The sequence below is a fragment of the Anaerotignum neopropionicum genome (genome assembly GCF_001571775.1).
Lineage (GTDB): Bacteria > Bacillota > Clostridia > Lachnospirales > Anaerotignaceae > Chakrabartyella > Chakrabartyella neopropionicum.
Map to the genome: position 1 here is coordinate 115,344 of NZ_LRVM01000006.1, position 57,671 is coordinate 173,014.

The 57,671-nt window shown below is 41.2% G+C and carries 44 protein-coding genes (1 of these 44 only partly in view); 11 read left to right on the forward strand and 33 right to left on the reverse strand.

What is annotated here, in order from left to right; genetic code table 11:
• Together rpoC and rpoB are read right to left on the reverse strand one after the other, a co-directional pair.
• Window positions 1-3,423, reverse strand: the 5' portion of a protein-coding gene (rpoC, locus tag CLNEO_RS10340; RefSeq protein WP_066088365.1) for a DNA-directed RNA polymerase subunit beta'. Its footprint begins 219 nt before the window's first position; 3,423 of the gene's 3,642 nt are visible here — the first part of the coding sequence; it begins with the start codon at window positions 3,421-3,423; its stop codon lies beyond the left edge, outside the window.
• 17 nt (window positions 3,424-3,440) lie between these two features.
• Complete coding sequence (gene rpoB / locus CLNEO_RS10345; protein WP_066088368.1) at window positions 3,441-7,319, reverse strand: DNA-directed RNA polymerase subunit beta; 3,879 nt, start codon at window positions 7,317-7,319, stop codon at window positions 3,441-3,443.
• A 733-nt stretch (window positions 7,320-8,052) separates the two neighbouring features.
• Here rpoB and CLNEO_RS10350 point away from each other — a divergent pair.
• Complete coding sequence (locus tag CLNEO_RS10350) at window positions 8,053-8,709, forward strand: epoxyqueuosine reductase QueH (RefSeq protein WP_066088371.1); 657 nt, start codon at window positions 8,053-8,055, stop codon at window positions 8,707-8,709.
• A 15-nt stretch (window positions 8,710-8,724) separates the two neighbouring features.
• Window positions 8,725-9,609, forward strand: coding sequence for a DMT family transporter (locus CLNEO_RS10355; RefSeq protein ID WP_066088373.1), 885 nt, complete (start codon window positions 8,725-8,727; stop codon window positions 9,607-9,609).
• 386 nt (window positions 9,610-9,995) lie between these two features.
• Here CLNEO_RS10355 and lepA read toward each other — a convergent pair whose 3' ends face one another.
• The 9 genes from lepA to CLNEO_RS10405 all read right to left on the reverse strand — a co-directional run bounded on the left by lepA (window position 9,996) and on the right by CLNEO_RS10405 (window position 22,679).
• Window positions 9,996-11,807 (reverse strand): translation elongation factor 4, encoded by a 1,812-nt coding sequence (gene lepA / locus CLNEO_RS10360; RefSeq protein WP_066088376.1) that lies wholly within the window; start codon window positions 11,805-11,807, stop codon window positions 9,996-9,998.
• 516 nt (window positions 11,808-12,323) lie between these two features.
• Window positions 12,324-12,521 carry a hypothetical protein gene (locus CLNEO_RS10370; RefSeq protein ID WP_066088382.1) on the reverse strand — a complete coding sequence of 66 codons (198 nt, stop codon included), beginning with the start codon at window positions 12,519-12,521 and terminating at the stop codon, window positions 12,324-12,326.
• A 415-nt stretch (window positions 12,522-12,936) separates the two neighbouring features.
• A complete protein-coding gene (locus CLNEO_RS10375) occupies window positions 12,937-14,388 on the reverse strand; it encodes a TrkH family potassium uptake protein (protein WP_066088385.1) in 1,452 nt (483 codons plus the stop codon).
• Window positions 14,389-14,402: 14 nt separating this feature from the next.
• On the reverse strand, window positions 14,403-15,761 hold the full coding sequence (gene trkA, locus CLNEO_RS10380; protein ID WP_066088387.1) for a Trk system potassium transporter TrkA: 1,359 nt from the start codon (window positions 15,759-15,761) through the stop codon (window positions 14,403-14,405).
• Between the two features lie 248 nt (window positions 15,762-16,009).
• A complete protein-coding gene (gene hisS, locus CLNEO_RS10385; protein WP_242864198.1) occupies window positions 16,010-17,257 on the reverse strand; it encodes a histidine--tRNA ligase in 1,248 nt (415 codons plus the stop codon).
• Entirely contained in the window at window positions 17,254-18,702 is a 1,449-nt protein-coding gene (gene hemZ / locus CLNEO_RS10390; protein ID WP_066088391.1) for a coproporphyrinogen dehydrogenase HemZ, read from the reverse strand. Before hemZ ends, hisS begins: the two co-directional genes overlap by 4 nt.
• A gap of 14 nt (window positions 18,703-18,716) precedes the next feature.
• Complete coding sequence (gene dtd / locus CLNEO_RS10395; RefSeq protein ID WP_066088395.1) at window positions 18,717-19,169, reverse strand: D-aminoacyl-tRNA deacylase; 453 nt, start codon at window positions 19,167-19,169, stop codon at window positions 18,717-18,719.
• 15 nt (window positions 19,170-19,184) lie between these two features.
• Window positions 19,185-21,422 carry a RelA/SpoT family protein gene (locus CLNEO_RS10400; protein WP_408605472.1) on the reverse strand — a complete coding sequence of 746 codons (2,238 nt, stop codon included), beginning with the start codon at window positions 21,420-21,422 and terminating at the stop codon, window positions 19,185-19,187.
• Between the two features lie 111 nt (window positions 21,423-21,533).
• Complete coding sequence (locus tag CLNEO_RS10405; protein ID WP_066088402.1) at window positions 21,534-22,679, reverse strand: glycoside hydrolase family 3 protein; 1,146 nt, start codon at window positions 22,677-22,679, stop codon at window positions 21,534-21,536.
• 376 nt (window positions 22,680-23,055) lie between these two features.
• Between CLNEO_RS10405 and CLNEO_RS10410 the strand changes: the two genes are divergently transcribed.
• The 3 genes from CLNEO_RS10410 to CLNEO_RS10420 are packed head-to-tail and all read left to right on the forward strand — an operon-like array spanning window position 23,056 to window position 25,477.
• A complete protein-coding gene (locus CLNEO_RS10410; RefSeq protein ID WP_066088404.1) occupies window positions 23,056-23,778 on the forward strand; it encodes a tRNA 2-thiocytidine biosynthesis TtcA family protein in 723 nt (240 codons plus the stop codon).
• A 3-nt stretch (window positions 23,779-23,781) separates the two neighbouring features.
• A complete protein-coding gene (locus CLNEO_RS10415; RefSeq protein ID WP_066088406.1) occupies window positions 23,782-24,843 on the forward strand; it encodes a tyrosine-type recombinase/integrase in 1,062 nt (353 codons plus the stop codon).
• Window positions 24,844-24,847: 4 nt separating this feature from the next.
• Window positions 24,848-25,477 (forward strand): NUDIX hydrolase, encoded by a 630-nt coding sequence (locus CLNEO_RS10420; RefSeq protein WP_066088409.1) that lies wholly within the window; start codon window positions 24,848-24,850, stop codon window positions 25,475-25,477.
• Window positions 25,478-25,522: 45 nt separating this feature from the next.
• Here the strand turns inward: CLNEO_RS10420 and ylqF are convergent, their stop codons facing one another.
• From ylqF to CLNEO_RS10440, 4 genes are all read right to left on the reverse strand, one after another.
• The gene (ylqF, locus tag CLNEO_RS10425) at window positions 25,523-26,467 is read right to left on the reverse strand and encodes a ribosome biogenesis GTPase YlqF (protein WP_083531964.1); all 945 of its coding nucleotides are present in this window, start codon (window positions 26,465-26,467) and stop codon (window positions 25,523-25,525) included.
• 18 nt (window positions 26,468-26,485) lie between these two features.
• On the reverse strand, window positions 26,486-27,085 hold the full coding sequence (lepB, locus tag CLNEO_RS10430) for a signal peptidase I (RefSeq protein WP_083531965.1): 600 nt from the start codon (window positions 27,083-27,085) through the stop codon (window positions 26,486-26,488).
• 136 nt (window positions 27,086-27,221) lie between these two features.
• Complete coding sequence (gene rplS, locus CLNEO_RS10435) at window positions 27,222-27,566, reverse strand: 50S ribosomal protein L19 (protein ID WP_066088412.1); 345 nt, start codon at window positions 27,564-27,566, stop codon at window positions 27,222-27,224.
• A gap of 153 nt (window positions 27,567-27,719) precedes the next feature.
• Complete coding sequence (locus CLNEO_RS10440; protein WP_066088415.1) at window positions 27,720-28,658, reverse strand: AEC family transporter; 939 nt, start codon at window positions 28,656-28,658, stop codon at window positions 27,720-27,722.
• Between the two features lie 321 nt (window positions 28,659-28,979).
• On the opposite strand from CLNEO_RS10440, the gene CLNEO_RS10445 reads away from it, so the two are divergent.
• The 3 genes from CLNEO_RS10445 (at window position 28,980) to CLNEO_RS10455 (ending at window position 31,686) form a co-directional block, all read left to right on the forward strand.
• Window positions 28,980-29,561 (forward strand): TetR/AcrR family transcriptional regulator, encoded by a 582-nt coding sequence (locus tag CLNEO_RS10445; protein ID WP_066088419.1) that lies wholly within the window; start codon window positions 28,980-28,982, stop codon window positions 29,559-29,561.
• Window positions 29,562-29,662: 101 nt separating this feature from the next.
• Complete coding sequence (locus CLNEO_RS10450) at window positions 29,663-30,187, forward strand: DUF308 domain-containing protein (protein ID WP_066088577.1); 525 nt, start codon at window positions 29,663-29,665, stop codon at window positions 30,185-30,187.
• 74 nt (window positions 30,188-30,261) lie between these two features.
• The gene (locus CLNEO_RS10455) at window positions 30,262-31,686 is read left to right on the forward strand and encodes a radical SAM protein (protein ID WP_066088422.1); all 1,425 of its coding nucleotides are present in this window, start codon (window positions 30,262-30,264) and stop codon (window positions 31,684-31,686) included.
• A gap of 151 nt (window positions 31,687-31,837) precedes the next feature.
• Here CLNEO_RS10455 and CLNEO_RS10460 read toward each other — a convergent pair whose 3' ends face one another.
• The 5 genes from CLNEO_RS10460 to CLNEO_RS10480 all read right to left on the reverse strand — a co-directional run bounded on the left by CLNEO_RS10460 (window position 31,838) and on the right by CLNEO_RS10480 (window position 37,308).
• A complete protein-coding gene (locus CLNEO_RS10460; RefSeq protein ID WP_066088425.1) occupies window positions 31,838-32,350 on the reverse strand; it encodes an adenine phosphoribosyltransferase in 513 nt (170 codons plus the stop codon).
• 12 nt (window positions 32,351-32,362) lie between these two features.
• On the reverse strand, window positions 32,363-34,138 hold the full coding sequence (gene recJ, locus CLNEO_RS10465; protein WP_066088428.1) for a single-stranded-DNA-specific exonuclease RecJ: 1,776 nt from the start codon (window positions 34,136-34,138) through the stop codon (window positions 32,363-32,365).
• A gap of 413 nt (window positions 34,139-34,551) precedes the next feature.
• Window positions 34,552-35,427, reverse strand: coding sequence for a protein translocase subunit SecF (secF, locus tag CLNEO_RS10470; protein ID WP_066088431.1), 876 nt, complete (start codon window positions 35,425-35,427; stop codon window positions 34,552-34,554).
• Between the two features lie 13 nt (window positions 35,428-35,440).
• Window positions 35,441-36,679, reverse strand: a complete 1,239-nt coding sequence (gene secD / locus CLNEO_RS10475; RefSeq protein WP_066088434.1) for a protein translocase subunit SecD — start codon at window positions 36,677-36,679, stop codon at window positions 35,441-35,443.
• 194 nt (window positions 36,680-36,873) lie between these two features.
• A complete protein-coding gene (locus CLNEO_RS10480; RefSeq protein WP_066088437.1) occupies window positions 36,874-37,308 on the reverse strand; it encodes a TIGR04086 family membrane protein in 435 nt (144 codons plus the stop codon).
• A gap of 158 nt (window positions 37,309-37,466) precedes the next feature.
• Between CLNEO_RS10480 and CLNEO_RS10485 the strand changes: the two genes are divergently transcribed.
• Window positions 37,467-38,348 (forward strand): PHP domain-containing protein, encoded by an 882-nt coding sequence (locus CLNEO_RS10485; RefSeq protein WP_066088440.1) that lies wholly within the window; start codon window positions 37,467-37,469, stop codon window positions 38,346-38,348.
• Between the two features lie 41 nt (window positions 38,349-38,389).
• Here CLNEO_RS10485 and CLNEO_RS10490 read toward each other — a convergent pair whose 3' ends face one another.
• The 3 genes from CLNEO_RS10490 to CLNEO_RS10500 all read right to left on the reverse strand — a co-directional run bounded on the left by CLNEO_RS10490 (window position 38,390) and on the right by CLNEO_RS10500 (window position 42,257).
• The gene (locus CLNEO_RS10490) at window positions 38,390-39,928 is read right to left on the reverse strand and encodes a stalk domain-containing protein (RefSeq protein ID WP_066088443.1); all 1,539 of its coding nucleotides are present in this window, start codon (window positions 39,926-39,928) and stop codon (window positions 38,390-38,392) included.
• Window positions 39,929-40,042: 114 nt separating this feature from the next.
• A complete protein-coding gene (locus tag CLNEO_RS10495) occupies window positions 40,043-41,590 on the reverse strand; it encodes a sensor histidine kinase (protein ID WP_066088446.1) in 1,548 nt (515 codons plus the stop codon).
• Entirely contained in the window at window positions 41,574-42,257 is a 684-nt protein-coding gene (locus CLNEO_RS10500) for a response regulator transcription factor (protein ID WP_066088449.1), read from the reverse strand. Before CLNEO_RS10500 ends, CLNEO_RS10495 begins: the two co-directional genes overlap by 17 nt.
• A 523-nt stretch (window positions 42,258-42,780) precedes the next feature.
• Between CLNEO_RS10500 and CLNEO_RS10505 the strand changes: the two genes are divergently transcribed.
• Window positions 42,781-43,818 (forward strand): TlpA disulfide reductase family protein, encoded by a 1,038-nt coding sequence (locus tag CLNEO_RS10505; RefSeq protein ID WP_066088451.1) that lies wholly within the window; start codon window positions 42,781-42,783, stop codon window positions 43,816-43,818.
• A 145-nt stretch (window positions 43,819-43,963) separates the two neighbouring features.
• On the forward strand, window positions 43,964-45,250 hold the full coding sequence (locus CLNEO_RS10510; RefSeq protein WP_066088454.1) for a glycosyl hydrolase family 18 protein: 1,287 nt from the start codon (window positions 43,964-43,966) through the stop codon (window positions 45,248-45,250).
• Between the two features lie 70 nt (window positions 45,251-45,320).
• On the opposite strand, the gene CLNEO_RS10515 is transcribed toward CLNEO_RS10510, so the two are convergent.
• From CLNEO_RS10515 to rplU, 10 genes are all read right to left on the reverse strand, one after another.
• Window positions 45,321-46,595 carry an HlyC/CorC family transporter gene (locus CLNEO_RS10515; RefSeq protein ID WP_066088458.1) on the reverse strand — a complete coding sequence of 425 codons (1,275 nt, stop codon included), beginning with the start codon at window positions 46,593-46,595 and terminating at the stop codon, window positions 45,321-45,323.
• Window positions 46,596-46,683: 88 nt separating this feature from the next.
• Window positions 46,684-48,591: an ABC-F family ATP-binding cassette domain-containing protein gene (locus CLNEO_RS10520; RefSeq protein WP_066088461.1), complete on the reverse strand. Its 1,908-nt coding sequence runs from the start codon at window positions 48,589-48,591 to the stop codon at window positions 46,684-46,686.
• A gap of 105 nt (window positions 48,592-48,696) precedes the next feature.
• Window positions 48,697-49,602: a prolipoprotein diacylglyceryl transferase gene (gene lgt, locus CLNEO_RS10525; RefSeq protein ID WP_066088464.1), complete on the reverse strand. Its 906-nt coding sequence runs from the start codon at window positions 49,600-49,602 to the stop codon at window positions 48,697-48,699.
• A gap of 612 nt (window positions 49,603-50,214) precedes the next feature.
• A complete protein-coding gene (yfmH, locus tag CLNEO_RS10530) occupies window positions 50,215-51,462 on the reverse strand; it encodes an EF-P 5-aminopentanol modification-associated protein YfmH (RefSeq protein WP_066088469.1) in 1,248 nt (415 codons plus the stop codon).
• Complete coding sequence (yfmF, locus tag CLNEO_RS10535) at window positions 51,449-52,708, reverse strand: EF-P 5-aminopentanol modification-associated protein YfmF (RefSeq protein ID WP_066088472.1); 1,260 nt, start codon at window positions 52,706-52,708, stop codon at window positions 51,449-51,451. Before yfmF ends, yfmH begins: the two co-directional genes overlap by 14 nt.
• Before the next feature lie 380 nt (window positions 52,709-53,088).
• Window positions 53,089-54,774, reverse strand: coding sequence for a sensor domain-containing diguanylate cyclase (locus CLNEO_RS10540; protein WP_066088475.1), 1,686 nt, complete (start codon window positions 54,772-54,774; stop codon window positions 53,089-53,091).
• A gap of 156 nt (window positions 54,775-54,930) precedes the next feature.
• Window positions 54,931-56,208, reverse strand: a complete 1,278-nt coding sequence (gene obgE, locus CLNEO_RS10545) for a GTPase ObgE (RefSeq protein WP_066088478.1) — start codon at window positions 56,206-56,208, stop codon at window positions 54,931-54,933.
• A 481-nt stretch (window positions 56,209-56,689) separates the two neighbouring features.
• Window positions 56,690-56,980, reverse strand: a complete 291-nt coding sequence (gene rpmA / locus CLNEO_RS10550) for a 50S ribosomal protein L27 (RefSeq protein WP_066088480.1) — start codon at window positions 56,978-56,980, stop codon at window positions 56,690-56,692.
• Between the two features lie 3 nt (window positions 56,981-56,983).
• Complete coding sequence (locus CLNEO_RS10555) at window positions 56,984-57,316, reverse strand: ribosomal-processing cysteine protease Prp (RefSeq protein ID WP_066088483.1); 333 nt, start codon at window positions 57,314-57,316, stop codon at window positions 56,984-56,986.
• A gap of 2 nt (window positions 57,317-57,318) precedes the next feature.
• Window positions 57,319-57,624: a 50S ribosomal protein L21 gene (gene rplU, locus CLNEO_RS10560; protein ID WP_066088485.1), complete on the reverse strand. Its 306-nt coding sequence runs from the start codon at window positions 57,622-57,624 to the stop codon at window positions 57,319-57,321.
• Between the last annotated feature and the right edge of the window lie 47 nt (window positions 57,625-57,671).

Below are 57,671 nucleotides of genomic sequence, written 5' to 3' on the forward strand. Positions count from 1 at the left end.
AGACAAGAAGGAATCCGTTGCCAAGGAAGCCTTTGTGATACCCAAAAGAACACGGGCACCGTTAGCAGGTATCTTACCTTCTGCCTCCAATGCAGCGTTTGTATTCTCAAATATCAGCCAGTCAACTAAGCTGCCGGGTAGGAATCCCGTATCCCCGTTTTCTTCGATTCTTACACGCTTTAGCATCTGGCGAACAATAACCTCTATATGCTTATCGTTGATTTCTACACCCTGCAAACGGTAAACGCGCTGTACCTCCTGAATCATATAATCCTGTACGCCGCGCAAGCCTTTGATTTTCAGAATATCGTGAGGATTTACACTACCTTCTGTAATTTCATCACCGGCTTCCACCGTGTCGCCGTCGTAAACCTTAATTCTAGAGCCATAAGGAATGAGGTAATCCTTGATTTCTCCAGTTTCAGGGCTTTCAATCATAACTTCTCTCTTCTTCTTTGTATCCTTCAAGGTTATGCGACCGCCGAATTCAGCAATAATTGCAAGACCCTTAGGCTTTCTTGCTTCAAACAATTCCTCAACACGAGGAAGACCCTGTGTGATGTCATCACCGGCAATACCACCGGTGTGGAACGTACGCATTGTAAGCTGTGTACCCGGTTCACCAATGGACTGTGCCGCAATAATACCAACGGATTCACCGATGCGAACGTATCTGCCACTGGCCATATTGGCGCCGTAGCACTTCGCACAAATACCAATTTTAGAACGGCAAGTCAATACGGTACGAATTAATACTTTTTTAATTCCGGCCTTTTCCACCTGTTCTGCCTGGTCAAAGGTAATCATGGTATCAGCAGGAACAATGATCTCGCCCGTTCCAGGATGAATGACATCCAACACAGACCATCTGCCTCGGATTCTTTCCTGCAAACCTTCAATCACTTCGTTGCCATCCATGAAAGCTGCTACCCATAAACCAGGTGCTTCCTTATCATTGTCCTCACTGCAATCCCATTCACGAATAATAATATCCTGAGATACGTCAACCAAACGACGGGTCAAATAACCGGAATCGGCTGTTCTAAGAGCAGTATCTGTCAAACCTTTTCTTGCGCCATGGGCGGAGATAAAGTACTCCAATACAGACAAACCTTCACGGAAGTTGGACTTAATAGGCAATTCGATGATACCACCGGAGGGGTTCGCCATCAAACCACGCATACCTGCCAACTGTTTAATCTGGCTGTTGGAACCACGGGCACCGGAGTTTGCCATCATATAAATATTGTTGTATTTACCCAAGCCTGCCAGCAAAGCCACCGTGATCTTTTCGTTGGCAATGTTCCATGCCTCAATAACCTTATTATGGCGTTCTTCGTCGGTCATCAAACCACGTCTGAATTTTCTGGTGATGAGTTCAACCTTTTCTTCCGCTTCAGCTAAGAAGCCCGGCTTTTCCTTAGGAATCTCCATGTCAGATACGGATACGGTTAAAGCTGCTCTTGTGGAGAACTTATAACCAAGGGATTTGATCTTATCCAAAACTGCCGCAGTTTCGGTAGAACCGCAACGGTTGATACATCTGTTGATGATTTTACCAATCTGCTTTTTATCTACCAAAAAGTCAATTTCATAACGGAACTTTTCTTCCTCATTAGTTCTATCCACATAACCCAAATTCTGGGGAATCGCTTCGTTAAAGATAATTCTTCCTACGGTTGTGCGAACCATGCGAACCTCTGTCACACCATTAAAGGTTAATACTCTTCTTACGCGAATCACTTCTTGCAAAGCGATTTGATTATTATCATATGCCAGCATCGCTTCTTTTTCATCCTTAAACGATTTCATAACGAGATCGTCTTTTGCTTTCACCACGTTGCCTTCGGCATCCAGCAAATCCTCTTCATAACGGACATTCAAATCTTCTCTTTCCAGAGTCAAATAATACATACCCAAAATCATATCCTGAGAAGGCACCGTTACAGGGGCACCGTCGGAGGGCTTCAAAAGGTTGTTTGGAGAAAGCAGTAAGAAACGGCATTCCGCCTGTGCCTCTACAGAAAGAGGAACGTGCACCGCCATCTGGTCACCATCGAAGTCGGCATTATAAGCAGTACATACCAAAGGATGCAGCTTGATGGCACGGCCTTCAACCAAAACAGGCTCAAACGCCTGAATGCCCAATCTATGCAGTGTTGGGGCACGGTTCAACATAACAGGATGCTCTTTAATAACATCCTCCAATATATCCCAAACCTCAGTTTGCAGTCTTTCTACCATTCTCTTTGCAGATTTAATGTTGTGTGCCAAGCCATCCTCTACCAATTTTTTCATAACAAAGGGCTTGAACAATTCAATGGCCATTTCCTTTGGCAAACCACACTGGAAGATTTTCAGTTCGGGGCCAACTACGATAACGGAACGTCCGGAATAGTCAACACGCTTACCCAAAAGGTTCTGGCGGAAACGACCCTGCTTACCTTTGAGCATATCGGAAAGTGATTTCAGCGCACGGTTACCGGGGCCTGTTACAGGTCTGCCACGTCTGCCGTTGTCAATCAACGCATCCACTGCTTCCTGGAGCATTCTCTTCTCATTTCTAACGATAATATCAGGTGCGCCTAAATCCAAAAGTCTCTTTAAGCGGTTATTTCTATTGATGACACGTCTGTACAAATCATTCAAGTCACTTGTAGCAAAACGACCACCATCCAACTGAACCATAGGACGAATATCAGGAGGGATAACAGGAACTACATCCAAGATCATCCACTCCGGTCTGTTTCCGGAAATTCTAAAGCTTTCGATCACTTCAAGCTTTTTGATAATACGTACTCTCTTTTGCCCTGCAGTGTCCTCCAGCTGGGCCTTCAGCTCTGCTGATTCCTTCTCCAGGTCAATATCCATTAATAGCCGCTTTACGGCTTCCGCGCCCATAGCAGCCTCAAAGGTGTTGCCAAATTTATCATAGGCTTCTCTATATTCTCTTTCGCTGAGCAATTGCTTATACTGCAATTCCGTGTTGCCCGCATTAAGCACAATATAGGATGCAAAATACAGCACCTTCTCCAAAGCTCTGGGGCTCATAGAAAGAATCAGACCCATTCTGGATGGAATTCCCTTAAAATACCAGATGTGAGAAACAGGTGCCGCCAATTCGATATGGCCCATTCTTTCACGTCTTACCTTTGCCTTGGTTACTTCAACGCCACACCGATCACAAATAACGCCTTTGTAGCGGATTCTTTTATATTTACCACAGTGGCATTCCCAGTCCTTCGTAGGCCCAAAAATCTTTTCACAAAAAAGACCGTCTTTTTCAGGCTTTAATGTTCTGTAGTTAATCGTTTCAGGTTTTTTAACCTCGCCTCTTGACCATTCAAGAATTTTTTCAGGAGACGCCAAACCAATCTTAATGGAATCAAAGACAATTCCTTGTTCTGTTTTTTGTGTATTCATGGCTCTGTTCTCCTTCCTTATTCCTCATCCGCAAAATCGTCATCCAGCAATTCCTCTTCAAAGTCATCCTCCAGCGGATCTTCACCCTCCGTCTCAGTGCCTTCCTCGCCATCAGTACTTTCTTCGCCATCAAAGAGAAAATCAACCAGTTCTTCTTCGGCTGTCAGCGGTTTTGCCCGACGATAGTCTTTTTCCTCAGGATCAAACCCATCAATATTTACATTCAAATCATCCACTTCTTCTACGGATTCTCTGATTTCAACCTCTGTTTGATCCTCACGCAATACACGGATATCCAACGCCAAGGACTGCAATTCCTTCAATAATACCTTAAAGGATTCGGGTACACCTGGCTCAGGTATATTTTCACCCTTAACAATCGCTTCATAAGTCTTCACACGGCCAACAATATCATCAGATTTTACAGTCAGGATTTCCTGCAAAGTATATGCAGCACCATATGCTTCCAGTGCCCAAACTTCCATTTCACCAAAACGCTGACCGCCAAACTGTGCCTTGCCACCCAAAGGCTGCTGTGTTACTAAGGAGTAAGGGCCTGTGGAACGGGCATGAATCTTATCATCAACCAAATGGTGAAGCTTCAAGTAGTGCATGAAGCCAATGGTTACACGGTTATCAAAAAAATCACCCGTACGGCCATCACGCAAGGAGACCTTACCATCTCTGGAAATAGTAACGCCCTTCCATTCTTCTCTGTGGTCCTTGTTTGCATATAGCTCATCAAGAATATCCCCTTGTAATAAAGGCTTCCACTTCTCAGAGAATTCTTCCCAGTTTGTATTTACATAATCATTCGCCATCTCTAGCGTATCCATAATGTCAATTTCGTTTGCGCCGTCAAATACTGGGGTACTGATTTTCCAGTCCAACGCCTTTGCTGCCAGGGAAAGATGGGTTTCCAATACCTGACCGATATTCATACGAGAAGGAATGCCCAGCGGGTTCAATACAATATCTAAAGGACGCCCATTCGGCAAGAAAGGCATATCCTCCACAGGAAGCACGCGGGAAACAACACCCTTGTTACCGTGACGCCCCGCCATCTTATCCCCAACGGAAATTTTTCTCTTTTGCGCAATATATACACGCACCAGCTGATTTACACCCGGGCCAACATCGTCGCCGTTTTCTCTGGTGAAAATTTTTACATCCACAACAATGCCTGTTTCCCCATGAGGTACACGTAAGGAAGTATCTCTTACTTCTCTTGCCTTTTCACCGAAAATGGCACGAAGCAGTCTTTCCTCCGCTGTCAGTTCAGTTTCACCCTTGGGTGTAACCTTACCCACCAAAATATCATTGGGAAGAACCTCGGCACCAATACGAACAATCCCTCTTTCATCCAAATCCTTCAGCGCATCATCACCCACATTGGGGATATCTCTTGTAATTTCTTCTGGCCCCAGTTTTGTATCTCTTGCATCTGCTTCAAACTCGCTGATATGCACAGAGGTATAAACATCCTCCTGCACCAGTCTTTCACTTAACAAAACAGCATCCTCGTAGTTATAGCCTTCCCATGTCATAAAGCCAATGAGTGGGTTTTTGCCCAGCGCCAATTCACCCTGACAAGTAGATGCACCGTCAGCAATAATCTGTCCTGCCTCAACCCTGTCCCCTTCGTTAATGATGGGCTTCTGGTTCAAGCAAGTACTCTGGTTACTTCTTTGGTATTTCACCATTTTATATCTATCTCTTTGAGATGAATCGTTACGCACAACAATTTCATGGGCAGAAACTCTTTCCACAACACCGGCATTTTTCGCAATCACGCAAATACCGGAATCTTTTGCTGTTTTATATTCCATACCTGTACCAACAATAGGTGAATCCGTCACCATCAAAGGTACCGCCTGGCGCTGCATGTTGGAGCCCATCAGCGCACGGTTTGCATCGTCGTTTTCCAAGAAAGGAATGAGGGCAGTCGCAACAGAAACCATCTGCTTAGGAGAAACGTCCATCAAATGGATTTGGCTTCTGTCAACCTCGATAATATCCTCTTTGTGTCGACCGGTTACTTTTTTATGCACAAAGTGCCCTACTTCATCCAAAGGCTCATTTGCCTGAGCAACATTGTAGTTTTCTTCTTCGTCCGCTGTTACATAAATAAAGTCCTCTGTAACCCGTGGTTCCTCACCACTATGATCCACCTTTCGGTAAGGCGCTTCAATAAAACCGTATTCGTTAATTCTTGCAAAAGTTGCAAGGGTATTAATCAAACCGATGTTAGGGCCTTCTGGTGTTTCAATAGGGCACATTCTACCATAGTGAGAATGGTGAACGTCACGAACCTCGAAGCCCGCTCTTTCTCTTGACAAACCGCCGGGCCCCAATGCGGACAAACGACGCTTGTGGGTCAACTCGGAAAGAGGGTTGTTCTGATCCATAAACTGGGACAACTGGGAGCTTCCAAAAAATTCCTTGATGGAAGCCGTTACCGGACGAACGTTTACCAACGCCTGGGGTGTAACAACGGCCAAATCCTGTGTGGTCATTCTTTCTCTAACAACTCTTTCCATTCTGGAAAGACCGATACGGAACTGATTTTGCAGCAACTCCCCAACGGAACGAATACGTCTGTTGCCCAAGTGGTCAATATCATCCACATTGCCATATTGATAATCCAAATGCAGCACATAATTAATGGAAGCAAAAATATCCTCCACTGTAATATGCTTTGGAATTAATTCATGAATATTTTCCTTGATAGCAGCAGCAATTTCCTCCGCACTCTGGTACTCCTCAAAAATACGCACCAAATGGGGATAGTAAACCAACTCTTTAATCCCCAAATCCTCTGCATTTAAGCCAAACTCCTCAATAAAACCATCAATTTTAACCGCCTGATTGCTCAAAACCTTCAGCACTCTATCCTCAACTTCAACGAAAACATAAGGAGCGCCTGTGTTTTGAATTTCCTCACACTTTTCCATAGTCAGGATTTCTCCTGCCTCTGCAATAATCTCTCCCGTCATGGGGTCAATAATATTTTCTGCAAGCTTTGCACCACGGATACGGTTTTTCAAAGCAAGCTTTTTATTAAATTTATAACGTCCAACCTTGGCCAAATCGTAACGCTTGGGATCAAAGAACATCCCATCCAATAAGGATTTGGAGCTTTCCACCGTAGGAGGCTCACCGGGACGGAGCTTTTTGTAAATCTCAATCAAGCCTTCTTCATGGCTTTTTGAGATATCTTTTTCCAAGGTGGCCAAAATTTTAGGCTCCTCACCAAACATTTCAAGTATTTCTGCATCGGAGCCAATACCCATGGCACGGATCAAAACAGTGACGGGAACCTTTCTGGTACGATCAACACGAACATAAAATACATCATTGGAATCTGTTTCATATTCCAGCCATGCACCTCTGTTGGGGATCACCGTAGCAGAAAGCAGTTTCTTCCCAATTTTATCAAAATCAGAAGCGTAGTAAATGCCGGGAGAACGAACAAGTTGGCTAACAATAACACGTTCCGCACCATTAATAATAAAGGTACCGGTTTCTGTCATCAAAGGGAAATCGCCCATGAAGATTTCCTGCTCTTTTAATTCATCCATTTCTCTGTTGTAAAGTCTAGCTTTCACTTTCAATGCAGCCGCAAAGGTTGCATCCCTCTCTTTACACTCTTCAATGGAGAATTTGGGCTCGGAGTCCAAAGAAAAATCAATGAACTCCAGTACAAGGTTACCGCTAAAGTCTGTAATTGGGGAAACATCCTCAAATACCTCCTTCAGCCCCTCACTCAAAAACCACTGGTAGCTGTTTTTCTGCACTTCAATTAAGTTAGGCATTTCTAAAACCTCGTTGATTCTAGAATAGCTTACTCGGGTTGCGTCCCCGAAATGGAGTGCATGAATTCTGTTTTTATCCATCTTGTCACCTCTCGAAATAATGATTGCACCGACAAAACAACCGCTTCATAAAAAGCAAGCGAAAAGGGGATTCCCCTCGTTTGAGCACAAAAATTTAGAATTGCCTAAACAAAGCTAGACCTTTGCCTGCACCGCCTTTGATCAGCGGCCATAACAAAAGCCTCTTTCTTTAAGAAATTCTAACCTTAACAATTGGGTATATTGCCAAATGACTTCACACCCTCGTATATATTAAACAAAAACAACCTCCTACCAACTCAAAAATGGTTCATAATGTCTAGCAAAATAGGCAAATTCAACGAAAAACCAATCTATATCAAAAAATCTGTTGAACTTTATTTCCTATTATGCTATACTGCTTTTAAATTGGGATATTGTCAATGTTCGTCAATGTGTGAAATATTTTACCATTTATTCGATGTATTGTCAAGCCCTTTTTATATGCTTTTTTATGATTTTCCCGTTTTAATGCACATACAAGGACCACACTTATTTTCTGTCATCTTTTTCTTATTTGAATTGATAAATGTCGATATTTCAATTTGCATAAATCCCCCCTCAATTTACCCTCAAATTTCAGCGGTATTTTTTTATTTACGTCATAATAAAAATGTATTTTTGTTAAAAAATATTGTACTTTTTTTAATACATAGCAACTTTTAGCCCTAATTCTCTTTTATTTACATAAAAAAGTTGCTACACTCTTTATAGCTTTCGGAACGAGGTGTATATTTTGAAGAAAGAAAACTATCAACTCATATTGGAGAAAACCTTAAAACAAGTGGAAGCTTTCAATGGACGGCCAAAACTGCTGCTTCACAGCTGTTGCGCCCCTTGTTCTTCTTATGTGCTAGAATATCTGTCCTCCCGCTTTGATATTACGGTTTTCTATTATAATCCAAACATTGCCCCCCATGACGAATTTCTTTTTCGAGCCCAGGAGCAGCAAAAGCTAATCGAAGCAATGCCCTTTCGTCATCCTGTTTCCTTCCTCTTAGGAGAATATGATGCTGAATCTTTTTTTACTTTGGCAAAAGGTCTCGAGAATGAGCCTGAGGGCGGCCCCCGGTGCAAAGCCTGCTATCATCTGCGTTTGCACAAAACCGCCGAGGAAGCAAAAAATAAGGGCTTCGACTACTTTACAACCACCTTATCCATAAGTCCTCATAAGGATGCCCAAGCATTAAATCAGCTAGGCAAACAGCTTTCCGAGGAATACAATATCCCCTATTTGTTCTCAGACTTCAAAAAACGCAATGGTTTTCGGCGTTCCTGTGAACTTTCAGAAATTTATGGACTCTATCGCCAGGATTATTGCGGATGCCCCTATTCAAAATTGGAAGCCGCACTGCGAAACCAAGCTGGGTTTATCCCTACAGATGAAATTTAGAAAGGATCTTTTATTATGAGTAATCATCAAAAGGGCATCTTGTGCATCATCTTGTCCTCGCTTTCCTTCGCCTTAATGAACCTTTTTGTTCGTCTATCCGGAGATTTGCCCTCACTACAAAAAAGCTTTTTTCGAAACTTAATTGCAATGATTTTTGCTTTTTTCATTCTTTTAAAAGAAAAACCCAACGTTTCTTTGGATAAAGATTCAAAACGTTTTTTACTCTATCGCTCTATTTTTGGAACCATTGGCATTATTTCTAATTTTTATGCTGTGGATCACCTTGTTCTTTCCGATGCATCGCTTTTAAATAAAATGTCCCCTTTTTTTGCTGTCCTTTTTGCTATACTGATTTTAAAGGAGCGAATTAATTTATTTCAATTCTCCTCCATTATTGCGGCATTCATTGGTGCCCTTTTCGTCATAAAGCCAACGGGTATAAATATGGATTTTTATCCTGCTTTGATTGGTCTTATAGGAGGGATTTGCGCTGGGGCCGCCTACACTTATGTGCGAGCTATGGGGCAAAGAGGCGTGCAAGGTGCTTTCATTGTTTTCTTTTTTTCTGCCTTTTCCTGTCTTGTAACCCTGCCCTTGCTGCTTTTCCACTTCCATCCCATGAGCTTTCAGCAAACAGCAACCTTACTTTTGGCGGGGCTTGCCGCCACAGGAGGGCAATTTGGCATCACCGCCGCCTATTGCTACGCACCGGCAAGGGAAATCTCAGTTTTCGATTATTCACAAATTCCTTTTTCCGCGCTACTAGGTTTCTTTGTTTTCGGTCAAGTGCCGGATGGCTTTAGTTGGCTTGGCTATATCATCATTTGTAGCACCGCTGTTGCAATGTTCTTCTACGCAAACGGCCATTTACATAAAGAAAAAGAATCCCTTGCAAAATAACAATATTGCATCAACTGTCCCAAAGAAAAAACAGCTCATAGTGCAGGCCTTGCTTAAAATGAAGTGAAAGAAACTACATTTAAACAAAGCTACATTATGAGCCATTCTATTTTAATACAAGATAATACAAAGGATTTTCTGTTTTTCCTTACATATAACATTTCCTAGTAAAAACAGCACTTATTCCCTAAATAATGATATTTTTCCAAGCATATCCGTTCCAGTCTTAAGGCCCATGCCGAAAAAAACTTCAAGCCATGCTAGTACTATGCATAATTTGCCCAAAAAAACCTTTGCATTTCCATGGTGCGGAACGCATCCTTTCAGGATAAAAAATCCTCCAAAGCAAACATTTTTCTATATTAGGGAAGAATACCTCACGGAAATTATTCTTCTTCCAGCTTTAAAACACTCATAAACGCCTGCTGGGGCACCTCTACGTTACCGATTTGGCGCATACGCTTCTTGCCCTCTTTTTGCTTTTCAAGCAGCTTCTTTTTTCTGGTAATATCGCCGCCATAGCATTTTGCCAAAACGTCCTTTCGTAAGGCACTGATGGTTTCCCTTGCAATAATTTTACTGCCAATTGCTGATTGAATAGGAATCTCAAACTGATGTCTAGGGATTTCCTTCTTCAGCTTTTCACACATCTTTCTTCCTCTTTCGATGGCAGAATCCTTATGCACAATAAAGGAAAGGGCATCCACAGCCTCTCTGTTGACCAAAATATCCAGCTTAACCAATTCGCTTTCCTTATAGCCAATTAAGGTATAATCAAAAGAAGCGTATCCACGGCTTCTAGATTTCAAAACATCAAAGAAATCATAAATAATTTCGTTCAATGGCATTTCGTAGGTCAGCACCGCTCTGCTGTCATCCAAATACTCCATGCTGATATATTCACCCCGTCTTTGCTGACAAAGCTCCATAATGGCGCCGATATAATCCTTAGGCAGCATAATTTCCGCCTTTACAATGGGCTCCTCCATTTTCGTAATACGAGCAGGATCCGGCATATTGCTGGGATTTGACAGATCAAAGCTTGTGCCATCCGTAAGATAAACCTTATAAATAACACTGGGTGCCGTTGTTACCAAATCCAGATTATATTCTCTTTCCAATCTTTCTTGAACAATTTCCAAATGCAGCAGACCCAAGAAGCCACAACGAAAGCCAAAACCTAATGCAATGGAGGTTTCGGGCTCAAAAAACAACGCCGCATCGTTTAGCTGCAATTTTTCCAAGGCGTCCCTTAAGTCCGGATATTTTGCCCCATCCACAGGAAAAATACCACAATAAACCATGGGATTCACCTTTTTATATCCCGTCAACGCCTCCGCCGTAGGATGAAGCGCACTGGTCACCGTATCCCCCACACGGGTATCGGCAACATTTTTTATACTCGCGGTAAAATAACCAACCATCCCCGCTTTTAATTCTTCCGCAGGAATATACCTCCCCGGCCCAAAAATACCAACCTCAACAACGTCATATTCCTTGCCCGTTGCCATCATACGAACCTTGCTTCCCTTTTTGACAGAACCATCAAATACGCGCATCAAAACAATAACGCCCCTGTACTGATCGTAAACGGAATCAAAAATCAAGGCTTTTAGGGGTCCTTCGGGATCACCGCTTGGCGCTGGAATATCTGTAATAATGCGTTCCAGAACCTCCTCAATATTAACGCCGTTTTTTGCAGAAATCTCAGGAGCATCCATTGCGGGAATGCCAATAATGTCCTCAATTTCCTGCTTTGCCCACGCCGGGTTTGCACTGGGTAAATCAATTTTATTAATAACGGGCAAAATTTCCAAATTATTATCCAATGCAAGATAAACGTTTGCCAATGTTTGCGCCTCGATTCCCTGGGCAGCATCCACAATTAAAACTGCGCCTTCGCAAGCCGCCAAGCTTCTGGAAACCTCATAGTTAAAGTCAACGTGGCCTGGCGTGTCAATTAAATTATACTCATATTCTTCGCCATCTTTTCCACGATAAATCAAACGCACCGCCTGAGATTTAATGGTAATGCCTCTTTCTCTTTCCAAATCCATATTATCCAAAACCTGCTCCTGCATCTCTCTGTCCGTAAGCAAGCCTGTTTTCTGAATCAATCTGTCCGCCAAAGTTGATTTGCCATGATCAATATGTGCCACAATACAAAAATTTCGAATATTCTTTTGTCTGTCGGACATGAATTTCCCTCCCAAATTAAAATTTACATAAAGCGCGTGCCGCTACTGATAAAATGGTAGCTCAAAAACCGCTTCATGCTTCATGCAAAACGCTTATCATTCTTTGCAAAATCCTTCCGATTATATCATAAGAAAGCCTGTCAAGTCAAAGAAATTCAAGGGCTTTATGAAATCCTACCCATTATCTTAAAAATAATTACTTCTAAACGCAGACAAACCTTGGGTGTTGCCCTCTCACTGCCTAAGATAGGGGCAGACAGCGAAGCCGGTTTTTGCGTAGCAAAAGTGATGATCACCCACTTGCTTTTTGAAAAAAAGCAAGACCAAAAACCTTTGAAGAATGGGCATTCTATATGGGTTCAGATGGGTCAAGGGTGAAATCCTTGTGGGTGTTTGAGGGCAAAGCCCTCAAGGTTTTGACTTTGTCTTTACCCTGGGTCAAAGCCCTCAAGGCTTTGACTTTGTCTTTAGCCTGGGGCAAAGCCCTCAAGGCTTTGACTCTGTCTTCACTCTGAATTACTTATCCTTTTCTTCCTCTTTTTTCCTTTTTTCCACGAAGATTATCCAGCATACCGCACAAACAATTGCCAAAATCCAAAACAACCAAGAAGCCTGCTTAATGATTGCACCCAATATAATAAAAAAAATAATTCCTATCTGAAATAAGAATTCAGTTTTTATTGGCGGTTTCTTGTTTCTCTCTAAGTCTTGCATTCCAATCTTCCTTTCTTGTCCAATTCATTCCACTTGTCCATCAGTATATCATAAACTGCAAAAAACAGCCATACAAACATGTCCTTCTCTTCCACGAAAAAGAAATTAGCGGCTTTCTTTCTTTTTTTTTATAAATTCTTAAGCGTCGCTTAAGTTTCCATTCATAAATTATACACATTTCTATTGTATCCTTTAGAAGAAGTCAAAAGGACGCCCCCTTTTACTTCTTCCCGTGGCTTCTTCCCCGAGGGGCTACGGGTCCCTTCCCAAGCTATTAAAATATAAAGCAAACGTTTTTAGATTACAAAAACAAACAAAAAATTCGGCTGGGTTAATTGCCAGCCGGAAAGTACACACACCCCTTAAAATGAAAAAACAGCCAAGTCGGCTGTTTTTTCTATTGCCAAAAATCCGCTTACATATAACTTCTTTTCCATACGGCAGGGGCAAATAACATAATAATAGGGAAAATTTCCAATCTTCCCAAAAGCATATTAAAACACAAAACCAGTTTTGAAAAATCCGAAAAAAGACTGTAATTTTCAATTGGTCCAACCCTTGCCAAGCCCGGGCCAACGTTGCCCAAGCAGGACAAAACAGAGGTTAACGAAGTTGTAAAGTCAAAATTGTTTAAAGAAATCAAAAGAAATGACCCCATTGTTAAAAACAAATAAACAATAATAAATCCCCCCACACCACGAATTGTCTCTTCATCCACCTTATGCCCATCTAATTTTATAATGTTTACTGATCTGGGATGCACAATACGGCGTATTTCCAATCCTGCCATCTTAAGCAATAAAATCAATCGGGAAACCTTGAGACCCCCACCGGTAGAACCGCCGCACGCGCCAACAATCATCAGTATTACAAGCAACGTTTTCGATAGCTCCGGCCATACATCAAAATTTGCTGTTGCAAAGCCCGTTGTACTGATAATCGCCAAAACCTGAAACGCAGCATGGCGAAAAGCACTTTCAAAGGTGGGATATAGACTTAAAATATTTAACGTAATTATACCAATTGCACCAATAATAATGGCTATAAAATATCGCAGCTCCTCGTTTTTAAAAATATTTTTCACATCTTTGACTAACAAAAAATAATATAAATTAAAATTTACGCTAAACAGGAACATAAAAACAGTAATCACATACTCAAAATAAGGATTTTCATATGCCGCTATGCTGGCATTTTTTATGGCAAAGCCACCTGTTCCTGCCGTTGAAAAGGTGTTTACAAGACTGTCAAATACAGGCATGCCACCTAAAATCAGCAAAAATATTTCCAATAAAGTTAAAATAATATACATTTCATACAAAAGCTTTGCCGTTGATTTTACCTTTGGCACAAGCTTCCCTACCAACGGTCCCGGTGCTTCTGCACGCATTAAATGCATGGATCGCTCGTCCACTGTAGGCATAATTGCCAGCATAAAAACCAAAATCCCCATACCGCCGATCCAATGGGTAAAGCTCCGCCAAAACAAAATGCTCTTGGGCAAGCCTTCAATTTCCGTCAGTATGGATGCACCTGTTGTTGTAAATCCCGAAACCGTTTCAAAAAAGCAGTTTACAGGCCCTTCTATGGCTCCGCTGAAAAAAAACGGCATTGCACCAAAAAAAGACATACTAATCCACGCAAGCGCAACAATGACAAACCCTTCCCGTCCATATATTTTTTTGTCCTCCGGCTCAGCCTTTGTAAGGATACTGCCAACAATCATGGCAATAAAAATCGTAAGCCCAAAAGCAAAAAGTGCCTTGTCCTCTCCATAATAAATAGCAAGAAGTGTGGGGGCAAATAAAAATAAGCCTTCTACTCTGAGAATATTGCCTAAAATATAGGCCATCATATGATAATTCATAATTAATCTCCAATTTATCCTTGAATTTCATTTAAATCCGCAAGGTGTTTTTTTGTTGTAACAATAACAACGCTGTCCCCCTTCTCGATGGAATCATTTCCACCCGGAATAATGATTTGCGTCCCACGAATGATTGCAGCCACAATCAACCCATCTCGCCTTTTAATACTCTTGAGGGGAATTCCCACAACCGGTGAATCTTCCCTTACTTGAAACTCCACTGCCTCCACACGGTCGTTAATCATCGTATGCAAGGTTACAATGTTGTTGCTTTTTGCAGAATTTTTCATGGCCCGAACATAACGCACAATATTTTGCGCTGCAATGGTTTTGGGCGAAATAAAGCTATCAATATTTAAATTGTCCAAAATTTCGTAAAAAGAAATCTTGTTGATCTTTGCAATTACCTTTGAAACTTTTCTCTCCTTGGCATATAACGCAGCAATAATATTTTCTTCATCCATGCCCGTCAAGGTTACAAAAGCATCTGTTTTTTCCAAGCCTTCTTCGTGCAAAAGCTCCTTTTCTGTTCCATCACCGTGAATGATCACAGAATTAGGCAGCATCTCACAAAGATATTCGCACCGCTTTAAATCCCTTTCGATTATTTTTACTTTTACATGAATTGCACTTAATTCCTTCGCCAGATAATATGCAATTCTACCGCCACCAATAATCATTACTGATTTTACACCGCTGCGAAAAATTCCAATGGTACGAAAAAAGTTGGCTATTTCAATATGGGAAGCCGTAATGTTGATTTTATCTCCTGATTTTAAAATAAAATCACCACCGGGAATAATCACCTCGTCCTCTCTTTGCACAGCACAAATCAAAATTTTTACTTGGAACTCCTTGTAAATTGCCCAAAGCGGCATGCCATCCAGCGGGCTGTGTTCCCCTATTTTTAATTCTACCAGCTCAACCCTTCCGCGGGCAAAGGGCTCCATTTTAATTGCAGAAGGGAACCGAAGCAAACGGGAAATCTCCGTTGCCGCCGCCAATTCGGGATTCACCGCCATACTTAGCCCTAATTCTTCCTTAATCAGGCCCATCTGGATAAAATATTCAGGATTGCGAACACGGGCAATGGTATGCTTCGCCCCCAACTTTTTACCCAATAAACAGCACAGCATGTTTACTTCGTCCGCCGAGGTTACAGCAATAAGAACATTTGCTTTTTTCACGCCTGCTTGATTTAAAGCAGCAGCAGTTGCCCCATTTCCTTCAATGCAGAATATATCCATGGTATTACCGGCATTCGTCAATACGCTAGGATTGTTATCAATTATAATTACATCATGTCCTTCTTGGGTAAGCTGGTTCGCAATTGTGCTGCCCACCTTGCCATTTCCCACAATTACAATCTTCAATTTATTTCCTCCTTAAAGGCGAAAAACCTAAATACAAAACATCATGACCTGCAGATGTTCTTAATATACTAACAAATTATTTTTTCAAATGCAAGGATACTTTAAAAAACTACAATACCATTTGCATATAATCATAACCCCCCGCTCTATGGAAGGTTGTCTGCTTTTCAGTCTTCCCCTCTCAACCGGGTCTAGACCCATAATGAAAAAGGCGACTGCTTTATGAAAGAGTCGCCTTTTTAAAATTTTTATTTGCACTTTTGAACTAAAATTTGAGAAGCTTCTGAAAGGGAAATCATTGTTTTTTCTCCTGTTTCCATTTCCTTTAGCTCAACCGTTCCGTTTTCCAGCTCGCTATCCCCAATAACAAGAGAATATTTTGTACCAATTTTGTTTGCATACTTCATCTGTGCCTTGACACTTCTCTCTACCGTATCACAATCGGCTAAAATTCCCGCCTTTCGCAAATCCAAGGTCAAGCCCTGGGCCTTCAAAAATCCCTTTTCGCCCATGGAGCCAATAAATACATCCCTTTGGGGCACTTCTGTAATTTCGCCCTTTTGTTTTTCCAAAATCATAACCAATCGTTCTATTCCCAAACCAAAACCAACAGCACCTGTTGGCTTTCCGCCGCATTCCTCAATCAAGTTATCGTAACGTCCGCCGCCGCAAACGGTTAAGCCGTCGGAAACAAATTCAAAAACCGTTCTCGTATAATAATCCAGCCCACGCACAATTTTAGGATCTATGGTAAAAGCAATGCCCATTTCCGTCAAAATATCCTGTACCTTTTGGAAATGCTCCATACACTCCCCATTCAGACATTCTAAAACAGAGGGTGCATTGGCAATAATCCCTTGACAGCTTTCCTCTTTGCAATCTAAAACACGCAATGGATTTTTTTCAAAACGCTCCTTGCAGGTAGGGCAAAGCTTGCCAAGATTTTGTCCGATAAAATCACGCAGTATTTTATTATAATTACTGCGGCACTGGGGACACCCCAAGCTATTAATGCGCAGCTCAACGTCTTTTATCCCCATTTCTTCCAACAAAGCCGCCGCCACGGAAATTACCTCCGCATCCTGCGCAGCACTATAAGACCCCAGAACCTCCACTCCGAATTGATGGAACTGGCGCTGACGACCCGCCTGCGTATTTTCGCAACGAAAGGTGGGAGAGATGTAATATAGCTTCGTCGGCTGTGCCTGATTGTGCATTCCATGCTCAATATATGCACGGGCAACGCCTGCCGTTCCCTCAGGACGAAGGGTTAAGCATCTGTCCCCATCATCCGTAAAGGTATACATTTCCTTTTGCACAATATCCGTTGTTTCGCCAACACCACGAACAAAAAGCTCTGTAAATTCGATAATCGGCGTTCTGATTTCACCAATGCCAAAGGTCTGGCAAATATTCCTCATTTTTTTCTCAATTTCCTGCCAAGCGGTTACCTCCCCCGCAAAAATATCCTTTGTTCCCTTCACCAACTGAATCATTTCCATCCTCCTCCAGGTAATCCCTTTTTCTTTCGCTCAATCATTTCGTCAATCCTTGCAATATAATCCTCAACACTCTTGACGTTAAAAATTCGCTGGATTTGATCCGTTTCGGGGTCAACGGTTTTTGTGCTTGCGCCCGCCCCCGCCGCTAAAATTGTCTGCTTTTCCTCCATAATTTGAACGTTATATTCGCCCTCTTTTCCCGGATGACAGTATCCAACATTTTCAAAATTTCCCACCATATTTTTCTGGCGGTACATATAATAAGGCTCCATGCCCATTTTTTTTGCATATTCTGCCGTTATGGCAAGCATTTCCTCCAAAGCCTCCGCCGTTGACAGGGTGTGCTGGTCGAACTCCTCCTTTAAACGGGAGGCTCTTTTCACCGCTAACGTGTGAACCGTAACATTGTCCGGCGCCAGCTTCAAGATTTCCTCCATGGTAAGCTCCACATCCCCAGGGTTTTCCCCAGGCAACCCCAAAATCAAATCCATATTAATGTTTTCATGACCCAATTCCCGTGCCTCATAAAAAACACGGCGGATATCCTCAACAGAATGCCTTCTGCCAATGGCTTTCAGTGTTTCCTCGTTCATGGTTTGAGGATTAATGGAAATACGATTTACCCCATATTCCTTCATCAGCCGCAGCTTTTCCCTAGTAATGGTATCGGGACGCCCCGCCTCAACGGTATATTCCATCTCTTTTGTATCAAAAAGAACAGACACCTTGTGCAAAAGCCGCTCCAACTGCTGTTCATTCAAGGACGTGGGCGTGCCGCCGCCAATATAAATGCTCCTTAAATGAAAGTCCTTGGCATATTCAGCCAAAAACTCCAACTCACGAAACATGGCATTTAAGTATTCGTCCACCCGATCCTTATATTGGGCCAAAGGATATGATGTAAAGGAGCAGTACAGGCATCTGGTAGGACAAAAGGGAATGCCAATATACAGACTAATATCATTCGCCTTGTTTTCTTCCAAAAGCTTTTGCTCCGCCTTGGCCACGGCAAGGGCTAGCCTCGCCTTATGCTCCATCACGAGATAATCCTTCACGAAGTACTTCAAGCAATCTTCCTCGCTTTTCCCCTCTGCCAAAAGTCCGCTGATAATCTTCGCAGGTCGAACCCCAGTGAGTAAGCCCCATTGAGGGCGAAGCCCTGTTTCTTTCTTTAACAGCTCATAAATTGTACGCTTTACCAGCCGTTTTTCTTCCTTTTCTCCTGCACCATTCTCATATGCCATAGACCAACTGTCTATTTTTTCCCCATCACGATAAAGCATTGCCGAAGCAATGCCTTTTTCCATGCTGCTTACAATCGATACCCCCAAAGGCGCAGCCTCTTGGGCACGTGTATAATGTAAGTTCGGGTAAAAAACCTGAATCATGGTTTGCACATCATTTTGCAGTTCATGTCCTTGAAGAATATAGTGTATCATCATAAAACCCTTTATCAAAATAATTTTTCGCTATCTAATAATAATGTCACCGGGCCATCGTTTACCAAGGCAACCTTCATATCCGCCTGAAACTGACCCATTGCAACCTTTTTTATCGGCATTTTCTTTGCCTTTTCGCATAATCTTTCAAACAATCCCGCTGCAACCTCCGGCGCAGCTCCGCCGGAATATCCAGGTCTTCTGCCCTTTCTTGCATCGCCATATAAGGTAAAATTGGGAACAATAAGCAATTCCCCTTGGATGTCTAGCAAGGAAAGGTTCATTTTCCCGTTTTCATCTTCAAAAATACGAAGGTTTACCACTTTGTCCAGCATATATTCCATGGTTTTTTCATCATCAGTCCCCAGCATACCGAAAAGCACCATAACGCCCTTTCCGATTTCACCAATCACTTGACCATCCACTGTAACACTCGCCTCAGTCACTCTTTGCAACACCGCACGCATAAGCTCCTCCTATTTTTATCCCGACACTCGCTCTATATCTATAACATCCTTCACGCCCTTGATACGCTTTGTAATACGCACCAGCTGATCCTTCGTTCTAATTTCCAGCGTAATATTGAAAATCGCCAGCATATCCTTGGTGGTACGGATGTTAAAGCCCTTTACCGCAACATCTTCATCCGCCAAAAGACGGCTAATCTCAAATAGCAAACCGTTTCGATCATTGGCAGTCACTCTAATTTCCGCCAAATAAGCCGCACTTAAAACATCACCATGGGTATACTGGGCATCCCATTCGGCATTAATCAATCGGCCTCTTTCCTCATCACTCAAGTTCATAATATTAATACAGTCTGTTCGGTGGATGGTAACACCACGGCCCCGTGTAACAAAGCCAATAATCTCATCCCCCGGAACGGGACTGCAGCACTTTGAAAAACGAACCGGAACATCGCCAATCCCCTCAACCACAATTCCACTCTTGTTCTTTTTCTTCTTAGAAACCGGTTTCTGGTCTACGGTTTTTTCAAAATCCTGCAATATTTCCTCAGCAGTCTGATTTCTTCGTTTTTCCTTTAAATACTCATCAATCAGCCTGTTGACAAGCTGCCCTTCTTTAATTCCGCCATAACCCACGGCGGCCATAATGGCATCCCATTCTTTAAAGTCATACTTATCCATAATCAGCTGCATCCACTCAGCACGCATTAGATCACTGGACACATAACCCTTTTTCTTCATATCGCTAAGAAGCATTTCCTTACCGCGAAGAATATTTTCTTCCTTATCTTCCTTTTTAAACCACTGCTTAATTTTCGTTCTCGCTTGAGAGCTTTTCACTAAAGACAGCCAATCTCGGCTTGGCCCTTTGGAATTTTGAGAGGTCATGATTTCTACAATATCGCCATTTTGAATATTATAGTCAATGGTTACCATTCTATTGTTGACCCTTGCCCCCACCATTTTATTCCCCACCGCAGAATGAATCATATAAGCAAAATCGATGGGCGTAGAGTCCTTGGGCAGCTGAATCACCCTTCCTTGGGGTGTGAAAGCATACACCTGGCTGGTAAATACATTTAAGTCCAACTTAATGGTATCCAAATACTCCCTATTATCGGACATATCTCTTTGCCATTCCAGAATCTGGCGCAGCCAAACCAGCTTTTCTTCTTCTGTCTTATCGCTGGAATCTCCGGTAATTCCTTCTTTATATTTCCAATGGGCAGCAATGCCGTATTCACTGGTACGGTGCATCTCCCAAGTTCGAATCTGAATTTCAAAGGGCTGTCCATTGGGGCCGATCAGCGTGTTATGCAGGGATTGGTACATATTTGGCTTTGGCATGGCAATATAGTCCTTAAATCTACCCAGCATGGGAGTATACATGGTATGTACAATCCCCAAAACAGCATAGCAATCCTTGATGTTGTCCACAATTGCCCGCACTGCAAATAAATCATAAATCTGATCCAGTGTTTTATTCTGGTTGACCATTTTTTTGTAAATACTAAAAAAATGTTTGCTTCTGCCTTCAATCTTACCGGAAATTCCGGCTTCTTCCATCTTTCCCTTAACCTCATCCACAATACTTTGCACAAATGCTTCCCGTTCCGCACGCTTTTTCTCAATCTTTGCCGCCAAATCAAAATAAGCTTCCGGGTTCAAATACTTAAAGCAAAGATCCTCCATTTCCGTACGGATTTTGGAAATGCCCAGTCTATGTGCCAATGGCGCATAAATATCTAATGTTTCCTGGGCTTTTTCATGCTGTTTTTCTGGCGTCATATAATTCAGCGTTCGCATATTGTGCAATCTATCCGCCAACTTAATTAAAATAACGCGAATGTCCTTTGCCATAGCAAGGAACATTTTACGATAATTCTCCGCCTGAATTTCTTCCTTTGTTGTATAGGATAGCTTGCCCAGCTTTGTAACGCCGTCCACCAAGCTGGCAATTTCTTCGCCAAAAATATTTGCAATATCCTCATGGCTATAATTGGTATCTTCAATTACATCATGAAGGATTCCCGCAATAATGGATTCCATATCCAATTCCAGCTCGGCCAAAATAAAAGCCACTTTCAAGGGATGGATAATATATGGCTCGCCCGACCTTCTCTTTTGTTCCATATGCGCATCTATCGCTAGCTCATAAGCCCGCACTAACAAGCTATAATCCTTAGACGGATGATATAGCTTAATTCGTTCCAATAGCTCTTGAAACAATTGTTCTGCCGTTGCCATGTCCATCACCTCCCCACATTTCTTTGTATCCTACTTTTTTCGGTATTAAATTCCAAAAAAACCTGTAAATTTGATTATAACTTCTCATATTCATATTTACAAGACAATTCTTTTATTTCATAATAAACCCTTGTCATACTTTAGACCTAATATTCTCCAAAGGCTTTCCTTCAAGCGTTCTTCACTGATGCGGCCATCCTGCGCAGCCTTGCCCACAGCCTGATAAGCCTCATCCAAATCTGCCGGCATGAGTACAATATCTATACCTGCTAAAACAGACAGCACCGCCGACTCCCCGTCGCCATAATACTCCGTAATTGCCTGCATATTCATTGCATCGGTTATGGCTACACCGTTAAATTTTAAATCTTCCCGCAAAAGCTTTACCGCTTGGGCAGAAAGAGTGGCCGGCAAGCCATCCGTAGTGGCCTTTGGTGTTTTAATATGACCCACCATTACAAAATTAACTCCCTCGTCAATGGCTCTGGCAAAGGGAACAAACTCCACTGATTTTAGTCTTTCCAAATCATGGGAAACAAATACCTCCCCTTTGTGGCTATCCGCCGCTGTATCTCCGTGGCCCGGAAAATGCTTCACTGTAGCACTGACTCCCGTCCCCTGCATACCTTGGATGAATGCACTCACCATATCCCCAGCTTTTTGGGGATCATCCGAATATGACCGAATCCCAATCACCGGATTATTAGGGTTTGTATTTACATCGGCAACAGGAGCAAAATCCACATTCACGCCCATTTCGCTTAACGTTCCCCCAATGGAACGCCCAGCCGCCTCAGCCTGAACAGGTTCCGTCATCTCCCCTGGAGAAAGCATTGTTTCATGGGGGATATTGCTTTTTTTCAAGCGAGACACCAAGCCCCCTTCCTCGTCAATGCCAATGAACAAAGGAATCTCAGCGGCATTTTGCAAATCCCCCGTCAGCTTTTTCGTCTGCTCCAAGGTGTCAAGATTTTCCGCAAATAAAATCACACCACCCAAATGATAGTCTTTTACCATTTTCGCAGCATCCTCGCTTAAAACCGTCATGCCGGTTCCGTTGGGATAATTTCTAATATCACACATAAACAGCTGACCGATTTTTTCCTCCATGGTCATTGTATCTATCAAATTTTCTATTGTTTCTTGTTTGGTTTCTTTAGCAGTTTTGACGGTTTCCTCCGGCACCTGCTCTACCACTTCATTTCCACAGCCTGTCCCAAAACACATTAATGCAATTAAAATACCTGCAAACCAACGTTTCATAACCAATCCCCTTTTTTTTGTCTGCTAACATTATAGCCCTTTTCCCTAAAAAAAAATAGTATTCATTGCATTTTTCTTTCAATTTCGATATAAAATATAAATAAATGTGTTTTCTCTCAGACCAAAGGCAAAGTCAAAACCTTGAGGGCTTTGCCCTCAAACACCCACAAGGGTTTCACCCTTGACCCTTTAGAAAACGCATACATATGCGGTTTCTAAAAAAGTTTTTGGTCTTGCTTTTTTCAAAAAGCAAGCAGGTTTGGGCGGCGCCCAAGGTCTCAAGCTTCCCTTGCGGTTTTCTTTGTTTTTTGCCCACTTTCTCCGCTTTTATGATATAATAACCTTTAAGCTTAAACTCACAAAGGAGAACTGTTTTATGAAGCTACAAAAATTACTGAGCTATGTGCGTCGTGCCATAGATGATTACAATATGATTGAAGAAGGCGACAAAATCGCCATTGGGATTTCCGGCGGTAAAGACAGCCTTTGCCTGCTTTTGGCCTTAAAAAATTTACAGCGGTTTTATCCCAAACACTTCCAAATAGAAGCAATTACTGTGTCCCTTGGGTTGCCCGGAGCAACCTATGATGATATTCAAGCTTTGTGCGATGAACTGGGTGTCAATTACACCGTTGTGCATACGGATATTGGACAAATTGTTTTTCACGAAAGAAAAGAGACTAACCCGTGCTCTCTCTGCGCAAAAATGCGAAAGGGCGCTTTGAATGATGCTGCAGAAAAGTTAGGTTGCAATAAGGTAGCTTTAGGGCATAATAAGGATGATGTTGTAGAAACCTTTTTCATGTCCTTATTCTATGAAGGCAGAATTAACTGCTTCGCTCCCGTAAGCTATCTGGATCGGAAAAAGCTCTATTCCATCCGTCCTTTGATGTATGTTCCCGAAGGAGAGGCGAAAAGCTTTGTTACAAAAAGCGGGATTACTATCGTAAAAAATCCCTGTCTTGCCGATGGAAATACAAAACGACAAGAAACAAAAGAGCTTTTGGCGGAGCTGTCAAAAAATTACGATAATTTACAGGAAAAAGTTTTTGGCGCCATCAAGCGTTCCAATTTAAAAGGCTGGAATGGGGAGATTTAATCCATGTCAACATATCATGAAAATTTGAAAAACCAAGAAACCCTTAGACTGCGGGAAATTCAAAAAGAACTTCCTCCTTTTCTTATGGAATTTTTTCGGGGAATCGCCCAAACAACTTCCACAAAAACAAGACTTGGCTATGCCTATGATCTAAGAATTTTTTTTCGGTATCTCTACGAGGAGCATGGGACCCTAGGTGGAATTGACTCAGCAAGGCTTACGGTAGAAAGCTTAAACCAAGTATCCTCCGACGATATCGACTGCTTTATGGAATACCTTTCTTATTATATCAGGCCTGATTATGAGCATCCCGAAAGCGGAATGGAATTGCATAACGATGAAAAAGGGAAATCTCGAAAGCTGGCGGCGATCCGCTCCATGTATAAATATTTTTATAAGAAAAAAAAGGTAGTTGCCAACCCTGCTGCCATTGTGGAAACGCCTAAAATTCACAATAAGCAAATCGTCCGCCTAGACGTAAATGAAATGGCGGATTTTTTGGATGCCGTTGAATCAGGAGGAAAACTGTCCGACCATCAAAAGGCATTTCATGACCGCACCAAAAAAAGAGATTTAGCCATAACAACCCTTCTTCTTGGAACCGGGATGCGCGTTTCCGAATGTGTTGGCATAAATATAAAGGATATAGACTTTAAAAACAATGCAATTAAAATCATTCGCAAAGGCGGAAATGAGGTTTTCTTGTACTTTGGAGAGGAAGTACAGGCAGCTTTGGAGGATTATCTAGAGGAGCGTCAGCACGCAATTACCAAGAAAGAAAATGAAGATGCCCTTTTTCTTTCTTCCCAAGGAAAACGCATTACCGTTAGAGCCGTACAAAATTTGGTTAAAAAATATGCTTTTGGTGTTACCGTAAAAAAAATATCCCCCCATAAGCTGCGCAGCACCTTCGGCACCAATCTTTATCAGGAAACAGGGGATATTTATTTAGTGGCTGACGCTTTAGGCCATGCCGACGTAAATACCACCAGAAAGCACTATGCTGAAATTGAAGATCAAAGACGGCGAAAAGCCGCCTCCTATATTAAGCTAAGAAAGGAATGACTCTATGAGCGAAAATAAATTAGACATCCAAGCAATCTCACATATATTTAAAGACCATAAGGCGGAACCCATATTTAAGCTTCGTCGCTTCGCGGTTTTAGCCTTGATTACCGAAAAAAACGGTGAGCTGTGCTTTGTTTTAAATAAACGGGCCATGGGCGTACGCCAGCCAGGTGACATTTGCTTTCCCGGCGGCCACCATGAATGCGGAGAAAAATTGGAGCAAACCGCCCTGCGGGAAACAGAAGAGGAACTGGGCATTCACCAAAGCGAAATTTCTATTTTAGGAAAAAGCGATTATATGCTCACTATCTATGGCGGCGTAATACAGCCCTTTTTAGGTTATGTTTGCTATGATGTTTTGCGCTGTTCCTGCCCAAATCCCGAGGAGGTTGCACAAATTTTTACAGTTCCCGTTTCTTATTTCATGGAAACGCCCCCCGAAATTCACGATATGGTGTGGAAAGCCGCTGGCCCTGATACCTTTCCCTATCACCGCATCGAAGGCGGAAAGGACTATCCCTTCGCAAAATCCCGTATCCCTGAGCTGTTTTATGAATATAAAGGCCATACCATTTGGGGCTTTACAGCACAAGTAATCCAAAATATCGTTGATTTGTTAAAACAAGAATAAAAACCCCCTGAGATGAACGCAATGCGTTTTCTCAGGGGGATTTTTTCATTTATTCTTCTTTTTAAAATTTTGTTTGCGCGCTCTGTCCTCTGCAGCCTTTAATCTTTCCTTTTCTACCTTCGCTCCCAGCATTTCTTCAATATCTTGGGGCAATTCCATGGTAATGCGCCCTAGCTTTCCGCCTCTGAATTCATCTAACAAAATTTTGGAAGCTCGTTCCAAGTCAGGCTCTCCACCCTTTTGCTTAAATCCTCTTGCATCTGCAATCTGCCGTAATACCACATGAGGTTCCTCAATGGTATCAAAGGCAATTTGATACCGTTTTTTGATGCAATCCCCATTGCGTAGCAGTATATGATCAATAAATGAAATGGCCAAGGTTTCCGCATCCAAAATATCATCATTAATTGCACCGGTAAAGGCAAGCTTCAAACCAACCTCTTGATCCTCAAATTTAGGCCACAAAATACCAGGCGTGTCTAAAAGCTCAAAATCCTTTTTTATCTTAATCCATTGCTTTCCTCGGGTTACACCCGGCTTATCGCCCGTTTTAGCCATGGTTTTCCCAACATATTTGTTAATAAACGTTGATTTTCCCACGTTTGGAATACCCACAATCATGCTGCGAATGGGCACATTAATCCGCCCTCTGGCCTTCAGTTTTTCGATTTTTTCCTTCATTAAACCCCTTGCGGCATCGGTAACCTCGTTCATTCCCGTTCCCTTCAAAGAATTCATTTTAATCACACAAAAGCCTTGTGCTTCAAAATATTCCGTCCATAGCGCAGTGGCCTTCTCATCCGCCAAATCGCATTTATTCAGTAAAATAATGCGGCGTTTATTTTTTGCCAATGTATCCAAATCGGGATTTTTGCTGCTATAAGGAATGCGCGCATCCACCAATTCAATGACAATATCCACCAAAGAAATGGTTTCCTCCATCATACGACGGGTTTTGGTCATATGTCCCGGGTACCATTGTATATTCATAGCTTTTCGTTCCTTTCGTTAAGAAATAGAGCCAAATTGATCAAAGGGATACAAACGGAAAATAACCTTCCCCACCAAATCCTTTTTTTTGATTGCACCGATGGAGGTTCTCCTGCTGTCTATGCTGGCATTTCTATTATCGCCCATTACAAAATAACTGCCCTCAGGCACAGTAAAAGGATAATCCATATCACCATTTGTCATCATAGGCTCTTCAAGAAAAGGCTCCTCAATCAATTCATCATTCACATATAGAGAGTATTCAACATTTTCGCTATCTTCATTCCAAACAATATCAATTTCATCCCCTGGCAAGCCAACGACACGTTTAATAATCTTTTCCCTTTGCCCGTCGGCATTCAACTGGCAAATTACAATATCTCCCTGCTTAGGCGCGGAGATAGATGTGGCTAATTTGTTAATAAATACCAAATCTCCATGGTGAAAATTTGGTACCATAGACGAGCCTTTTACATAAATCGTACCAAATACAAAGGTGCGCAACACCAAAACAAAGGCCAACATTATTATTAGCTGCAGCCAAGAAAAAACTTCTTTCTTTTTTACCGATTTTTCTTCCAATGGTTCTTGTTCACTTTGTTCTTGCATTTGCTCCATTTTTATCCTCCTCCAGCCTGCGTCTGCTGTGAAAAACGAATTCAACCCCTTGATTCTCACTTTTTTTCGTAAAAGGCAAATTTCTTTGCCACTTACGAAAAAAACCTCGATGAAACAATTCCACCGAGGTAAGTTTTTATCTTAATACTTCTTTTACTTTTGCTGCTTTACCAACTTTATCTCTCAAGTAGAAAAGTTTCGCACGTCTTACAATACCGCGTCTTACAACCTCGATACGGTCAATTCTAGGGGAGTGCAAAGGCCAAGTTCTTTCCACGCCAACACCAGAAGCAATACGTCTAACTGTAAAAGTTTCTCTAAGGCCGCCGCCCTGTCTTTTCAAAACAACGCCTTCAAACATCTGAAGTCTTTCTCTCGTTCCTTCTACTACCTTCGCATAAACGCGAACTGTATCACCAACGTTAAAAGGAGTTACTTCGCTTTTGAGCTGTTCATTTTCCAGTTCTCTAATAATATCCATTCCATTTCCTCCTTCCCTCAAAGACGTTCTTAATGCTATACTATTATGCATCATTGGACCATCCGTAATCGCATTTTTGAATTATAACATATCCCAAACGAGAGTGCAAGAATTTTCTTTCTTTTTCCCAACATTCCCACGCTCTCACTCAAATCATAACCAAATGTGGCTGATTGCAACGCAAACAGGTAAAGTCGCCATAGAAAAAGCAGTTGTCAGCATCACCATTTTTGAAGAAATCTCCACACCCACACCATAACGTCCTACAATCATAGGCACAATGGCTGCCGAAGGCAACGCCATACCCACAAAAAATACAGTTTTGACGATAGGCTGTACCGGTATAAAATAAATAAACACAAATGCCATAATCGGCATCAATATCATTTTAATCAGACTGGCCTCCAAAGTTTCCCGATCCCTCAATAAATATCTCAGCCCGCTATTTCCCGTTAAAGCGCCTATGTAAATTAAGGAAAGGGGGGTAGAAATGCCGCCAAGGGAACTGATAAAGTCTTGCACAAAATATGGCAGGTGTGCCGTAAGACCAATCACTGATGCAAAAAGCCCCAATAAAATAGAAGAAATATTCGGGTTAATCGCTCCTTTTACTAAGGTGCGAAGCATCGTCCCTGGACTCTCACCTTTAATCCCCTTTATAATATATAATCCTACACTCCAAACGTAGAGATTTAACCCCAGTACACCGGCTGACATATATACAACAGCCTCTTCCCCAAAAAACAACAAGGCAATGGGAAAGCCAATAAATGCATTATTTACAGATACTGCCGTAACCTCAAGCATGTTAAGATGAGCCTGGTCAAATTTACGAAAACCATAGTACCACCGAAGAATACGGCCAAAAATTAAGGAAGCAACAACATGCAGACCAACCATTGTTGCAAAATTTGTCAGCATTTCACTTTCCACTTTGGTATTGGCAAGGCTGGAAAACAGCAATGCAGGAATCGTAAAAAAAAGCACAATATTACCCACACCAACGGTCATTTCATCATTCAAAAAGCCTTTTCTGCTGGCAAAGTAACCTACAGCCATTAACGCAAATAAAACAAAAAATTGACCAAACATATACTTCTCCCTCGCTTACGCTCTTTTGTATGGGCCAAACGCCTCTTCATGCCAGACCTAAAACAACATTATGTTTTCTTAATCTTAGCAAAAAACTAGGAAAATAGCAACTCTTTTGCAAAGGAAGAAAGCCATATTTTCTCCTCAAAAAAGCTTCCTTTCTTTGTCACTCCCCCCGGGGGAATTCATAATACATGCAAAGACTCTTCCCAATTCAGACAAAAAATGTTATTTTATATATATATTATTCATAATCTAGTAATAGGGCATGCATTAATTATCCGGCAATGTTTTTGCAAAAAAGATTAGAGGTGGGCAACGATGTCGCTGTTTACAAAAAAAGCAATCCATGAAGTGTTTTTAAACCTTCTTTTTAAAAAATCCTTTGATAAAATCACGGTGAAGGATATCGTTGAAGAATGTGGAATAAATCGTAATACCTTCTACTATTATTATAAAGACATTTATGACCTTTTGGAGGACGTTTTACTCACCGAAACAAAGAAGGTGCTGGAGGATCAGCAAAGCTCTCACACCTGCTATGAAGAATTTTTACGAATTGCCGCCTTTATTACAAGCTATAAAACCTCCATTTCCCATATATTCTACTCCAAAAGCAGAGATGTTTTTGTAAGCTATTTATATGATATTTCAGAGATAATTTTGCAAAATTACATTGATCATCTTAAGGTCAGCATAAATATTTCTGAGCAAAACAAAAAATTTGTCTGTGATTTTTATCGTTTTTCATTGGTAGGAATGATTATTAATTGGATCAAAAATGGCATGGAGGAGGATTCCCTCATATTCCTAAAAAAAATGTCCGATATTTTTGAAAACACAGTAGAAATCGCCTTGCAATTTAATCAAACTGAAAACAAAAATCAGACAATTTCGGAATAATGCCTAAAATTTGTGCATTATTCTTTTTTTATCCGTACTATTCCAAACTGCAAAGGGATAAACTAGCTGTAGCAGAAAAAGGAGGTGTAAGCTTGAAAACGATGTGCAAAACGAAATTCGTCTCCTGTATACCGGCTTTCATTTTTATCATCATAGGATGCTACCTGCTTCCTCGCCCGGAAATTTCTTTTCAAGCTCTTTGCTATCTTCTGGGTATTGTCTTTATGGGATACGGAGTCATTAAATTAATTTGCTATTTTGCCAAAGATATTTACCAACTGGCATTTCAATTTGATTTTGCCATGGGACTTTTTTCTTTGACCATGGGTTTGCTCATTTTTTATTTTGTCCAACCCATTTCCACCATCTTCTCCACCGTTATTGGAATCATTATTTTCATTGACGCCGTATTAAAAATTCAAACCACCCTAGATGCGAAAAAATTCGGGCTGGAAAAATGGTGGCTGATTCTAATTTTAGCAATTGCAACTGCTTTAGCGGCCTGTTTTCTCATTGTGAAGCCCATGGGAACGATTTATACAATACTTCATTTCCTTGGCCTTAACTTTATTTTAGACGGTTGCCTCAACCTTTGGATCGTTCTTTATACAGTCAAGGTAGTATAATAAAGCACCCTTATCATTGCTTCCTAACCAAAAATTAGAAATGTTTAAAACAAAAAAGAATTGGAGGAATTACTATGAGAACACTTTCACATACGGCAGAGAGAATGGCCTTTAGCACAGCCATAAACGCCGTACTACATAGCGCAGAGGAAAACAGAGAAAAAACGGTTTTAAAGCTGATTGACCTCATAGGGAAATTCATGTCAGACGAAAAACTGGATATCAATTTCAACACCGCCAAGGAACTAATTTCCAATGAAGAAAGCGCTTTACATAAATACACCGATCGGCTTTTTGAAGAAGTTCATCCTCATGTTTTAAAAACAACCGCCCTGAACTTAGGCTTTGAATCCTTCTTTAATGGCACAAAAACCATTCGAAAAATGCGAGAAATTCACCAATGCAACGTACCCTGGTTAATACTCATGGACCCCACCAGTGCTTGTAATTTACATTGCACAGGTTGTTGGGCTGCGGAATACGGAAATAAACTAAACCTTTCCTTTGAAGAAATGGATCGTGTCATCACACAAGGCAAAGAGCTGGGCATTTATTTTTATATGATGACCGGTGGAGAGCCTTTGGTTAGAAAAGCCGACATTATCCGTCTATGCAAAAAACATAATGATTGTGCTTTTCTGGCGTATACCAACGGAACCTTGGTTGACGAAGCATTTTGTAAAGAAATGCAAGCGGTTGGCAATTTTTATTTGGCCATTAGCCTGGAGGGTTTCTCAGAGGTGAATGATTTGCGCCGCGGTGAAGGTGTTTATGAAAAGGTAATGTATGCCATGGATTTGCTTAAAAAATACGGCTTAATTTTTGGCACCTCCATTTGTTACACCTCAAAAAACATTGAAACCGTAGTCAGCGAAGAATTCGTTGATTTAATGATTGAAAAAGGATGCCGCTATGCCTTTTACTTCCACTATATGCCTGTAGGAAATGATGCAGTGGTAGATTTACTGCCCACAGTCGCCCAGCGTAAATTTATGCATCAGCGTGTTCGGGAAATCAGAAATATGAGCCACGGAAAAGGCCTCTTCACCATGGACTTCCAAAATGATGGAGAGTTTGTTGGCGGTTGCATTGCCGGGGGAAGAAACTACTTCCATATTAATGCCAATGGCGATGCGGAGCCTTGTGTATTTATTCATTTTTCCAATGCAAACATTCGCACACATACCCTCTTGGAAATTTTAAAACAACCAATTTTTATGGCTTACTATAATAATCAGCCCTTTAATAAAAACCATTTGAGGCCTTGCCCCATGCTTGAAAACCCTGAATTTCTTGAAAAAATAGTAAAAGAAACGGGAGCAAAATCCACTGATCTTAAGTCCCCTGAATCTGCCGAGCACCTTTGTGCAAAATGCCAGGAATATGCAAAAGCGTGGGCGCCTTGTGCCGAAGACCTTTGGGAACAAGCCCCTCATGCACAACGTAAATATGAAAACTATAAGCCGGAAAACTGCACCAATCATCGGGTTGTTTCTTGATCAGTAAATGCAAACACCCCCTCGTATAATGAAAACGAAAATTTTCTGCATTTTCTTCCACAATATTTAAAAGGCTGATATCCAAATAATATCAGCCTTTCTTATGAAAAAGCCCCACTCCCAAGTTTAAGGTTAGCTTTTTCCAATATTTTTAATAGTTTATTACTGTATTCACATTATATCCATTCAGAACTTCCCTGCCATTTAAAAAATCCAGCTCAATCAAAAAATTTAACGAAACCACTTCTGCGCCTATGCTTTCCACCATATCCACAATGGCCTTTGCAGTTCCCCCTGTTGCCAAAAGATCATCCACAATTACAACCTTTTGCCCTGGCTGCACCGCATCCTTATGCATTTCAATGACAGCCTTGCCATACTCCAAGGAATACTCCTTGCTAACAACCTCAGCAGGAAGCTTACCTTTTTTGCGAATGGGGATAAATCCCTTTTTTAAGTTATACGCAATTGGCATTCCAAAAATAAAACCTCTGGATTCAGGCCCCAAAATCAAGTCAAATTCCTGTCCCACCAGTTTTTTTTGCATCTGTCCCACCGCTTCTGTCAGAGCATCTGCATCCTTCAGCAAAGTGGTAATATCCCGAAACATAACACCTTTCTCAGGGTAATCTGGGATAGATCTGATTTTATCTTTTAATTCCATTTTTGCTCCTCCTTATTTTGAAAGCCTGAAATCTTTAATCATTAATTGCACAGAACTTCTACCGTTATATGTATTTATTTCTATACTATATACAAAATCAAATTTGTGCGCTATTTTCCCACCGTTCATCATTTTATCACATTCCTCTTGCGGATACAATTCTTTTAATAAATTCAGCATTTCTACGTATCCGTCAAAGGATAGCGCCGCCATGCGTACGCCACTTTTCTCCTCGGATAAAGTCATGCGAAGGATGTCTTTGTTTTTCCCGATCAAATCCACCCTGTCCACCGAAATACTTTTAGAACCAAATAACGGCGCATGATTTTCTTTGCCAAAGGGCGCCAACGATTGAATCTCCTTTGCCAACTCCATGTCGATTTCCGCAAACCCCAACTGCTTTTCCAATCGCAAAATAGGGGTCATTTGTTCCTTCGTCAGCTGACATTCCTCGTTTAATTTTTTTCTTAAAACAGAAATATTTTCTTTCGGCAGGGACAGCCCCGCAGCCATGGCATGTCCTCCAAAACGGCTGAATAACTCCTTGCACCGAAAAAGCGCCTGAAATAAATCGTACCCCTCAATGCTTCTGCCTGAGCCTTTGGCTCCATCCTCACTGGAAGTAATGACAATCACAGGCCGATAATAACGTTCCTTGATCTTGCCTGCAACAATCCCCGCAATGCTTTCATGGGTGTCCACATCATATAACACAAGAACCCTTTCTTTTGATAACTCGTCCCTCTGGATATACTCCATTGCTCGCACCGTAGCTTGGGTGGTAAGGCTTTTTCTTTCTTCGTTAAGTCTTACTAACGTTTTTGCAATCTCCCTTGCTTTCGCCTCATCCTCTTCGCAAAAAAGCTCCACGGCTTTTTGGCCGCTTTCCAGCCGCCCCGTAGCATTTATGCACGGCCCCAAGATAAAACCCAAATGATATTCGCTGATATGCTTCCCCACGATTCCTGTTTCTTCCATCAAAACCCGCAGACCTGTATTTGTTGTTTTCGGTATTTCATCTAAACCCCAGCGAACCAAAATTCTGTTTTCGTCCAATAAATCCACAATATCGCAAACGGTTGCAAGGGCACCAAAGCATAAACACTCTTTTTCCAAGGCCTCGTCCCTTATTCCAAAAACATTTAATAACGCTAATGCAAATTTGTATGCAATTCCGCCTGCACAAAGCATAGAAAAAGGATAGCTGCAGTCCTTTTGCTTGGGATCAATTATCCCATCAGCATCAGGAAGCACATCCTTCTTTTCTCCATTGATCTCCAAAAAACCAGGCTCATGATGGTCTAAAATCACAACAGTCATTCCAAGTTCTTTTGCTCTTTGGGTTTCTTCCAAAGCAGAAATACCATTGTCGCAAGTAAAGAGTACCTCCACCCCTTCCTTTGCCAATTGCTCTATGGCTTCCACATTAAGCCCATAACCTTCCCTTTGCCTATGGGGCACATAATAAATTGCATCCCCGCCACATCTTAAAATGGTTCTAAAAAGTATGGTGGTACTCATAACGCCATCCACGTCATAATCACCGTAAACAGCAATTTTCTTATTTTCCTTGATTCCTTGGGCAATCAAATCAATACCCAAGGCCATATCTTTCATTAAAAAAGGTTCCCTCAGATCCTCTAGGGTTCCATACATAAAGTTCCGTGCGTACTGTCGCTCTCCCAATCCTCTGTTTGCAAGAACGCAAGCAACAGCTTCCTTCATTCCCAGTTCCTCAGCCATAACAGCCGTATCTATTTTGGATCTTTTCAACAACCATCGTTTCATCCAAACAACTCCTTTAACCCCACTATTATATCATATTAAGGAGGAAATGGAACAGCAAATCTCTCACCTCCTATCTTGTTAAAATTAAAAGCCAGCAGTTCCTCTGCCTATCCCTTTTAATTTTTGTGAAAAAGCACGTTGTTGCTGTAAAACCCGAAAACACCTTGGGCGTTGCACAGACCCACTTGCTTTTTGAAAAAAACAAGACAAAAAACTTTTACTAAAACCCCATTTTCATGGGGTTTTAGCTGGATCAATGGGTGAAACCCTTGTTGGTGTTTGAATACAAAGCCCTCAAGGTTTTGACTTTGTCTACGTTCCTACTACCCACAGAGCAGGTGGTTTTATCAAGCTAGGGCGAACAAAAAAAACAGCAAGGACAATGCCCTGCTGTTTTTTTTCGGTATGTTAAATTACTTTTCTCTCTTTGGCAGTAAAGTATACCAAACAGAACCGGAAATACAAATCGAGGAATACGCCCCAACAATGATACCTACCATCATAGGAAGAGCAAATTCTTTAATAGACTGAACGCCAATTACATAAATCGCACCTACGGTAAAGAACGTAGTAACAGAAGTATTAATGGATCTGGCCAATGTTTGTGTGATGCTTTTATTGATTTTTTCAGCTGTTTCACGAGGTGAAAATCTATCATGATTTTCACGAATTCGATCAAAAATTACAATGGTTGCATTTACCGAATACCCAAGAACCGTTAAAATTACGGCTATAAACGCATTATTTACAGGAATGCGGAAAATAGCATATGCCGCAATAACAATCAAAACATCATGAACCAAAGCGATAATTGCACTGCCGCCCGCTCTAATGTCCTTAAAACGAATGGAAATATAGATCAGCATTGCAACACAAGCAAGTAACGTCGCCTTCATTGCTGCTTTTTGCATTTCTGAGCTTACCGTGCCACTTACATCTTCCGATTCTTTCACAACCGAAGAAGGGAATTCTGCCTTGAGGGCCTCCCCCAAATCTGCTCTTGTTTGGCTATCAATGGATTGTAGTTTTACCGCAACCTCATTTGTTCCAATAATATCTTGAATTTGCGGACTATTTTGCCCTGTAACATCAAAAATAATCTGCTTCAGTTTTTCATGTTCAAAAGCCTCACCCATGTCAATTCCCATGGCAGTACCGCCTGTAAATTCCACATCCCAATTCAGCATACCGTTGCCCTTGCTGGCTTGATAAAACATTGCTGCAAAGCCAATCATAATCAGTATCAAGGAAAGGGCAAAAAATCTCTTTCTGTTTTCAATTATTTTCATTTTTGCCACCTCCTCACTTTATACGAAATCCATAGTTTTTAGGGTTTTGAAATCCTGCTTTTATCAAGCTATTTACAATTATTCTTGTCACAACCAAAGCCGTAAACATGGAAATGATGATACCAAACATTAACGTAGTAGCAAAACCTTTTATGGTTCCTGAACCCAAAAAGAACAATACAGCCGCTGCAATTAACGTCGTAATATTACCATCCACAATAGCAGGCAATGCCCTGGAAAATCCTGTCTTTACCGCCGAGCGTAATGTCTTTCCGATAATCAATTCTTCTTTGATACGTTCAAAAATTACAACGTTGGCATCCACCGCCATACCAACAGAAAGGATAATGCCCGCAATACCCGGCACTGTTAAAGTGATATGGAACAAGCTTAAAACCAACATCTCTAAAGCTATATATATGATTAATGCCAAATCCGCTGCAAAGCCTAAAATCTTATATGGGAAAAGCATATACAAAAGCACCAGCACAATCCCAATGATACCAGCAAGTATCCCTGTAGAAAGAGCATCTGCACCAAGTCTGGCTCCAACATTCTTCATTTGGATTACATTTAAGTTAAACGGCAAAGAGCCGGCACGAATCAAAGCCGCCAAGTTTTCCGCACTTTCTCCGGTAAAGTTTCCCGTAATAATTGCCTTGCCATCCGTAATTGCCGCCTGAACGGTGGGTGCACTAATGACCGAAGCATCCATGATAATCATGATTGTTTTTCCAATATTGTCCGATGTTGCCTGGGCAAATCTCTCTTTTCCCTCATCATTAAATTCCAACGAAACATAGGGAACAGAAGGCCCGTTTTTAGAAGTTGCCCCAACTTGTTTTGATGCATTCTTTACCATATCACCGGTAAGTACTACATTGCCATCTTCATCGGCAAAAACAAGCTGCGCTGTCTGTCCAATTTCCTGTATCGCTTCCTCAGCATCTTCCACACCAGGAATCTGCACGCGAATCCTCTTTGTTCCTTCTCTTGCTGCTTCTGCCTCTGACCAACCATTCCAGTCAAGACGTCCTTGCAGCAAAGATATCGCCGCTGCCATTTCTTCATCCGAAACTGTTTCCTTGTCAGCCTCGTACACAATATCAACACCACCACTTAAATCTAGGCCTTGTTTGATATTATTGACACTTAACTGCTTTTTCTCACCAATCCCGTAATAGGATAGTGTGCCTAAGCCTAATGCTACAATAATCATCAATAGCAGCATTAATCTTCCCTTTGTTTTCATCCTGAGCCCTCCTGAAATCTTTGCGCCATAGCGATTTTGCACAAAAGAAAGGCGGTTCTCCTTTATCAAAAGAAGGAGAAACCAGCCTATTTCAATTTTTTTTAATTAGCAAGCCCCACATCATATGTTTATGGGAATCTACGCCTCTCATAGCAGTTAGTATAACACAATGTACAAATTTTTCAAGTGTTTTTTCACTTTTTGCCATTCACACCCAAAATGCCGCCAATCCCCCCGCCTGCTAAAGCAACAATCAAAGTCATAACCTTAGACATTCCCACGGTAAAGGTATCGCTGGCCAAGGCCGTTACAATAAAAAGAATTACTGTATAAATAAACCCTGCTAATAACCCCATCAATAAGCCATTTTTCTTACGGCATTTTGCCCAGTCATACCCAGCAATTGCAGTGGAAATGGCGGTGCATGCCAAAGCAATCATAGGCAAGCTTTGTTCGGAAACATTGGTGTATGTAAGAATAAGCCCATAGGCAATAAAGAAAATGCAGGTAATTGCATATGCGATAGCCATGCCTTTAACCATTGAGATCAAGCCTTGCCCGCTTTGCTTCTCCATACTTTCCCTTTTTTTTTGTATTTTTTTCTTTGTTTCTCTTTTTTTTGTTTTCAATAATATCCTCTCCCAATTTGCTTTGGTTTATTTTATGGGAGAAGCTGATGAAATATGATACAATCCTAAAAATCCCTGCCGTCTTTCCTGCATTTGAATGAAAATATTCCGTTTTTTCTACCTTATTATGGTATACTAATAATAAAGGAGGAAGGCATATGGAAAAAAACAAGATGATAGACTTGCACACCCACTCTTATTGCTCCGATGGCACCTTTTCGCCGGAGGGCCTCGTTCTCTTGGCAAAAAAGCAAGGGCTTTACGCCATTGCACTAACGGATCACGATACCCTAGATGGCTTAGAACAATTCCTTTTGGCCGGCAAAAACCATGGCATAGAAACCATACCCGGAATTGAACTGGCAGCTCGATGCCATAGCTTTCATCAACCCGAGCTTCATATTGTTGGTTTGGGCTTTGACCCGAAAGCGCCCATTTGGATAGACCAAATGAAAATCATACAACAAAATAGGCGTACCAGAAACATAAAGATGGCCGCACAGCTTACCCAAATCGGCCTACCTATAACCATAGAAGAGGTTTTTCAAAATGGAGGCGGAGAAATCATCACACGTGCCCATTTTGCCAATGTTCTTTTAAAAAAAGGCTATGTCTATACACGGGATGATGCCTTTTCAAAATACCTATCCCAAGGACGCCCTGGCTATGTTCCAAGAATCCTCCCTACTCCCAAAGAATGTATCGAAACCATTCATCTTGCAGGCGGAATCAGTATTCTCGCCCATCCCACCCTCTATCAGCTTGCCCAAGATCAATTGGATGCTCTCTGCCAAAAATTAGTACCCCTAGGTCTGGATGGTATCGAATGCTTTTATTCAACCTATACGCCTGCACAAAGAAAAAACATGATGAAACTAGCCAAAAAACATTCTCTTTTCCCCTCCGGCGGCAGTGATTTTCACGGGGAAAACAAGCCTTTTATCAGCTTAGGCACAGGAAAAGGAAACCTTGCCATCCCCTATTCCTTATGGGAAAATATGAAGGCTCACTTAAATGAAATAAAAGGCAGCATCGACTGATGCTGCCTTCTTGTTATTATTTTTAACTTAAGTTTTCGTTTTTACTTGGTTAAAGTTGCTTGCTTCAAGCCATCTACCGCCTGATATTCTACAACATAACCTAATTTTTCAAAATCACGCACACTGATAAAGGACTTTCCATCTTGAATAATGCCCTTCATTGCTGTCTTTCCATCCGTACGAACGATGTAAGCTGTTTTCTCGGCATTGTTCCATTCAACAGTTTCGCCCATTGCCTCACAAATCACACGCAAAGGAAGATAAACACGGCCGTCCTGTATAGCATATTCTGTTATATCATCGTCGCTAGTGCCTGAAAAGAAAGAATCTTCAGCTCTTTCTTTTGTCAGCATTGCTTCAGAATCGCCTTCCCAGCCCCAAAGAACAGTTACTGCTGTAACAGGGTTATACTTCTCTGTTAAAGCTTCCATTTTTGCTTCAAAAGCATCTACGCTCACGCTGGATATAGGCATAGTCACCTTGCCGCTGCCTGCTTTTACAGTGCCATTGCTTGTTACCTTCAAAACGCTCTTGCTGCCATTGGTAATACCAAAGGTTTCCTTTGAGTTGAGGCCTGCGCCCTCTTTTGTAATTGTTGCTTCATAATTAAAGCTGTTCAATACCTTAGAAACTGAGGCAGATGCAATTGCCTGCTGAACAATTAACTTAATAGAATTCGCTCCCGCCTTAATGGAAGCTGTGTCTGCCTGTAAAGCGTCCATTTGTGCCTTAAAAGCAGCTACCTCTTCTTCAGAAGAATTCATTACCTTCATAACATCCATCATGTATGTGGTTGTTGCAGCTAATACTGTATCAGGGTTATTACCAACATAGTCTAACAAATCAATAAATAATTGAGCTACTGCTTTGCCGTCAGCCTGAATTTTGTAGCCACCGGAAACTTCACTTACCATATTTGTAGTAAAGCCGGAGAATGCATTTTTATAGAAATCCATTACAGAAGCATACAAATCTCCAAAGCCGCCCTCTGGAACCATTTTTGCAATTTCTTCATCTGTCAGCCCCAAATCCTTCATAGACATTAATTTAATATACTTGCTTTGGTCTAAGGCTGCTTTTAAATCTTTTGCAAAGTTTTCGTTTAAAATGTAGCTTGTGTCATCTGCTTCTGCCATATCTGCAATCAACTGATATGCGCCCCACAGTGTGTTTCCGGATACATAAATACCATCCTTCATTGCATAATACATATCGCCCATGTCGTATTTCTTACCATCGTAAGTCACATCCATGTCTAAATAGTAATCAAGGTTATTCATGTCCATTTTTATTGCATAATCCAACACAGCAGACTTTTTGCCTTTGATATCCTTTAAGCTTTCCAAGGAGTCATCAATCATTTCGCTTGTGTACCCTGCAGCCTTAGAAATATCGGTAATATATTCCTTCATGGCATCAACATCTACATCTACATTTACCTTACCGGAAGCTTCACAAACCTCCATTTTGTTCATTAAATCTGCACTCATCTGCAGATAACCCAGCTCTGTACTGGAACAACCGGTAAATGCCGTGATGCACATTACCGCGCACAAAAGTGCAGCTAATTTTTTTTGCATAAGTATTTCCCCCTTAATAATTTGTATTACAAGTGTATTGATTCATTATACTACCTAATTATTCCTTTATCAAATAAATAAGGAAACCTTAAGGAAATTTTAAAACTTAAGTAGCTACTGGCTGTCCTTTTTTGGCGCTTCTTTTTTTGGTTTACCGGTAAGGGGAAACTGATTAATGAAGGTTGTACCCTCGCCAGCCTTGCTTTCCACAAAAATTTGTCCTAAATGGCTGTCGATAATCCATTTTGCAATAGATAAACCCAGTCCTGTACCGGAAATCCCCTTATTTCTGGATGGATCCACACGATAAAAGCGGTCAAAAATCCGCGGTAAATGCTCCTGCGTAATCCCCACACCATCGTCACCCACAGAAACAAAGGCATTTTTTTTATCCTTCCAAACCCGAATGGTAATGACTCCGCCCTCCTTTGTATATTTCAATGCATTTTCAGCATAAATCCAAAGCAATTGCTTTAGCAGATCAGGATCGGCCCATACCTCCGCCTTATCTTTTCCCTCAAACAAAATCTGCCTATGAACCTCCAAAACCTCCAGCTCTCTAACAATTTCTCCGGCAACCTCGTTTAGAGAAACCACCTTCTTTTGTACCAGCATACGGTTCTGATCTCCCTTTGCCAAAAAAAGGAGCTTCCGAATCAGTGCGCTCATATGCTCAGTTTCGCTTAAAATAGAATCAATTGACTCTTGCAAAATATCCGGATCGCTTTTACCCCAGCGGTTAATGAGGTTTGCATAGCCTTGAATCACGGAAATTGGCGTTCGAAGCTCATGGGAAGCATCAGAAATAAATTGATTTTGCCGCTGAAAGGAGTTTTCCAAGCGATCAATCATAGAGTTAAAGGTTACCGTCAACTCCTTCATCTCATCATCTGGTCCGTCTGTTTCTATGCGCTGGCTCAAATCCTCTATGGTAATACGCTCCGCCGCTGAGCGAATTGCTTCAACGGGCTGCAGCATTCTGCGGCTGATATAGAGGCCAATTAAAAAAGCACAAAAAATGCCGATAAAATCTATTGTTGCCAGCTTTACAATAAAGCCCTTGAGGAAATTTGAATTAAAGCCAAATAATTTAAACGCCTCCACCCGGTAAAGCCCACTATCTGTAGAAACAACTGCAGAAATCACCATAAGCTGCTGCCTTTTGCTGTTTTCCAAAATATACTCTGTGCAGTTCCCTTCTCCTTCTTTTTGTATGCTGATTTTAAAGCCATCTTTTGCAAACGCCCGCAGTCTTTCCTCCGTCAGCTCATCTTCTTCCCCAAAGTGTTCATCAAGCCCCTGCAAATTTGAATCACTTGGCTGCGAGGGAAAAGTACCTGCTCCTCCAAAATGGCTGTAATAATATCCCCCTTCCCCTTCAGAAAACACACTGACCTCCACATATTTATTATCCAACAAATCTTGCAGGGCATCGTTACTCAGCTTTCCTCCCTGTGTTAGATAGGCTTCAATATTGGAAATTGTAGCGGTCAACTCTCTTCTTATGGTATGCTGCTGTATGGCAGTAATGTTTAATGTCATAAATAAGCTGATAATAAACAGGGAAAAAGAAAAAATCCCTCCATACATCAATGTGATTTTTCTGGCAATGGACATATGGCGAAAGCTGCCGAAAATTGTCTTTTTATTCTTCTTTGACATAATACCCTACCCCTCGTATGGTATGGATAAACTTTTTTTGAAAGGCTTCGTCTATTTTTGCTCGTAAATAGCGAACATAAACATCTACAACATTTGTTTCTCCGATATAGCTATATCCCCAAACCTCGTTTAAAATCTGCTCTCTTGTCAATACAATATTTTTATTCTGAACCAAATACAGTAAAAGTTCATATTCCTTCTTGGTCAATTCAACTGATTTCCCACCCACCGTAACCATGCGCTTTTCCGTGTCTATTTCCATATCCTGCACCTGTAAAAGAACCTTTTTGGTAACACTATCCTCACAATGCTTAAAAGCAACACGCATCCTTGCCAAAAGCTCCTCAATTGCAAAAGGCTTTGTCAAATAATCATCGGCACCGCTGTCAAGCCCCGCCACCTTATCAATCACCTCATCCTTTGCAGTCAGCATAATGATGGGAACATTAGACGTTTTGCGCACTCTACGACAAATTTCAATTCCTGTTAACCCGGGCAGCATAAGATCCAGAAGAATCATATCAAAATCCCCCTGGCTTATTAATGTCATGCCATCCCGTCCATCATGGCAAACCGTTACTTCATATCCCTCATATTTAAGTTCTAGCTCAACAAACCTGGCCAGCTTCACTTCATCTTCAACTAGAATAACCTTTTTTTGTGCCATATTGTATTCTCCTTTTTATAATATTGGAATATTATACCACAACCATGGGAAAATTAGATAAAACAACGAAATAAAAGTACTCATTATTCCAAAATACTTAAACATTTACCTTTTTCGCTTCAAACTCCCTGAATTCATGAGTTTTTTCATGCGCCTAAGGCTACTACAAAATTTATCTCGCAAACTGTTTTACCTTTTCCTCTATCGTAAATCATTGAAAAAGTATAGCCTGAAGCAGTTAAAACAGGATTGCCAACAGATTAAAATGCAATTAAAAAATAGAAATAGCTTTTCGTTTCCATGGGTTTTCCCATTGCGGCTGACTTCTTTTTTTTGTATAATGAGATAGCACAACATAAGAATTCGGATAAATCCCTTAAAAACGGCATTTTTATCAGAATTGCAACAATAACCCTTGTTGTCGTTTTCAATGGTTTGTTCTCAATAAGCTTAATTTTAATAAAAAATGGAATAAATATACTAAAAAAATTGATTTGTTCTATTATTTTCAGGAGGAAGAAATATGAGAAAAAAAATTGCACTTTTTATAGCATTGGTCCTATCGATTTCCGTTTTGGGCGGATGCGGAAAAGAAGATCCCCCAGCAGCAGATGGAGCAGAGGGAACGAATACAGATTACCGCTTTGAACAGTGCGGCTTAGCCTATAGCCTTCCAAAGGAATGGTTCGAACGGGACAATGTAAATTTACTTCCCGTGAGCTTTGTTGATCCCAGCGCAGATATCTATGCAAGAATTGAATATAATTATGCGCCGGATGAGAACATGGATGAATTGAATGACATTGAATCCGAAATTCCTGTGGAGGAACTGATGCTTCCACTTTTCACCCTTTTGGTTGTAAAGGACGAAAAGGCTGCTTCTCAAACCGTAACGGATGAAATTGCACTGTATAAAAGCTGTGAGGAATTACCCCAACAAGATGGCTTTCGCTTTTACTATTTGACAGATTATTCCGGAAGCACCCTTAGATTTTCCCAGAATTCCAAAAAAACCTTTGAAACGCTAAAATCCGAGCTTCCTTTAATGAGAAAAACCATTGAAACCTTCCCACCGGACGAAAGCACTGTACAGGCACAGGTGAATGCGGATAAAGAGTTTCTTAACTTTATGTCAACCACATTAAACGGTGATCCTATTACAAGCACTATATTTTACGATTATGATATAACCGTTGTAAACTTTTGGGCATCCTATTGCTATCCCGATATTAACGAGCTGGCAACTTTGCAGGCTTTCTACAAACAGCTAAAAGAAAAATACACAAATATTAATTTTGTGCAGGTTGTTATCGATACCCCTGGGGAAGAAGCAGAAAAAACTGTAGCCACCGCTTATAAAGAGGCAGGTGTAACCTTTACATCGATTGTACCTGACCGAAATATGTCCTCATGGATTATCGACAATTTAAACGGCTTGCCAACAACGATTTTTGTTGATAAAACAGGAAAGCCTTTGTCTACAAAAATTGAAGGTGTGAAGGAATTGGATTATTATATGGAAACTACCCAAAGCATGCTGGAAAGTACAAAAAACCAGTGAGTATTTTGCAACTAGGAAACACCTAGCAAAATAGTGATTTTCTTTAAAAAAGAACTTTTACCACAAACTGAGCGCATCTGAAAAGGTGCGTTTTTTTGATTCTTTTTTTTAGAATTACGCATAAACTATTAGCGGAGGTGGGCCAATGACAATCCATGTAGTAAGTGCCGGTGACACAATTTATTCCATCGCAGAGCAATACAATGTACCTGTAAGACAAATTTTAGAAAATAATGCAATTGTAAATCCAAACCTTTTAACCCTTGGGCAAGCTCTTTTGATTTTAAAACCGGAAGTAATTTATCAGGTGCAATCGGGGGATAGCTTATTTTCCATAGCACAAAATTTTGGAATTACGGTAAATATGCTGTTGCAAAACAATCCCCAGCTTGCAATATTAGGCAGCATTTTCCCAGGACAAACCTTGATTATTTCTTTCGAAAATAGTCCCACGGAAAATTATTTGGTTAACGGCTACGCTTACCCATTTATAGATCCAGTGGTCTTGAATCAAACAATGCCCTATTTATCGCTTCTCTCCATTTTTTCCTATGGCTTTCAGCCTGATGGGACATTGATTCCTCCCGCTGACGAGAATCTCCTTCTTGCAGCCGATGAATTCGACGCTGCGCCCATTTTGGTATTAACGCCTTTGGACGAAAACGAAAAATTCAGTAATGTTTTAATCTCGCAAATGGTAAATAATCCAGCATCCAGGGCAAACCTAATTAATAATCTTCTAACCGTAATGTCACAAAAAGGGTATTATGGCGTAGATGTAGATTTTGAATATGTCTTGCCAGCGGACAAAGAAAATTTTATCGGTTTTATTTCCGAATTAGAAACAGCAATGCGCCAGGCAGGCTATAAGGTTTTTGTTGCCTTGGCGCCCAAAACTTCAGCAGACCAACCGGGATTACTTTATGAAGCCCATGATTATAAGCGCATCGGTGAAATTGCCGATTATATATTGCTTATGACCTACGAGTGGGGATATGCCTATGGCCCGCCTATGGGGGTGGCTCCTCTCAATAAGGTACGGGAGGTCTTTGACTATGCAATTCAGGAAATCCCTCCGGAAAAAATCATCATGGGTATCCCAAATTATGGCTACGACTGGACACTTCCCTATCAGCGTGGTGAAGGCAGAGCAGTCACCTTAGGCAATCAAGAAGCCGTTCAAATGGCAATGGATTTGCGTGCGGAAATTCTCTTTGATGAAGTCGGGCAAAGCCCATATTTTTTCTATACAGACCCAGAAGGCAGTGCTCATGTAGTTTGGTTTGAGGATGCGAGAAGCATCGAAACAAAAATCCGCACCGCTAAGGAATATGGTTTTATTGGTCTTGGCTATTGGAATATTATGCGGCCCTTTGTGCAAAATTGGATGACCGTAGCCAATGAATTTGATATTGAAAAGTTTATAGGATAAAACAAAAAAATGCAAAATAAATTTTTTTAAATCAAAACCACGCGTTAAATGCGTGGTTTTGATTTAAATTTTATTCAGCTTCCCCTTGAGAATCTTGATTAATATAAATACGCAATTTTGAAATACGATTTTTGTCCATTTCTTCCACAACAAACTTCAACCCGTCAGTCTCCAAAATCTCTCCGCCCTCGGGAAAATTGCCCAGAATCATTAATACATACCCGGCAATGGTGTCCACCTCATCAGACTCCAATCGATTTCCAACCATTTTGTTGATTTCCTCCAAACGGGTACTTCCGTCCACTACAAACTCGTCTTCTTTAATGACCTCAATCTCATCCTGCTCATCATCATATTCATCGGCAATTTCGCCCATAATTTCTTCTATAATATCCTCCATGGTTGCCAAGCCGGAGGTTCCGCCGTATTCGTCTAAAACAATAGCAACCGCCAAGTGGTTTTGCCGCATTTGTGCAAAAAGCTCCGTCACCGGCTTGCTTTCATAGGTATAAAAAGGCTCCCGCATATATTTTTCTGCTGAAAAACTCTTTTCATCAACAAAAAAAACATCCTTTACATATAGAATCCCTACAATATCATCCATATCCTCATCATAAACAGGAAAACGGGAAAATCCTTCTTCTTTTACCAATTCAACAAAATCCCCATAGGTTACATCAGAGGGAACGGCAACCATATCCGTTCTTGGTGTCATAACATCTTTGGCCTTGGCCTCCCCAAAATTAAAAATGTTATTGATCATGATTCTTTCTTCTGATTCCAAAACGCCTTCCTCATGGCTGACATTCACAATTGTTTTCAATTCCGCTTCGGTAATTAGCGGCAGCTTCATACCTGGCTTTCCACCAAAAAGGCGAATCAAGGCACTGGTTACCACATTTAAAACCACAACCACCGGACGCAAAATAAAAACAACAGCAGCAATAATGTTTACAACAACCAAGGCCACTTTTTCCGCTTGTTGTGCCGCTATGGTTTTTGGGGTAATTTCACCGAAAATCAAAATAACTACTGTAATAAATGCCGTTGCAGCAGTGGCTCCACTGCCTGCATCCCCATGAAACAGTTGAATGGCCAAAGCCGTTGTCAAAGCGGATGCACCGTTATTTACCAAGTTATTGCCTACAAGAATAGAGCTTAACAGCCGATTGGGATCCTCCAAAAGTCTGCTGATTTTATCTGCATTCTTAATTTTATCCTCCACCATATTCAACAGTCGAATCCTGTTTAAAGAAGTCAACGCAGTTTCGGAAGCGGAAAAAAAAGCCGAACCACCAATCAAAAAAACCAAAAGCCCTATCAGGTACGGACTGGCACCGTCCACTAAAATCACTCTCCATTTCTAAAGCCTACACCTATTATCTTACTACAACATACCATAAAAGCCTGCCCTCGTCCATATAAACTGAGCTTCAGCCTCGTTCTGTACGGTTTCTCTCAATTTCTTCCGCCAATTCCATTAGTTCCATCCATCGCTCCATCCTGTCCTCCAGCTTCCTTTCCACCCCTTCTTTTTCTTGGGATAGCTTTTGCAGCTGTGTATAATCCGTTGTACAAGCTTCCATCTCCCCACCAATTTGCCCAACTCTTTCTTCCAATTTTGCAATTTCATCGCCAATGGTATCATACTCCCGCTGATCCTTGTAGCTCATTTTCGTAAGTACACCGCTCTTTTCTTTTGCAGGCTCTATCCTTTGAGGCTTCACGGCTTCCGTCACAGGCACTTCCTTCTCTCTTGCCACCTTGTAATCTGTATAGCCACCCTCGTACTGCTTGATTTTTCCATTGCCCAGAAAAGCAAAAATACGATTTACGGTCTTATCCAAAAAATATCTGTCATGGGATACGGCAACCACTGCCCCTTGGAAGCCTTCCAAATAGTCCTCCAAAATCATCAGCGTTTCCAAATCCAAATCGTTAGTCGGCTCATCTAAAAAAAGGATGTTTGGCGCACTCATGAGTACCTTTGCCAAATACAGTCTTCTTTTTTCGCCGCCGGAAAGCATGGAAATCGGGCCCCTTTGCATATCCACAGGGAACAAAAATTTCTCCAACATTTGAGATGCACTGATTTTCCCATCCCCCGTTTGGATATATTCCGCCGTCTCCCGAATATAATCCAACACTCTCACCCTTTCGTCCATCCCCTCATTTTCTTGGGCAAAAACGCCGATCTTCACTGTTTCCCCCCAAGAAACCATGCCGCTGTCGGGCTGTAATTTTCCAGTCATAATTTTTAACAGAGTGGTTTTTCCGCAGCCATTTTCCCCTGTAATACCGATACGATCATTGCGCAAAATAATATAGCTGAAATCCTGAATATAGTCATTCCCATCATAGGCCTTAGAGATACTTTCCAATTCAATTGTCTTTTTCCCCAAACGACTCCCTACAGAGGAAAGCTCCACATTCTGCTTTTCCTCGGGTGTTTTCTGGGAGGATATCTCGTCAAAACGCTGAAGCCTTGCCTTTTGCTTCGTAGACCTTGCTTGTGCCCCACGACGAACCCATTCTAATTCACTGCGCAAAAAGTTTTGGCGCTTTCTTTCCCCGGCAGCCTCAAGCTCCTCTCGTTCTGCTTTCAGCTCCAAAAACTTCGTATAATTTGCCAGATAGGAATAAAGTCTTCCTTTTTCCAGCTCTAAGATTCTATTGGCTACACGATCCAAAAAATATCTGTCATGAGTAACCATAATCAAAGCCTTGGAATATTTCTCAAGGTACTTTTCCAGCCACTCAACAGTATCGTGGTCAATATGGTTCGTGGGCTCGTCCAATATTAAAAGCTCCACAGGAGCAATCAATGCCGCCGCCAAAGCAACTCTCTTTTTTTGCCCGCCGGAAAGCGTATCCACCCTTTGTCCAAAATCAGAAATCCCAAGACGCATCAAAATATTCTTGGCCTCGCTTTCCAAGGTCCACGCCTCCGTCTTATCCATTTCCTCCGCAAGCCTTGCCGATAGTGCAATCAACCTTTCATCCCCCGGGTTTTTGCTTAGCTCAACCATGGTTTCTTCATAGTCCCGTACCAACGCAAGCTTTGGATTATCTCCCAAAAAAACCTGTTGCAGCACCGTGCTTCCCTCTGTAAACTCCGGATTTTGGGAAAGATATGCTATGTCCATTCCATTCATGGTAATAATTTCACCGCTGTCAGCATGGCCAACTCCGGCTGCTATTTTTAAAAGCGTAGACTTCCCCGCACCATTTACACCAATCAGTCCAATTTTATCCTCTTCATGGATGCTAAAGGAAATATCATCAAAAATAATCCTTGTTCCGTAGCTTTTTCGTATGTGTTCCGCCGTTAATAAAACCATATCGTTTCCTCCAATATGTAGCATCGCCTCTGCCAAAATTGACAGAGGCACAAATTAAGCATACTTTCCTTCAAATAAAATCAATGTTGCATTTTTCCCCACTCGTTATTCATCCTTCTTTTTGGACTCCTCTAAGGGCGCCTCTGTCCCTTCAATTTCATGGGCTATCTTTGTCTGCCTTCCTTTCCAAATTAAAAATGCAGCCGCTGCAACAATCAACACTGCGGAAAACACCTGGGAAACGGCAAATCCGCCTAAGGTCAGCTGATCCGTACGCAAGCCTTCAATCCAAACCCTGCCCAAGCCATAGCCAAGGAAATACAGCCCTGCAATTTGCCCATGAAATTTCTTTCTGCGGCTGATAAAAACCAATAAAATCAACAAGCCTACGTTCCATAAAAATTCATACAAAAAGGTAGGATGCACCTGAATATACTCCACCCCGTTAGCCACCTGAAGCTGACTTAAGGTATTTTCGGAAATATCCCCTAAACGCACCTGGGAAAGCTGATAGCGCATGGCAAATAAATTATTCGTAAAATCGCCAAAGGCCTCTCGGTTGAAAAAATTTCCCCAGCGACCTAACGCCTGCCCCAATACCAAACTGGGTGCAGCAGTGTCCGCCAACTGCCAGAAATTCATTTTTTTCCTTTTACTATATACCAAGGCGGTTAAAACACCACCGATCACACCACCGTAAATGGCAAGGCCACCCTCCCGAATGGCAAATATTTTTATAAAATTTCCGCTGTAGGTATCCCATGAAAAAATGACATAATACAGTCTTGCGCCAATAATCGAAAAAACCAATGCATATAACGCAAAATCCAAATAATCATCCGGGATTTGACCTGTTCTTTTTGCCTCATGCATGGCCAATAATAATCCCAGCAACACCCCTGACCCGATAAAAACGCCATACCAATAAACCTCTTTCCCAAACACAGTGAACGCCACTCTGTTTAAATGCTCTATTTCTATTCCCAAATTAGGAAACCATATCTCAGGCATACGCCAACCAACCTTTCTTCAACCAATAAAATTGCTAACCTAAGGAATCACAGACTTCATGGAATGCACGAAATATTCGGAAATTTTACCGATTCCATGTGCCCACGAATTAAATCAGTGCTTTCTTAATACTATTTTAACCAATTTTTGTTTTTCCTATATAGAAAGCATCCTCTATTTTCATTTCAAATAATCAATAAAATCATTTTTTATAAAAGAAATTTATTTTTTATATATTTCATTTCAAATTGATTCATTTAAAAAAAATAATACCACATCAAGCCTTTTAACTCAATGAAATCCTTATGAAAACTTATGTGCCGCTGTGAAAAGCAGCCCTCAAAAGCGCCACATTGCTTGTTTTTAGGTTACTTATGTTTTTTTCGCCACAAAATTTTATTTTTTGTAGAAATTTTCTATGAATGAAAGAAAGGTTGAAAATTGGTCCATTTCAAATAAAAATGTTTTGCAAATAACTTTTACAATATAAAAAACCCAAATTGTTGAGCCTTGCAACGAATGCAAAGCAAATAAAACAATTGGGCTTTTTAAGGGTAAATTTTATATTTTCAAACATGGAAAATTTCTGTTTTTGAAAATGAATACCCCTATCTAACGAATGACCGAAAGAACCATTTTTTCCTTCATAAGCTCCCTGCGCAAAAGATCGTCAACCTCATTTTTCCTTACAGCTTTCATCATACGAAACGCCTCACCCGCCGGTGTATCATCCATGGCCCACTCAATTTGTCCCATAAGCATGCCCGAAACTGACTGACTCTGACGAATAAAATAGCCGATTTGTTTTTTTCGAATTCTGGAGAAATCTTCCTTGCCAACGCCCTCTTTGCGTAAGATTTCCAAATGCTGCAATAAAAGCTCGCTAACTTCCTTGCTTTGCTCTCCGCTTCCAGCGAAAGCACAAAAAGCATAGCCTTCTCCGGAAAAATAAGCATTGCCCAAAGGCTCATCCAAATATTTTTTTGTATACGCCTCATGATAAAAAGCACTGCTTTCTCCTACTAAGATATCCATTAAAATATTCATTAAAATACGTTGCCGTAAAACATCCTTTGTCATTGGCATCATTTTAAAGCCGATTTGAAAAATAGGCCTGCTGATGCCCAGTTTTCCTTCCGTATAGCTTTCCTTAATTTCTTCAGGCTCCCTTTCAAAAAGGGGTTTTTCACCGGGCTTACTCTTTTTTATCATTTCGGCGGCTTCAATAATTTTTCGCGCCGAAATATCTCCAGCACAAATCAAGCTGAACCGATTGGTTGTATACATACAGTCATATGCCTGTTGAAGAAGCTTATGGTTAATTTCCTTCATCGTTTTATGGTTGCCGGCAATAGGATTTCTTATGGGATGCCTATGATACATGGCCTGTAAAAGCTGATAATATACCCGCCAACTGGGCGTATCATCATACATGGTAATTTCGCTTTCAATAATGCTTTTTTCCTGCTCCGTTTCCTCCTCCAAAAAATATGGGTTTTGTACAAAGCTTAAAAGCAGCCTCAAATTTTCAAAAAAGTTTTCCTGACAGCTAAAATAGTATACCGTCTTTTGGGCATCGGTAAACGCATTGGCAGATGCCCCTTGCTTGCTAAATGCCGCAAAAGCATCGCCCCATCTTTGTCGAAAAAGCCTGTGTTCAATAAAATGTGCCGTACCCTCGGGAAATTTTACAGGCTTTTCCTCCTTGGGACTGTTACAAGCCAAAAAGTCAGAACCTGCCTTCACCACAATGGCTGCCGCCTTCTCTCCGTAATTTGGCATAGGGATAAAATAAAAATCCGCTCCCGATGCCATTTTCGCCCAAACCGTTCCGTTTTTTTTCGTATCAGTTTCCTTCATTTTGCTTCGCCTCCTTACCGCTTAACAAATAAATGGTTCTTAAAACAGCTCTGTTTGCCATGCGGCATACATCTTCCACCGTCACCTCTTGAACACGAGCCAAAAATGCATCCAACCCCCGTTCTCCTTCCACCAAAACCTGTTCCACCGAAAAATCCACCATGCTCCAAGGCTGATCGGCGATGGCTTGATATTGTCGTATTATTCCGTTTTTTGCCTCCTCCAACTTTTTAGCCCCCACCTTCGCCTCACTCAGTTCCTCCAGTGCCTTCAAAATTCCCACTGCTGATTGTTTTGCATCCTGTGCCTTAATTCCTGTTTGAACAAATAAAAAACCCGTTAGAGGATAGAGATAGGATTTTATGTCATAGCAAAGGCCATCTCGTTCCCGCAGGCTTTGAAAAAGTATGGAGTCCGGGTCACCGCCAAAAAGCTGATTTAACACCAGCAATGTGGCAAAGCTGCGCTCCCCCCATTGTGCTTTTGTATCAAATGCCATTAATAATCTTGCCTGTTCCATGGGTGTATGCTCTTTTATAAAAGCAGGCTCACCCTTGGGCAAACCTTCCCCCTGTACAAAACCTGATAAATGCTCGCCGCCTTGAAAAAGTTTTCGAAATGCGGTAACCTTCCTTTTTTCCCCTTCATCCCCGCAAAAAAATACCTTTACTGTTCCCCGCTCCATAATGTTGCAATAATGCTTATACAACATCTTTCCATCAATCTGATCTAAGTCCTCAGCGTATCCGTCGGCAGAAATTTCTACCGGCGTATCCTTTGCCGCCTCCTCTAAGCACCTTTTTTGGGCATATCCACGTTTATCATCCTTTAAGGCTGCCAGCCGCTTTGCCAAAATCTCTTTTTTCCGTTTCACCACTTCATCTAAAAAAGCATCGTTCTCTACAAGGGGCTCCACCACCAAGGCCTTTATAAACCCAATGGCATCCTCCACCGGTACCACCTTTGCTGATTCTATGGAAAACAACAGCAGCTGCCTATCGCCCTTTTTTACAATGGATATGTCCCACAAAGCACCATACAGCTCCTCTGTCGCAATGGCAATTTCACGGGCATCAGGATAAGGCTTACAACCCTCCTTCAATACCTCAGCCAACAATGCCGTTTGTGTGGCAGTCTCACGCTTTAAAGGCAAATCAAAAAAAAGCACCAATAAATTTGTTTTAAACTTTTTCCCATCCAACCAAAAAATTCTGCATCTCGGGGTGTTTCTCTCCAAGGAATACATAAAATCACCTCAAATTCTTCGTTTTGCGTTATTCTTTCCCAAAGAAGCAAAAATAAGCAGTGTACGCCAAATTTTAATTCGTAAGCACACCCTCCAAAAAATTACAACAAAAAAACGTGTAAGCCTACGACCCGTATTCCTACACGTTTTATTCTTGTTAAAACCTAATTTATAAGCAATCGTTTCAAAAAAATTGTGATTAAACCAAGACTGTATACAAAGTCAAAACCTTTAGGGCTTTGCCCTCAAACACCCTCGATGGTTTCATCGTGAACTCGCTTGTATCCGTATAGAATACAAATTTCATAAAAGTTATGATCTTGCTTTACCAAAAAACAAGGGAGTTTGGGCAACAACCAAGGTCTTTCTGCGTTGCGGCTTTAAACTGTCTTTTTGTTCATTTTTTTTTGATAATATAAGATTTTGTGTCTATACATCATTTGATCCGCTTCGTGCATCACCTGCCCCACTGCTTCTCTTGTTATTTTAAAATTTTTTTCAGTTTTGCTGCCGCAAGAAATGGAAATTGGCCCATAATCCTCATTTTTCCATTTTTCTGTAGCCATTAAAAGCCTTTGCTGACACTGTTCATTATCCAGCTCTGTTTCCGTCATTAATACTACAAATTCATCCCCACCCAGGCGATACCATGCATCCATTTCCTCCGGAAAGGCCTCCTTAATACTTCTTGCTGCCTCGCACAAAAGTCGATCCCCTGCCCCGTGCCCGCTTTTGTCATTCACAGGTTTTAGTCCATTCACATCCATTAATATGACGGTAAAAAAATTACAAACTTTTCCATCTTCCTCTAGGCCTTTTATCCGCTTTTCAAGGGCAGTTCTGTTTGGCAAATGGGTTAAAACATCCCTTAGCGCCAGCTCCTTATAGACCCGATTTTCAACCTCAACCTCAACATAGCATAGCATGCGCTTTGCAAAAATCCAAAAAACAATTACGATAAAAGCCAAAACGCCATATCGAAAAAACATTGCATTGTCTGAGGGACGATAATAAAAAAAACGAAAAACATCTAAAGTAAAAAATCCCCCAAACACAGCAGTTGCAATCAAAAATCCCCCAGTATAAGTAGAATCTTTTTTTACAAACTCTCGTATGGATATTCCAGCTAACGCAAAAATTGTAAACAGGAACACAATAAAAGAAATTGGCATCATTTCAATATATTGAAATTTACCGCTAAAAAAGAATACATTTTGCATGATAAAATTTAAGGATGCCCCACAAGACAATCGATATAAAAATTTTTTATGCACCTCAAGTATGTCACAATAAAAAATAGGGATTACAACAGGCAACAGCATAAACGAGTGAAAAGAAAGATAAGACAGCAGCATATCATTATATGCACACAAATGAACAGCGGAAGAATTCGCAATGGACCAAATACCGCTTAACGCCATTAAGATTGCCGAATGGGCTAGTATTGCACAGTTTTCACCCTTGCTACACCTTTCCCGTATAAAAATTGCCAAAAACAAAACGGAAAAGAAAATCATAATTCCCGAAAAAACCAGTGTTACAATATCTAATCGGAAAAACTCCAAAAATATTTCCATTTCCGTCCCAATTGTAAATATGGGCAGGGCAATGCTTTTTTGATTTGAAGGAGAACGAAAGGTAACCTCAATTATCTTTCCGCTATCTTCCGCATCTAAATGAATCATGCAAAAAAAATTGGTATTTAGGCGCCGATTTACATTCGGAAGTAATCCGTTATAGGAATAACGCTCCTTTCCATCAATATTAACCCGCACATCCTGAAAGCGATTTTCAAACGCCAGTATGGAGCCCCTTTCTAAATTTTCTGGCAACTGACGAAAAAGCGTCCCCCCTGCCTTTGCAGCTGAAACCACTTTGGGTAAATTCCCAATAGGATCGGTTGTGTCCTCATCCTTCAACCTCCAGCCTTCATTGATATTCGCTGTTTTTTTGTATTGTGCTTCACTGGTGTCATTATGTAAAAAACCGATTGCATAAGCGCATACAAATAAAAATACCGCTATTACTGCCATATAAAGTATAAAAACGAAATGTTTTCTTTTCATCAGTAATGTCTCCTTATCTTTATACTTTAATTATATATGCTTTAAAGTAAAAATTTATAAAAATAAGGTAATTTTGTACAGAAACATTTCGTACTTAATCGACAAAAAAACACCCCAGCGAAATGTAATTTCCCTAGGGTGTACATGAAAAGCTTTTTAATTCCAGAATTCAAATTCTAAATCATAAATTCGTACTGTATCGCCTTGCTGTATTCCTTTTTCTTCCAGCGCCTCAATAATACCTTTTTCCTTTAAATATTTCTGGAAAAAAGCAAAACCCTTTTCCGTTTCAATATTGGTATAGCCAATCATTTTTTCCACACCAACACCGGTTACAACAAAATAACCATTCTCTACTTCTTCTATGGTAAACGGCTCTATATCTACAGCAACTTCATCATATTCCTCGTATTCTTCCTCGAAAATAATATCTTCGGGATAGTCCCTCAAAATGGCTGCAACTGCTGAAAGCAGTTCATCCAAACCTTTATTCGTTGCCGCAGAAATCGGGAACACTTGGAAACCCTCTTTTTCATAAACTTCTTTTAAGCGCAGCACATTTTCCGCCGCCTCAGGAATATCCGTTTTATTTGCAGCAATCACCTGGGGACGCTTTAATAATTCAGAATTATATTCCTCCAATTCACGGTTGATTTTACCCACGTTTTCCACAGGATCGTCGCCTTCTACGCCCGCCGCATCCACAACATGGATAAACACCTTCGTTCTTTCCACATGACGCAAAAATTCATGACCCAAGCCAATGCCTTCGCTGGCGCCCTCCACCAAACCGGGAATATCCGCCAAAACAAAGCTATCGCCAAATCTGCCTTGCACTACCCCCAAATTAGGGGAGAGTGTGGTAAAATGATAATTTGCTATTTTGGGATTTGCATTTGTTACCATAGAAAGCAGTGTGGATTTTCCCACGTTAGGGAAGCCAATCAGTCCAACATCAGCAATTAATTTTAATTCTAAAATTACATCATATTCCTTGGAGGTACGGCCTCTTTCCGCGTATCTTGGAGCCTGTCTGGTGGGTGTTGCAAAGTGCTGATTGCCCTTGCCGCCCTTTCCGCCCAGGATCAATATTTTTTCTTCTCCCGCTTTATTAATGTCCGCCATAACCTTACCGCTTTGTGCCTCGCGGATTACAGTTCCCACAGGTACACGAATGATGATATTCTCTCCATCTTTTCCAAAGCAGTTGCGCTTTCCGCCGTCCTCGCCGTTTTGGGCTTTAAATACCCTTTTATAGCGAAAATCCATGAGCGTATTTAAGCCCTCATCCCCAATAAAAATCACGCTGCCGCCTTTACCGCCGTCACCGCCGTCGGGGCCGCCGTGGGTAATATATTTTGCTCTAAAAAAAGAAACCATACCGTTCCCGCCGTTGCCACCTTTGACGTGAATCTTGACTCTATCTACAAACATTCTCTTTCACCTCTTTATTATTTACCAAAACCTAAGTTCTCGGGACACAGTCCCAAACCAAAAAACAAGTTCTCGGGACGCAGTCCCGAACCTTGCAAACTTGCAGCTTTTGCGGAGCAAAAGTGCTTGACCGAAACTTTATATGCAAAAATATGCATTTTTGTCAGTTTGAAGACAAAGTCAAAATCTTGAAAGCCTTGCCCTCAAACATCTACGAGGGTTGCACCCTTGACCAACCTGAACCCGCATAGAATGAGGGTTCCATAGAGGTTTTTGGTCTTGCTTTTTACAAAAATCAAGCGGGTTTGGGCCACGCCCAAGGTTTGTCTATGCTCTGATGCAAAAATATACATTTTTACGAAACAGTAATTTTTTATTCCATTCCTTCTAAAGCTTTCACCTTTTTCGTCAAAAGCAAACGCATTTTTTTGCTTTTCACGAAAAAGGCTTCAAATGGTATCATTTGAAGCCTTCGCAATTCTTATTCAGCGATTTCGATAGGGTAAACAGAAACCTGTTTTTTATCTCTACCTTTTCTTTCATATCTCACACGACCGTCAACCAAAGCAAATAAAGTGTCGTTGCCGCCTTTACCAACATTGATGCCGGGGTGAATCCTAGTGCCTCTTTGTGTATATAAGATATTGCCAGCCAATACAAACTGACCATCTGCACGTTTAGCGCCAAGTCTTTTCGCATTAGAGTCACGACCATTCTTTGTGGAACCGCCGCCCTTATGATGCGCGAAGAACTGAAGGTTTAATCTAAACATCCCTTACACCTCCTTATCATTCAAAGTAAAATACCGATTATATTCCGTCTCTATTGCGGACAAACCCATTTCCAACGTTTGCAATAAAAGCTGGGTATCATGGTCTGCCATACCCTCTAAAGGGAAAAGGACTTTGAGAAAACCGCCTTTTTTTTCATCCGCCTCGCAGCGAAATGGAATTTCCGTAAAATGCTCAATGGCATTTATGGTGTTTAGTGTCAATGCAGAAACGGCAGAACAAACAATATCCTCGCCTGCTTTTGCATAGCCTGCATGACCGGTTAACTCAACTCCGCAGATTTTTCCGTCTTTACGATAAATAATAGCGTTTATCATAATTAGATAGATTTGATCTGTAATTTTGTAAAAGGTTGTCTATGACCTCTTTTCTTGTGGAAGCCTTTTTTGGGTTTGTACTTATATACAATAACCTTTTTTGCCTTACCATCGCCAAGAACAGAAGCCGTAACAGCAGCACCTTCAACATAAGGAGCGCCTACCTTAACATCACCGTCTTTTGCCAAAACAATAACCTTATCAAATGTAAAATCCTGGCCCGCTTCAACGCCTAACTTCTCAACTGTGATGATATCACCTTCAGCTACCTTGTACTGCTTTCCACCTGTTTCTATAATTGCGTACATATTGAACACCTCCTCGCAATTTACTCGCCGAATACGGTAATCAAAGC

Bases quoted from the DNA above. Each gene is read 5' to 3' on its own strand.
- CLNEO_RS10375 (WP_066088385.1), bottom strand. From the start codon at position 14,388: ATGAATTATCATATGATGGCCTATATTTTAGGCAATATTCTCAGAGTA.
- CLNEO_RS10440 (WP_066088415.1), bottom strand. From the start codon at position 28,658: ATGTTTGGTCAATTTTTTGTTTTATTTGCGTTAATGGCTGTAGGTTAC.
- CLNEO_RS10400 (WP_408605472.1), bottom strand. From the start codon at position 21,422: ATGGACATGGCAACGGCAGAACAATTGTTTCAAGAGCTATTGGAACGA.
- lepA (WP_066088376.1), bottom strand. From the start codon at position 11,807: ATGTCCGACAGACAAAAGAATATTCGAAATTTTTGTATTGTGGCACAT.
- hisS (WP_242864198.1), bottom strand. From the start codon at position 17,257: ATGATTCAGTTGGTGAAGGGAACAAAGGATATTTTTGCGGGGGAGGTA.
- CLNEO_RS10555 (WP_066088483.1), bottom strand. From the start codon at position 57,316: ATGATAAACGCTATTATTTATCGTAAAGACGGAAAAATCTGCGGAGTT.
- CLNEO_RS10405 (WP_066088402.1), bottom strand. From the start codon at position 22,679: ATGAAACGTTGGTTTGCAGGTATTTTAATTGCATTAATGTGTTTTGGG.
- hemZ (WP_066088391.1), bottom strand. From the start codon at position 18,702: ATGATACACTATATTCTTCAAGGACATGAACTGCAAAATGATGTGCAA.
- rpoB (WP_066088368.1), bottom strand. From the start codon at position 7,319: ATGGATAAAAACAGAATTCATGCACTCCATTTCGGGGACGCAACCCGA.
- rplS (WP_066088412.1), bottom strand. From the start codon at position 27,566: ATGGATATTATTAGAGAACTGGAAAATGAACAGCTCAAAAGCGAAGTA.
- CLNEO_RS10370 (WP_066088382.1), bottom strand. From the start codon at position 12,521: ATGCAAGACTTAGAGAGAAACAAGAAACCGCCAATAAAAACTGAATTC.
- lepB (WP_083531965.1), bottom strand. From the start codon at position 27,085: ATGGAGCAAATGCAAGAACAAAGTGAACAAGAACCATTGGAAGAAAAA.
- ylqF (WP_083531964.1), bottom strand. From the start codon at position 26,467: ATGAATATACAATGGTACCCGGGACATATGACCAAAACCCGTCGTATG.
- CLNEO_RS10510 (WP_066088454.1), top strand. From the start codon at position 43,964: ATGACAATCCATGTAGTAAGTGCCGGTGACACAATTTATTCCATCGCA.
- CLNEO_RS10455 (WP_066088422.1), top strand. From the start codon at position 30,262: ATGAGAACACTTTCACATACGGCAGAGAGAATGGCCTTTAGCACAGCC.
- CLNEO_RS10540 (WP_066088475.1), bottom strand. From the start codon at position 54,774: ATGAAAAGAAAACATTTCGTTTTTATACTTTATATGGCAGTAATAGCG.
- CLNEO_RS10410 (WP_066088404.1), top strand. From the start codon at position 23,056: ATGAAGCTACAAAAATTACTGAGCTATGTGCGTCGTGCCATAGATGAT.
- CLNEO_RS10355 (WP_066088373.1), top strand. From the start codon at position 8,725: ATGAGTAATCATCAAAAGGGCATCTTGTGCATCATCTTGTCCTCGCTT.
- rplU (WP_066088485.1), bottom strand. From the start codon at position 57,624: ATGTACGCAATTATAGAAACAGGTGGAAAGCAGTACAAGGTAGCTGAA.
- CLNEO_RS10415 (WP_066088406.1), top strand. From the start codon at position 23,782: ATGTCAACATATCATGAAAATTTGAAAAACCAAGAAACCCTTAGACTG.
- CLNEO_RS10490 (WP_066088443.1), bottom strand. From the start codon at position 39,928: ATGCAAAAAAAATTAGCTGCACTTTTGTGCGCGGTAATGTGCATCACG.
- dtd (WP_066088395.1), bottom strand. From the start codon at position 19,169: ATGCGTGCGGTGTTGCAAAGAGTGACTGAGGCGAGTGTTACAGTGGAT.
- CLNEO_RS10445 (WP_066088419.1), top strand. From the start codon at position 28,980: ATGTCGCTGTTTACAAAAAAAGCAATCCATGAAGTGTTTTTAAACCTT.
- yfmF (WP_066088472.1), bottom strand. From the start codon at position 52,708: ATGTATTCCTTGGAGAGAAACACCCCGAGATGCAGAATTTTTTGGTTG.
- CLNEO_RS10505 (WP_066088451.1), top strand. From the start codon at position 42,781: ATGAGAAAAAAAATTGCACTTTTTATAGCATTGGTCCTATCGATTTCC.
- yfmH (WP_066088469.1), bottom strand. From the start codon at position 51,462: ATGAAGGAAACTGATACGAAAAAAAACGGAACGGTTTGGGCGAAAATG.
- obgE (WP_066088478.1), bottom strand. From the start codon at position 56,208: ATGTTTGTAGATAGAGTCAAGATTCACGTCAAAGGTGGCAACGGCGGG.
- CLNEO_RS10460 (WP_066088425.1), bottom strand. From the start codon at position 32,350: ATGGAATTAAAAGATAAAATCAGATCTATCCCAGATTACCCTGAGAAA.
- rpmA (WP_066088480.1), bottom strand. From the start codon at position 56,980: ATGTTTAGATTAAACCTTCAGTTCTTCGCGCATCATAAGGGCGGCGGT.
- CLNEO_RS10485 (WP_066088440.1), top strand. From the start codon at position 37,467: ATGGAAAAAAACAAGATGATAGACTTGCACACCCACTCTTATTGCTCC.
- secF (WP_066088431.1), bottom strand. From the start codon at position 35,427: ATGAAAATAATTGAAAACAGAAAGAGATTTTTTGCCCTTTCCTTGATA.
- CLNEO_RS10420 (WP_066088409.1), top strand. From the start codon at position 24,848: ATGAGCGAAAATAAATTAGACATCCAAGCAATCTCACATATATTTAAA.
- recJ (WP_066088428.1), bottom strand. From the start codon at position 34,138: ATGAAACGATGGTTGTTGAAAAGATCCAAAATAGATACGGCTGTTATG.
- CLNEO_RS10520 (WP_066088461.1), bottom strand. From the start codon at position 48,591: ATGGTTTTATTAACGGCGGAACACATACGAAAAAGCTACGGAACAAGG.
- CLNEO_RS10450 (WP_066088577.1), top strand. From the start codon at position 29,663: ATGTGCAAAACGAAATTCGTCTCCTGTATACCGGCTTTCATTTTTATC.
- lgt (WP_066088464.1), bottom strand. From the start codon at position 49,602: ATGCCTGAGATATGGTTTCCTAATTTGGGAATAGAAATAGAGCATTTA.
- CLNEO_RS10495 (WP_066088446.1), bottom strand. From the start codon at position 41,590: ATGTCAAAGAAGAATAAAAAGACAATTTTCGGCAGCTTTCGCCATATG.
- CLNEO_RS10500 (WP_066088449.1), bottom strand. From the start codon at position 42,257: ATGGCACAAAAAAAGGTTATTCTAGTTGAAGATGAAGTGAAGCTGGCC.
- secD (WP_066088434.1), bottom strand. From the start codon at position 36,679: ATGAAAACAAAGGGAAGATTAATGCTGCTATTGATGATTATTGTAGCA.